Here is a 57,671-nt window from a genome sequence, read left to right as displayed (position 1 = left end):
CGGCGCGGCAAAGCCGTTTCGCACAACGCGCGAGCCGGTGACCACGACTTCCTCCACCGCCTCCGCTTCGGGATCTGGTGCTGGCGCGGGGGCTTCCTGCGCCCAGACGGAGTGGCAGGTGGCAAGTGCAAATAATGATGTAGCGGCTAGTAACTTTGGAAACCTTGTTTTCGACATACTAAATCCCCTTATGTGTCGAAGTGTGGTTTCCTCCTGTAAGATTTATGAAGCTTAGGCCGGCAAAAACGCACCGCAGAACTTTGTAAATGTGACGTTAACATGACGACGGGTTGAATATCTCGGAAATTTCAGCCTATTTATGAGCATGTGATTTGAAATCAGAACCAAAATGGGGATTTTTTGATGAATTTCGACACTAAGCGGCTTGATGCTACAGATTACAAAATCTTGCGACAATTGACCGAAGACGGGCGCATGTCGGATGTCGCCCTGGGTGAGCGACTTAATCTGTCAAGTACAGCGGTGGCCCGTCGCCGTAAAATATTAGAAGAGTCCGGCATAATTTCAGGCTACACGGTCAACCTTAATTACAAAACGCTGGGTCTAAGCATTATTGTGATAGTTTCTATTGAACTGTCTTCTCAGGCAGAACACGCTTTGAATGATTTTGAACAGGCCGTTCTCAGAAGTCCATCCATGTCTTTCTGTAGTTTTGTTTCCGGAGATACCGACTTTATTATGATCCTGAACGTGGCCTCGTTTGAGACCTACGACTCGATCTATCGTCGCGAACTGTCGACCCTGCCCCACGTTGCCAAGATCAGAAGCAGCTTCGTTATGCGCGAAGTCAGAAACCTGACAACTCCGCCGATAATATTTCATGGGTAGCCTGTGGAAAGCGCGTCCCAGCAATCAGTCGCACCCTTAGAGCAAAGTCCGGATCGACGTGATCGGACCTTGCTCTAAGGGTGCGGGTTAGATGGCTATTTGGGTGATTTATTGCGACAGGTCGCCATTTTTCGGTGGTTTTTTGCCCGGCACCCATAGTTCAGGGGTTGCCGGTTTAAGATCTTTGCGCGTCTTGCGACCCTTGGCGTCCTTGGTCAGCGAAAAGGCGTCATAAAGCTCACCATTGGCGGTGAAGGCCTTATAGTTCAGGCTTTTGCCCTCGACTGTCAGAACCTGAAACAACTGGGTCTGTGAAGCCTTACGGTCGGCCCACGCAAGATCTGAGACGGCATACATCTTAGGCCCGGCGACCGAGACCACATAGACGGTGGCATCGTCTTTCGGGTTTTGCTTTGACCGCGCCGTGGGAGCGGCCCCGCGCGCATAGCCGTGGTCATGGCCTTGCAGCAGCAAATCAACTTTGTATTTGTCGATCAGCGGCTTAAGGGCTTCACGCACGCGTGGATTATCGCGATCAGGCTCAGACGAATAGAGCGGAAAATGCAGGCTGATAACCGTCCAGGTATTCGGGTTATTGGCCAGAATCTTATCAAGCCACTGAACCTGTGCGGCCCGCTCGGCTTCATCACCATGCAGCAGCGGCGCATCAATCGAAATCACCCGCACGCCCTGATAATCGACGTAGAATGCCGTTTCTTTGAGCTTGGCGCGACCTTCAGGGCCATTTTCCGGCAGGGTATATTGCGCCCGCCACTGAGGCGACAACCGCGCGCCGGTATCATCAATCGGGCGGCCATATTCGTGATTGCCCGGCGTCATGATCGACGGGGTCTGCGCATGGATAAAGCCACCGGCTGAGAACCATTCGCCCCATTCGCGGTCGCTGGCGTGGCGGTTGATCAGGTCACCGGCATGGAGCATGAACGACGCTTTGCCGTCTTCGCGCAGGGCTTCGCGCAATACTCGCGACCAGTGCTCTTTGACATTGTTCTGGGCGTCACCCAGATAGATGAAGGTGAACTTGTCACCGGCCTTGCCCGCCGTTGAAAACTGGAACCATTCCGACCAGTGGGTGCCATCACCGACGCGGTAGACATAGCGGGTGGCGGGCTTCAGCCCGGTCAGCACCACCGAATTATAGGTCGCCTGAAAGCCCGCCTGCTCCTGCACATCCAGCGTCAGGGCCTCGGTTTTTGCGGCCACTTCGGTTGCGCGGGCGACAAAGTTCGGTCCGGGTTCCGAGACCGCAAACTGCACCTTGCCCGGAGCCGATCCTGTTGCCGAGCGCCAGGTGATGGCCATTTCATGCTGCGGGTCGCCGGTGAGATTGAGGATAATCCGTTCCGGCTCAACGGTTGCTGCAACCAATGGCGGCACGGTGGGCGCCGGTGCGGTCTGTGCCGTGGCCAGCACGCTGATGGCCAGCCCCGCCGCCGTCAGCAGGGCCCGCGCCGCCAGATATTTTGCAGATGAGGTCATGGAAGCCGCCTTTAAAAAGCAAAAGGCGGAACCCCTGGATGACCAGGAGGTTCCGCCGTTACAGAGATTAGTAAACGTAGTTGAAGCTAAGTGAGATCGTGCGGCCATTCTTGATGAACGCGCGGCTGGACGCTTCGGTCGGGCCGTAGGAAATCCAGTAGGTGTGTTCGTCGAACATATTCTGGACATTGAGGCTGACCTTGGCCTTTTTGGTCAGGTCTTTGCGGATTTTCATGTCCACAAAAGTATAGTCCTGCTCATAAGGGTTGTTGCCAAAATCCTGAATGCCGCTGAGCATTTCGGACTGATGGTTGGCGGCGATATAGCCTTCCCAGCCGTATTTTTCGTAGAACAGTTCAAGGTTATAGACCCGCTCCGGCGTCTCCATCAGCGGCAGCGTGTAGCCTTCCGGATGCCAGCTTAAGCCGGTAACCGCTTCCGAGGTCTGGAAGGTGCCGTTAAAGCCGATACCAAAACCATCCAGCGGTGATGGCAGCCAGTCAAAGATCTGACGGGCGCTGATCTCGATGCCCTGAACCGTGGCCTTTTTCCCGTTGTTCGGCATAGAGATGACGACGCCGTTCGGGTCTTCGTTTTCACCGACCGTACCGTTGCGGATATTGGAGGATGACGAGCGGAACAGGAAGTTCTCGATATCCTTGTAATAGGCCGCGATCGCATAGGCACCAGACTTGCCGCGATACCATTCCAGCGACACGTCGTAATTGACGGCCTCCATTGGCTTCAGATCAGGGTTACCCTGGCTGATGCTCGCCAGCAGCCATTCCGAAGTCGGGTTGTTTTTGCCGTCACCATCAGGATCCTGGATGTAGCCATATTCGCGCGCCGAACTCATGCGGGCGATATCGGGGCGGGCAAAGCTGGTCCAGATTGCCCCGCGCAGAAACAGATCAGGGCGAATATGATAGGTGGCATGAATTGAGGGCAGGACATTGGTGAACTTGCTGGTCGTTTCCTGATATTCGTTGCCGCGCACCGCATCAAAGGTATAGGCGATGACGGTATTGTTGGTGGTCTCGACCCGCGCGCCGGCGATGACCTGAAGCTGACCAAACTGCGCCTCGCCCATCACATAGGCGGCCGTGACCTTCTCATCGAACTGGAAGCTGTCTTCGTCAGAAATTTCAGCATCGTCAGGGTTCAGCGCCGTACCATTGAAAAACGTGCTCTTGCCCTGATTGGCCAGAGCCAGTTCCGACAGCATGCGGTCATCATCCAGCACCACACCTAAGCGGTGATCGCCGCTATATTGACCATCAAACAGGCTGTCGACCGGCGTGCCGAAGAAATCCTCAAAATCGGCCATGGTGCCGGTGCGCGACAGATCAAGGAACGAGCCCTCGAACTTTTCACGCTCGGACTTATAGTATTTACCGCCGGTCTTGACGTTGCGCAGCCATTCGTGATCGAACTCATAGGTAAAGTTGATCTGCGCCTGCTTCAGGTTTTCGGTTGAGGACGACACCTCAGCCTCAAGGCCTGAGAAGTTGAAGTTGGCCGGGTCCTGCACGCCCTTAAGGCCCGCCTCATTAAGCACCCATTTCGGATAGCGGCTGTCACCGGAGGAATCGACATCAACGCCCTTATTGCCCAACCAGCCATACTTGTCCGTACGGAACTCAAGCTCATAGCCGCCGTCCATGACATCTTCGGAGGTTGATACCGACAGGTCGTAATCGACGGTCAACTTACCGAACCGGCTCTTGCCCCCAAAATTGAGCGAGCTCAACAGACCGGTCGAATAGCTGCCTTCCCAGAAACGGCGCAGACGGAAACCCTGCGGGTCCCAGGTGCCGGAGCCGCCATCAAGGCTGTAGAGCGACTTGGTTGATTTATCCTTGTCGGTTATGACCCCATCCTTGTCGCGATCAACGATCTGCGCGGTGGTATAGCTATAGATATTGCCGCGACTATCCGTGCCAATGATGGCATCGGCAGGCGAAATCAGCGAGGTATCGGACTTATCGACTTGAGACAGGCGGGTCGAGTTTTTTGACGTATCATTGCGGAAGTTCAGGCGGTTGGAAAATTCCTTTTCCTTATATTCGTTATAGGTGCCGCGCAGGTGGAAATCATGGTCATCCCCGCGCCAGTCCAGCGATGAGTTGATGCCTTTGCGCTCAATCTCAGTCGTGCCGGTGGCGATCTGCATCCCGCGGAACACAAAGTCATTCAGATCGGCATCCAGGGTTTCCGGATCGGAATACCAGGTACGCGGCTGGCTGTCGCCGTCACCACCGTTTTCCTCAAACTGGGTTTCGCGCTTGGCATAGGACGCTGTCACAAACAGGCCCAGACGGTCATTGAATTTCTTGCCAAACGAGATCGCGGCCTTTGATGAGGTCGGGTTATCGAACTTATCCATCACCGCCCCTTGCAGCGCGATGCCGAAATGGGTGCCCTTATAGTTAAAGGCCGTTGGGGTGTCGATTTCCACCGTGCCGCCCAGGGCGTCGCCGTCCATGTTTGGCAGGATGGTTTTATGAACCGTAATGCCTGAAATGCCTTCGGGCGGCAGGAAACTTAGGCGCACACCGCGGTAAAAATTGGCATCGCGTGAGCCGGCGCCCGACATTTTCACGCCGTTCATGGTGTAGTTGTTAAGTTCAGTCGACAGGCCGCGCACAGTGATGCGGTCGCCTTCGCCGGTACGGCTGTCGCGCACCGCATTGACGCCGGGCACCTTGGCCAAGGCTTCCGCGACGTTTTCAACCGGCAGATTGCCCATGTCGTCGGCGCTGACGCGGTCAGAAATGTTCTTGTTCTTGCGCTTGTCATTGAGGGAATCGAGCATGGCGGAGGCATAACCGCGCACCACGACCGTCTCGATCACTTCATCCGTGGCGGGCGACACAGCACTTTGAACCGCCGGGGCAGTACCTTGGGTGCGCACCACCACCGAACCGCCGGAGATATCGGCGCTTAAGCCCGTACCCTTCAGCAGTTGGGTCAGGGCCTCACGCGCGGTCAGTGACCCCGACACGCCGCCGGAGCGCTTACCGCGCATCAGAGCAGGGTCGGCCATGACCTGAAGGCCGGTCGCCTTGGAAAAATCCTTAAGCGCCGAGGACACGTCCTTTGGGGCAATTTTGTAGGATTGGGTGGCGGTGGCCTGGGTTTGAGCCTGAACCATCAGCGGCGCGGCCATACCCCCAGCCATAAGCGCCAGCACGGAAAGTCCCTGCACAAGTCTGAATTTCGTCGTCACGTTTAAATCTCCGGTAAACGCGGCCCCCATCGGCCTCGCCTAGGGGAGATGCGAACGGGCCCCGGTTCCCGACAAATATTATTATGAATGTTTTGTGAATGAAATCAGACACATTTTCTACACTTAGGTCTAATTCGTCAGTACAATGACCTTATTTTCCTGAGTGGCGCGCACCCCATATACCTGCGTCAGACCGTTCAGCACCAGCGCCGGATCCGACACTTTAAACCGCCCAGACACCATCTTTTTAGCCAGATCCGGGTCACCAATCTCAACCGGAATTTTCGAGAAACGGTTAACTTCAGCGATCAGGCGCTTAAGCGGCACGTCCTCGGCTTCATACCAGCCTTCACGCCAGTCAGGTGCCTCAGAGGCTTCAAAAGTTTCACGCACGACCCCGCTGCCACGGCTGATCAGCTTTTGGCCGACGCTCAGCCGATTGACCTGCCCGCCCGCTTCAACCTGCACCTTGCCGCGATAAACTGAGATTTCCGTCGCCTTATCGTCCGGCAAATCGATGTTAAACGCCGTGCCCAGCACTACAACCTGAGCCGCATTGGCCGCGATCTGAAACGGCCTGTTTGCCTCATGGGCGACATCAAAAAAGGCCTCACCGCGCGTCAGATTAACCTGCCTTACGCCGCGGTCAAAACGCACGGTAAGCGCTGAATTACCACTTAAGGCGATGCGGGTGCCATCGGGTAAGGCCACGTCCTGAATGTCACCCGGCCCGGTCATAAGACTGGCGCTATATTGGGGTTTTGCAGACCCGGTGAGGGACAGGGTTTTCGTATTTAACCCCACAAACCCCAGCACCAGACAGGCGGCCAGCGCCCCACCCACCACCACACCCATAAACCGGCGCGATGTACACTGCTGTCGCTTAACCGTCAGGGCGTCTTCAACCGGGGCCGCATGCCAGGTGGCGCACATGTCAGCATAGGCCTGCGCATGGTCGGGGTGCGCCTTGATCCACAGTTCAAACTGACGTTCAGTATGGGCCTGCACAGTCTCCGCCATCATGGCCACAACCCAGGCCGCGGCCTCATCTTCAACCGACAAAAGGTTTGGCTCGTTCACAACCCTGATCATGACGCCCACCCTTCTGCTATATCGTTATCCGGTTTTATAGTTTTGTCGGGCGTCTCAACCTCTCGCCATTTGCGGCGCGCGGCATGCAGATCGACCAGCGCCCGCGTAATATGCTTTTCGATCGCCTTCGGGTTAAGATTAAGGGCCCGGCCGATATCTTCGCAGCTTTGGCCATCAAGACGGCGACGCATAAACACATCACGCCTGAGCGGCGGCATCTTGTTCAGCGCCTCCAGCATGGCCCGCGTTTCGGCGCGATCCTCGGTGATCCGATCCGGCAAGGGACGTGCGCAAGCCATGCCATCAATTTCACTGATGTCCGAAATGGGTTTAAGCCTGCGGTAATGGCCCTTGATCAGGTTATCCGCGATGCGAAACGCCAAAGCGTGAAGACTGATAACAATATGATTTTGCTGATATTCAATGGCGTTCAGCACCGCTTGCTGCGCAATATCATCCGCCAGATCAGGCTGGCGGGTGCGGCTTAGGGCATAACGGCGCACAATCAGGCGGATGGCCGCCCATTCATCGTCATGCCGCTGAGGCTCCACGCCGCGTCTCCAGCCAATACTCACACCGCCTCGCTTTAGCCGCCTTTTGTGACAGACTCATGAGATGATGCACAAGCTAGCCAAAACCCGACATAATAAATGCGCGCCTAATCCGCCCCGGCCAGAAACGCCGCCAGATTATGCGACAGGGCCTCGCAGATATAGCCGCCTTCCTGAATGATCGCCATCGGAAGGCCGGCTAAGGCGATCAATGCGCCCGCCTGCTCAAAGCCTGCGGTCGTGACTTTGAGCACCCCGATCGGGTCATGCTCTGAGGCATCAAGCCCCAGCGACACCACAAGCGCCGTGGCCCCATAGGCGCTAATCGCGTCAAGCCCGCGCGCAATCGCGGCCAGCCACGGCTCATCGCCCAGACCATGATCCAGCGCCAGATTGATATTGAACCCCTCCCCCGCGCCGGTTCCTGTTTCGGCCTCATAGCCGGAATAGAACGGGAAATAGGCTGAGGTTTCGGCGTGGACCGAGACGGTCAAAACGTCATCGCGCTCATAGAACACCCCTTGGGTGCCGTTGCCGTGGTGAACATCGATGTCTAGCACGGCGACGGTTTCGCCCGCCTCGCGCAGCCTTTGGGCGGCGATAGCGGCATTGTTCAGATAACAAAACCCGCTGCCGTAGCCGCTATAGGCATGATGCCCCGGCGGACGGCACAGGGCATAGGCTTTACCGGCCTTGAGCGCATAGTCCGCCGCATCGACCGCTGCGTGGGCCGAGCCCGCAATGGCGCTCCACGTATCCTCACGGATCGAGGTTGAGGTGTCGCCCAGATAGTAGCCCAACTGCCCCTGCAATCCGGCGGGTCTCGCATTCATACCGACACGCGGAAACTGGGTGGCGACAAGCTGATCCGTAATACCCACCAGTTCAGACCGCCTACCCCACGCGGTCATCAGAAAATCAACATAGTCATCATTATGCACCGCTCGGATCGGGTTGGTGCCATGATCGCGGGCCTCAATGATCTCATGGCCCTGGATAGCCCCCAGCAATATGCGGTAGCGTTCGGACGTTTCGGGATGATCGCGCAGATTACCATGCCGGAAAAAGCTTTGCGGGTTCTGACCCAGACTTGCGGGTGAATGGATGCAGATCATGACTAAACCCTGAAATTAAAGCGCCTGATATTAGTAACGCGCCTTTTTACCACAGAAAACCACGACCTTATGCCGTGGCCCATTTGCGTTAATAATTGGCCCCACATGCTAAGTCAGGTTCATAACCCCGTCATACAGTTGTCACAGGCGCTCTTAAGACGCGGTCGCACCGCATAGGGGTTTAAAGGCGTTACAGACCGGCGGGGCTGTCCTCCGCGGGGTTTCATGTAGGGGATACATCATGAAAAGACTGAGTGACTTAAAAACATATCTATTAGCCGGCGCGTCGTTAGCCACCGCCGCGTTTATCATGCCCGTCGCCGCAATGGCTCAGGAGACCACCACCGCTGAAGAGACCGTTGAAGTGATCGTCACCGCCTCCAAGCGCTCTGAGCGCGTGAGAGCGGTCTCAGGTTCGGTCAGTGCGGTCGGCTCCGATGAACTCAAAGCCCTCGGCGCCCAGAGCCTTGAGGACTATATCGGCCGCGTACCGGGCGTGACGTTTAACAAATACCTGCCGGGCGTCTCCCACGTCACCCTGCGCGGCATTGCCACCACTTCCGGCAACGCGCAAGGCCAAGGCACCACCGGCTATTTCCTCAATGACGTGCCGCTGACTGAGCCCGGCTGGACCATCGCCGTGCCCGATATTGACACATTTGATGTCAACCGCGTCGAAGTGCTGCGCGGCCCGCAAGGTTCCCTGTTTGGCGCGGCCTCTCTGGGTGGTGCGGTCAACTATATCGTCAATACGGCCAACACCAGCGGCTATGACGCGGCTATCGAAGCCACCCTGTCGCAGACCGAAAACGCGGACTTAAGCCCCGGCCTTAAGGCCATGACCAATATCCCGATCATCGACGATAAGCTGGCCATCCGCATCGTCGGCAATTACGATAAGCAGTCGGGCTACCTCGACAATATCGGTCTGGGCAAGGACGGTTCCAACGACATCACGACGTCTGGCGGGCGGGTGTCATTGACCTTTACGCCGACCACGGATACCACCGTCACCTGGTTAAGTCTGTTCCAGACCATTGATGCCGAGGATTCGTCCTATCAGCTTCCGGCTCTGGGCGACCTTAAGCGCTCGACCGCTATCGAAGAACCCGTCAATACCGACATTCAGATCCACAGCCTTCGCGTTGATCATGATCTGGGCTGGGCGACCTTTACGGGTCTGGCCTCCTACCAGAAAAAGGCACAGGACTGGCAGTTCGATTTCGACGGCCTGCGCGCCGTCTATAATGCCGATCTGGGCCTGAACCTGACCAATCCGCTCTATATCCAAAGCGGTGGTCGCAGTGAGGGTCGCTCGATTGAAACCCGTCTGGCGTCCGCGCCCAGCGATACCTTTGAATGGCTGATCGGGGCCAGCTACTTCCGCTCGGACAAAGACCTTTATGAGCAACTGGGCTCGGTTGGGGCGGCCGCGCAGTTTGACGCTTCGCCGCTGTTCGGGCCGGGGTCAGGTGCCGTCATCGCGCCTAATGACGACATCTTTAACGCCTTCTTTAGCCGCGTCGAAGGCTCCGAGACCGCCCTGTTCGGGGAAGCTAACTACTATTTCGCGCCGAAATGGAAGCTGACCTTCGGAGGCCGTCTGTTCAAGACGACCGTGTCCGATACGCCAAGCTCGGCCGGTTTTGGCGTTTACGGCGCCCCGCCATCCACGCCGGTGACGTCGAAAACGACCGAGGAAGGCTTCTCGCCCAAGGCGTCGCTGACCTATAAGCCGTCTGACGATCTGATGGTCTATGGTCTGGTCTCTAAGGGCTTCCGCTTTGGCACGCCTAATACGGCGGGCTTAAGCGCCTTCCCGATCCCGTCGGGTTCGACCTCGGACGAACTGGTCAATTTTGAGCTGGGTATGCGGTCGAACTGGCTGGGCAATAAGTTACTGGTTGATGCGACCCTGTTCTACGTCGACTGGCAGGACATTCAGCTTCGCCTGCAAACGCCGGACTTCTTCAACTATGCGGCCAATGGCGGCTCGGCCAAGTCGCAAGGCGTGGAAACCTCGATTACCTTCCGGCCGACCGAAAACCTCGATCTGTCGACCGCCATCACCTATACCGATGCCGTCCTGACCGAAGACCTGTTTATCCTGTGGTCAGGTACGGCCCCCAAGGGCTCGCGTCTGGCCGGATCGTCGGAATGGACGGCCGCCAATACCGCCACCTACCGCTTTGGTGGCAACTATAACCCGGTGCTGATGCTGACCCATCAGTTTGTGTCTGAAGGCTATAGCGACATGAACTCCTCCATTCCGGGAGCGACGCCGAACCTTCAGGGCGATTATAACCTGATCAATGCCCGCCTGCGTGCCACCCTGGGCAAGACCACGGTTGCGGTCTTTGCCAATAATATCTCTGATGAGCGGGGCGTTACCCGCACCGTCGCCGAGATCAACGGCATCGGCGACGGTATCGTGCGTCCGCGCACGGTTGGCGTCTCGCTGTCGTGGGCGTATTAATTTAGTTAGATAGCGTAAGGATAACCGACATGAACCGGCGACAGTTTTTAGTATCGGCGTCTGCTGCCGCGTTCATGTCGGGTCTACCTGCGTTCGCGGCTCAGGCGGGGACACTTACCCCGCCCATACCCGCCGTGAGACCCAAACGGATCGAGCAGCTTGGGCGGGTGCGTACCGACAACTACGCCTGGCTGCGCGACCCGAATTACAGCGCTTTTCTGAAAGGTGAGCGTCCACTCGATCCTGAGATCGAAGCCCATCTGAACGCCGAAAACGCTTATGCCGATCAGGTGATGATCGCGGCTCAGGCGTGGGAAGGCACCTTTGCCGTCAACATGATGGCCATGACGGCGGCGTCTGACCCGGTACCGTCCGCACCCAAAGGCGGATTTATTTACTACACCTATGTCCGCCCCGGCGAAGATCATCTGGTCCACGCCCGCAAACCCGCAGGCGGCGGCGATGAGCAGGTTCTGCTGGATGAACAGGCCCGGTCACGCGGCCAGAGCTATTACCGCGTCATCGAAGCCCAAATCTCCCCCGACCATAGCCTGTTCGTCTGGGCCGAAGACCTGAAAGGTTCCGACCGCCACCGCATCTGTGTCCATGACCTCAAAACCGGTGAGATCCGGTCGTGGGAAGACGGCTATGGCTGGTCGGGTTTGACGGTATCCGCCGACTCGCAGTGGGTGTTCTGGATCTGGCGCGATCCATATGGCCGCCCGGCCAAGGTCTACCGCGCCAATGCCCGCGGGCCGGTGGTGCAAACGCTCATTTACGAAGAAAAAGACCCGGCCCTGTTTGTGTCCATCGGGCGGATGGCGTCGGATGCCTATAACTTCATTCACATTTCCGGCCCCGATGTCGATGAATGGCGGCTGATCCCGGCAGATGCGCCGACGGCCGCGCCGCAACTTATGCAGGCGCGTAACGTTGGACTGCACTACGAAGTGTGCGACTGGAACGGCAAACTGGTCATCACAACCGATGCCGACGGCGCGGTCGATGGCAAGCTGATGACCGCCCTGCCCGGTCAGTCGGCCAGTGATTGGCAAGCTTTCCGACCTTACGCCGCCGGCACCCACATCCTCAGCGTCACGCCGTTTAAGGATCATTTGGTCATCCGCCAGCGCCGGGACGGCAAGCTTGAGATCGTGGTGATGTCAAAGGATGGTAAGACCGCGCAGGTCGCGTTCGATGAACCGGCCTATGATGTCACGGTGGCCGACGGTCAGGTCTTTTACGGCCACACCGTGCGTCTGATCTATCAGTCGCCGCGTACGCCGCCGCACCATATAGATTATGATATGGCGACCGGCACCCATACCGTAGTGACGCGCCAGACCATCGCCAATTTCGACCCGGAAAAATATGAGGTGCGCCGCCTGATGGCCCCGGCCCCCGATGGTGAGACCGTACCCCTGACGGTGCTGATGCGGACAGGCACCAAGCTGAACGGTCAGTCACCGCTGCTGATCTATGGCTATGGCGCCTACGGCCTGTCGTCAGAAGCCGAGTTTTCCATCCCTGCGCTGGCCCTGGTGAACGAGGGCTTTATCTACGCTATTGCCCATGTGCGCGGCGGATCAGAAAAAGGCCGTAACTGGTTCCTGAACGGACGGCGCTTCAAAAAGGCCAACAGCTTTACCGATTTCAACGCCTGCGCCGACTATCTGATCAAACACAAATATACCCGCAAACGTAAAATCGTCGCCTATGGCCTGTCGGCGGGCGGGCTGCTGGTCGGCGGGGCCATGAACCTGCGACCCGATCTTTATGCCGGGGTGATCGCGCAGGTGCCATTTGTCGATATGCTCAACACCATGTCGGATGACACCCACCCGCTGGTGCCTGCGTTCCGACCGGACTGGGGTGATCCGCTGACTGATCCGGTCGCCTATGACTATATCGCCGCGATCTCACCCTATGAGAATGTCCGCAAAGCCGCCTATCCGATGGTGCTGGCGACCGCCGGCGTGCGCGATGACCGCGTGAGTTACTGGGAAGCCGCCAAGTGGGTCGCCAACCTGCGTGTCCACACGACCTCGGATAAGCCAATCCTGTTCAAGGTCAACATGACCGCCGGTCACCAGAGCGCATCAGGCCTGTCGGATATCTATGCCCAGATGGCGACCTTCTGGGCCTTCGCGCAACTGAGTGTGTACGACGCATGATGGATCCGAAACCACCTAAGTACGCGCCGCGCAGTGATGCGGATATCCTAAGCCTGATCGAAGCCCACACGTTCGCCTGGATCGTATCGGCGGGCAGCGGGTACGGGGCCACGCCCCTGCCGCTTCGTCCGCGCCTGGATGCTGAGGGTAAGCTGGTGGCGTTTGCCGGTCACTTTGCGCGTTCAAACCCGCAGGTCGAACGGCTCAAAGCGCACTCGCGCGCCCTGATCCTGTTTATGGGCCCGCACGCCTATGTGTCGCCGTCATGGATGGCTGACCGCACTCAGGCCTCGACCTGGAACTACATGTCAGCGGCGTTTGAATGCGACCTGACATTTATCGAAGATGCTGACGGGATCGAAGCCGATCTTAATGACCTGATTGTCGCAATGGAAGCGGGTCGCCCGAATGGCTGGTCGATGGCCGAGATGGGCGAACGCGCTCACCGGCTGGCGCGCGGCATCATCGGCTTTCGCGCCGATATCGTTTCCCAAAACGCCGCCTTCAAGCTGGGGCAGGATGAGCGCGACGACGTATTCACTGATATTCTGAACGGACTAACTGAGGAAGGAGAGCACGACCTGATGCAGCATATGCGTGTCTATAACCCCGGTCGCGGTTAACGGCGCGCCTAGCTTCTGGGCTGGCCTTTCGGGTCAAAATACTGGCTGGGCGAGGCGCCAAACGCGCGCTGAAACATGGCGGTAAAGGCCGACGGACTGTTGTAGCCGACATCATAGGCCACCGAGGTAACCGACTTGCCCTGCGACAGCATGGAGATGGCTTCGGCCAGCCGGACCTGCTGGCGCCACTCGGAAAAGCTGACGCCGGTTTCACGGCGAAAGGCACGGGTAAAGGTACGGCGACCCATGCAGGCGATATCGGCCCAGTGATCGAGGTCATCTTCGCTTGAGGGGTCATCCATGATCGCCCGGCAGATGCGCACCAGACGCGGATCAGACGGCATGGGCACATTGAGCGCCGACACCGGATGTTCAACCGCTTCGGCAATCTCATCCAGGATCAGTTCCATGATCCGTGCGTCACGTCCGGTCAGGGCATATTCGATCGGCAGGTGGCTGGCTTCGATAATCAGTTCCCTGAGCAACGGGGAAATCTTCAGGCTCTGGCACCGGGTCGGCAAACGCGGATCGGTTTCAGAGGCGACATAAAGGGTTTTTAAGGACACATGACCACGACAATGGGCTTCGTGACGCACACCGGCCGGCATCCACACCCCACGCTGGGGCGGGATGGTGAAGCTGACCGCATCGGTGATGACCGTCATCACGCCTTCGGTGGCGTACAAAAGCTGGGCGCGTTCGTGGGCGTGGGGCGGATCGACAAACCCTGTCGGATACTCGTCAATCAGTATCGCAATCGGGCGGTTGACGTGCTGATAATCTTCGCCGTGGGTGCTGCGTAATGCCTTGAGAACCATATGGCCCAAATTAGACGATTTTCGCGCTATTTTCTATAGCGCGCCAGACACACTTCATTGCAAATATACCTTCAGTTCACGGAAAGCAGACGATATGACGGCGCAGACATTGACCTTGGCAGGGGCCGATTTAGACCCGGATATTGCGCGCTTTATCGCCATCACGTCTGAGGCCTATCACCAGCATCCGCCGTTTGAGGCCCTGTCGCCCGCAGAGATCCGTGCCGTGGCCGAAGCGGTGCGCGAACCGTGGGTCAAAGGCGGCCCCGTCATGGCCCGCACTGAGGAACATAGCGTACCGACACCTTACGGCGAGGTGCGCGTGCGTCTGCATGATCCCCTGCTGCCGTCAGATACCCCAAAGCCGGTTCTGATCTATGTTCACGGCGGCGGCTGGATGCTGTTTTCGATCAACACCCACGACCGGCTGATGCGCGAATATGCGGCCCGGGGCGGTTTTGTGGTCATCGGCGTCGATTACAGCCATGCCCCCGCCGCCCGCTTTCCGGTGGCACTAAACGAAGTCCTCGCCACCCTTCACTGGGTGCGCGACCATGCGGAAACCTTGAATATCGATGCGAACCGCATCGCCATCGGCGGGGATTCGGTCGGCGGCAATATGTCGGTGGCGGCGGCTTTGAGCCTGCGCGATCAAGGCCAAGGCGATCTGCTCAAAGGTCTGGTGCTCAATTACGGTGCCTTTGATGACGTATGCGCGCCGGAGGACGTTAAGCGCTACGGCGGCGACGGCTATATGCTGACCGCCGAAGAAATGGTCATGTTCTGGGACAATTATCTCAACAGCGACGCCGAGCGCCAGAACCCGCTGGTAGTACCCATGCGCGGTGACATGACCGGCCTGCCGCCAGCTTTTTTCGCGGTGGCCCAGTGCGATGTCCTAAGCCGCCAAAGTCTGAAACTGGCGGAAAAAATGACCACCGCCGGGGTCGATACCCAAACCGTCATCTATGCCGGTGCGTCCCACAGCTTCCTTGAGGCCGTCTCCATCGCCCCTTTGGCCGAGCAAGCTCTGACAGACGGCGCGCAGTGGCTATTTAAGATTTTGACCCTATAGACATGAACTATGGACGTGAGGGGAACCGTGACAATAAAAATGATTGAGACATTTCCATATTGCTAAGTCGGTCAGTCATGACGTGGTATCAAACTACCCATTGCTAATATTCCGGCACGTTCTCAATCACTAAGGCATTGAAATGTATTACAAATACAAATCGGCCGCCGTTTTAAAATCGGCCATCAACATGGCATCGTCATCCACGAATATGCAACCATTGGCAACGATTGTGTCTTCCGGCAGGGGCTATGATCGGTATAGGCGGCACAACGCGGGTCACGCCGGTTGAGGAAACAGCGTACGTTTAGGTACGCATAGTACCGTCAGGATTGAGCCAGACGTTGCGGCCCGTCTCGGCGGAGGCATAGATTGCCTCAATAAGCCGCACGTCGCGAAGCCCCAGCTCGCCGGGCGTCTTGATCGGGCTATTGTCGCGGATGGCGGCGACGAAATGATCGAGTTGTCGCGCAAACTGCACGTCCGGGTCGCCGGGTGTCAGGTCTCGGTCTGGCTGGCCCGCTTGCTCAAGGCGCATCTTGTGACCACTATAACCTATAGCCGGGTCCATAATGAGCTTGCCGGTTGTGCCTCGGGCGTAGATGATATTAGCCCCGGCAGCGTCGTAAGACGTCGACAACTGCGCTACAGCGCCGGAGGGGAAGCGCATATGGGTGCCGACATGGGCAAAAACTTCGGTAAACCGCGCATCGTTTTCCGGCCGGAAGGCTGAAGCGGTAATGAGTTCGGGCATCTCCTGAGTGAGGTAGAGCGCCGCCTGAAGTCCGTAAAGCCCAAAATCTTCAAGCGGGCCGCCACCGGCCAGCGCCCGATTGAGCCGCCAGTTTTGTGCGGGCGTGACGGGCCCCATTCGATATTCCTGATCAGAGCGAATTATGCGCAGCGGCCCCAGAGCTTTCTGCGCCATCAGGTCCATGGCCAGAAGGTTGTGAGGCTCGAAATGACAGCGATAGGCGATCATCAGCTTACGTTTGGCGCGCTCGCTTGCGGCAATCATCCGCGAACATTCCGCGCTCGATAGCGCCATCGGCTTCTCGCATAGGACGTGCTTGCCGACGGCGAAGGCTTTCTCGGTCCATTCGGCGTGCAGTCCGGTCGGCAGGACGATGTAGACAGCATCCACCCGCTTATCCTTGGCAATCCGGTCGAAGTCGTCGTAGCTGTACCGCGCATCTTCCGGTACGCCGTAAGCCTCACCGACACTGCGCAACTTACCTGGATTACCGGAAACGATCGCCGCAATGTGGCTTCGCGGCGACTGCTCAAAGCGCGGCATCATCTGGTTAAGCGCATAGTCGCCCAGACCGACGATCGCAAAGCCGACACTGTCTGCACGGGGCGCACGGGGCGGCGTCTTCGGCAACGCCACGCCCCCCGGCATTGGCTGTCCTACAACGCGTGGAGCCGTTGCGGCGCTGGTACTCTGTGCGAGGGCTAAAGAGGCCGCAGCCGCAGCCCCAGCTTCAAGAAACACTCGACGAGACGGGTTTGGTATCTTCATTTGCAGCTCTCCTAGTCCGTTTCGTAACAACCAAGTTTCTACATTCTGGGGACATCACACGTCCCTACCGACTGACTGACTAAACTGAGCATGGCAAGTGCGTGAACTTTATGAGCATCGCCAACTTAACTGCGATTTAAGGCGCATAATGGCCTTGGACAAAGGAGCCCCCTTTTCGTTTATCTGTCAACTTAGGATAGAGCGTTTTTTGCCAGGGTGTTAAAGTGTGATCGCGATTTGGCTTGGCTGGCGGAAAATCGGTTCTGTCTGTTCTGTTTCTTTTGGTCCGAGTAATTTCGTGAGGTTGACTGAATCTATACAAATGAAATGTAAACCTGCGTTCACGGTCGTTCCGAAGTCTCATAAGGCCTATTGGGCGCAAATTTTTAATTAAAAGAAATCCAGAACAGAACCGATTGGCACCCCAAAGCGGTCAAATGGGGTGTCTGAACTGCCGAGCTTGTGACTTGCTGAACCGAACGGCGAACCCTATGGCCTGAGCCCCGGACATGTAGCGATGGTTTCTGTTTTGAAGGACGCTCAACATGGAAAATTCTGTGAAAAAGAGCAATGGGGGCAGCGTAACGCCACCCCCACGGAATTTAGGCCTCGGCGACCCCCGGACGGTGTTTTCCGTTGCGCCCGTGGACGATGCGGTAAAGCGCCGGCAAGACCAGCAGGGTTAGGAGCGTCGATGAGACGATGCCGCCGATCACGACCGTAGCCAAGGGTCGCTGGACCTCGGCCCCGGCCCCAACATTGAGCGCCATGGGCACGAATCCAAGGGACGCCACCAGAGCCGTCATCAGCACCGGCCGCAGCCGCGTCAAAGCCCCTTCATAAATCGCCGCGTCCAGAGGCTTACCCTCTGAGATGAGACTGCGAATGAAGGTGACCATGACGACACCATTGAGCACCGCCACCCCTGACAGGGCGATGAAGCCCACCCCGGCCGAGATCGACAACGGCATGTCGCGCAAGATAAGCGCCGCCACACCGCCCGTCAGGGCCAGGGGCACGCCGGAGAAGACAATGGCCGCATCTTTGACTGAGCGGAACAGGGCGTAAAGCAATCCGAAGATCAGGATCATTGCCGCCGGAACGACAAACTGAAGCCGTTTGGCTGCGGAGATCAGTTGCTCGAAAGTCCCGCCATAGCCAATCCAGTAGCCTGCGGGCACCTCGACATCGGCACCGACCGTTTGCTGAACCTCAGTGATAAACGAGCCCAGGTCGCGACCGCGCACATTGGCGGTGACCACGACCCGGCGCTTGCCGTTTTCACGAGTGATCTGGTTGGGTCCTTTTTCGAGGGTAATCGTCGCCACATCCTCAAGCGGCACGAAACCGCTTGCCCCTTCACCGGTCTTCAGCGGGATACGCAGACGCCCGATCTCATCGACATTGCGGCGGATGTCCTCCGGCAGGCGCACAACAATGTCAAAGCGCCGGTCGCCCTCGAATATCTGACCCGCCACGGTGCCGCCCATTGAGGTAGCCACGACACTCTGAACGTCATCGACATTGAGCCCTAACCTTGCCAGAGCGGCCCGGTCTGGGCGGATTTGCAACACCGGCAGGCCGGTAACCTGCTCGACGCCGACATCCTGTGCGCCCTCAATGCCCTCCATGACGCTTTTGATGACATCGCCTTTTTCGAGCAGGATATCGAGATCATCGCCGTAGATTTTGACGGCGACATCGGCGCGCACCCCGGACAGAAGTTCGTTAAACCGCATCTGGATCGGCTGCGTGAACTCATAATTATTACCAGGGATTTTTTTAACCGCCGTTTCCATTTCCGTCACAAGCTGAGCCCGTGGCTTATTTGGATTTGGCCAGTCCTTGCGGTCTTTCAGCATGACGAAGGTATCGGCGACGCTGGGCGGCATCGGATCGGTAGCAACCTCCGCTGTGCCGATCTTGGCGACCACCCGCTCGACTTCCGGGAACTGCTTGATGCGGGCCTCCAGAGCCGCCTGCATCTGAACGGCCTGAGTCAGGCTGGTGCCAGGAATGCGCAGGGCATGAAGGGCGATATCGCCTTCGTCGAGGTTTGGAATGAACTCCGATCCCATGCGGCTGGCGGCAAAGCCCGCCAGTATGACCAGAGCGACCGCAACGCTGACCATGATGACGCGCAGATCAAGCGCCATTTTCAACAGGGGTTCATAAAGCCCCCGCGCCCCTCGCATGAACGGGCTTTCCTTTTCCTGTACCTTGCCGGTGACAAACATCGCCACCGCCGCCGGAACAAAGGTTAGCGACAGGATCAGGGCCGCCGTCAGCGCCATGACGACCGTAATGGCCATCGGATGGAACATCTTGCCCTCAACGCCGGTGAGAGCAAAGATCGGCACATAGACGAGCGTAATGATCAGCACGCCAAACAGGGATGGCCGGATGACCTCGGAGGTCGCTGTGGCCGTGAGTCTGAACCGCTCATCGCGGGTCAGCAGTCGCCCAAGGTGTTTCCTGGGCCTCAGCAAACCGTCTGAGGCAATTCTCGACAATGATCACCGCCCCGTCGACGATGAGGCCAAAATCAAGGGCGCCGAGCGACATCAGGTTGCCCGACACCCCGGCCCTGACCATGCCGGTGATGGTCATCAGCATGGCAAACGGGATGATCGCCGCCGTGATAAGCGCCGCGCGGATATTGCCGAGCAGCAGAAACAGGATGACGATGACCAGCAACGCGCCTTCGAGCAGGTTCTTTTCGACGGTTTTGATTGCGCGTTCGACGAGGTCTGCCCGGTCGTAGACTGCCACGGCTTCAACGCCCGGCGGCAATGCGGCGGAAGCTTGTTTCAGGCGCTCGGCCGCCGCTTTGGCAACAGTGCGGCTATTCTCTCCCGCCAGCATAAAGACAGTACCGAGCACCACTTCCTGGCCATCTTCGGTCGCCGCCCCCGTGCGCAATTCTTCGCCCATGACAACATCCGCAACGTCTGCAACCCGGATCGGCACCCCGCCCCGGCTGACCACGATGATGCCTGCGAGATCAGCGATGCCTTCCGCCTGCCCCGGCACCCGGATCAGATACTGCTCGCCGTAGCGTTCAACATAGCCTGCCCCGACATTGGAGGTATTGCGCCCAATGGCCGAGACCACATCGGCCATGGTCAGGCCATAGGCCGAGAGGCGCTCTGGCAACGGGGTGACATGATATTGCCGTTCAAACCCGCCGATGGTGTTGACTTCGGTGACGCCCGGCGTGTTGCGCAGTTGCGGCCGGATGACCCAATCCTGAAGCGTTCTCAGGTCTTCGGGCGTATAGTCGGAGCCGTCAGGTTTACGGGCCTCAGGCTTGGCCTCGACCGTATACATGAAGATTTCGCCAAGGCCGGTGGCGATGGGGCCCATTTCCGGGTTCACGCCCTCAGGCAACTGGCTACGCGCACTTTGCAGCCGCTCGCCCACCAGTTGGCGGGCAAAGTAGATATCCGTGCCGTCCTTGAAGACGACCGTGACCTGCGACAGGCCATAGCGGGAAATTGAGCGGGTATATTGCAGCCCCGGCAGACCGGCAATCGCCGTCTCCACCGGGAAGGTGATGCGTTGTTCCGCCTCCAGCGGCGAAAAGCCCGGTGCCTCGGTGTTGATCTGCACCTGTACATTGGTGATGTCGGGCGTGGCGTCAATCGGAAGGCGCTGGAAACTCCAGATACCAATGGCCGCCGACAGGAGGACAAGCGCCAGCACAGTCCAGCGATAACGAATGGATGCGGCAATGACCGCTTCCAGGAAAGGTGTCTTTTGCATGTCGCCCCTCCCTAGTGATCGTGGCTGGCACCGGACTTTTCGATGTCCGCGCGGATGAGGAAGGCACCATCGGTCACATATTCCGTGCCGGGTTCGAGGCCACTGAGGATTTCCGTCCATTCCGGCGTGCGGCGGCCCAGTTCCAGCATACGCACTTCGTATGTATCTCCGACCTTGGCGTAGACGACCGTGAAGTCGCGGAAGGGCTGAAAGCCCCTTAGTTTTGACCGCCAAAGGGACGGACGTCTCATTCACCGCAAAATCCCCCTCAACCCCCATGCCAGGCCGGAAAGACGCCGCCGCCCTTTCCGGCAAATGGGCATGGGCGATCAGGGTCTGGCTGACCAGATCGGCGGTCGGTAAAATCGCCTCAACCTCAGCCTTAATCCGTGCGTCGCCCGACAAACTCCTCACCTCAACGGTCTGACCAACCTTCACTTTTTCCGCGTCACGCGGATAGACGAAGAACTCGGCATGCAGCTTGGTCGGATCGGCAATGACCACCATGGCGATGTCGCCGGAATAGTCTCCAGTATTGGCGTTCTTTTCGACAATCACCCCGGATATCGGGGCCGGTATGGCATAGGTTTGCAGGCTTTCGCTCGATTCAACGCGGGCTATGATCTGACCTTTGCGCACGCTTTGCCCCAGTTCGACGTTCAGCATCATGATCCGGCCGGGATACCAGGCGCGAACCTGAGATTTACCTTCGGGTTTGATCTCGACCCGACCGGCAATCGTGACGATTTCGCTGATTGAAGTCGGCCCGGCGATCTCCGTGCGGATGCCCCCCGCCTGCGCGGCCTGCGCTGAAATGACCGTGCGGCCCTCATAAGACGCAAAGGCCCACTGGTGCGACCGGCCCAAATGGGTGGCCGTGACCTTCACATCGAAGGAATGGGGCTCAATGATTACCGTGTCCCCGCGCAGGTAGTCTTCCTGAGGGGTAAAAGCGATATTGTTCTTCACATTGCCAAGCCGGGTCAGTTCGATGGCAAGCTTAACCTGCACGGGCGGCAAGGGTATGTCCTTAAGGTAGGGATAGACACGGTATTCCGGCTCAACCCCCTCTTCGAAGATGGTGATTTCAACCGCGAAATCGCCGTCGCGCAACATGCGTCCGCGATGGGGGCCGCGTTCAAACGCTTCGGGCTTAGCTGCGCCGTGCTCACTCGCCAGTGTCGCCGCCTTCTTGTCGCCGCAGGCGGCAAGGGCTCGTCAGGGCCAGGGCCGCCGCGCCGGTCATCCAGACGCGCCGATTTGTGTTCAGAATAGTCATTAGTGTGCCTCCGGGGCGGGCAGCAAGGCGATCCATTGACCGCTCAGCCGCTCAAAGCGCGCCCGTTCCATATGAAAGGTTTTCAGAATAATCAGGCGTTCAGCCTGCACGGTCAAAAGCGCCTCCTGGGCGGTCATCAGGTCACGGTAGGCGAAGCCGCCCCGGGCAAAGCCGTCCTCGACCAACCGAATGGCCCGCTCGGCCTGTGGCACCACCTCGGCATCAAGCCGTGCGACCTCGGCCAGATAGCCGCCAAGACGGGCCTCGATCGCCGCCCGTTCCCGCGCGCGCTGCACCTCGTAGGCGCGAATATCGAGTGCGGCAGCCTCTGCCTCGGCATTGGCCTGGGCGATCGCGCCGCGATTGGTATCATGGCGCCCCAAAGGGACAGACCCGCCCACCACGAACGCGACGGAGCCATCGGCATTGAAGTGCCGCACCCCGGCAGACAAGGTCTTATCGCGTAAAGGCCGGGTCGTCTCAACGCGAACCCGTGCCAGAGCGGCACGCTCGCGGGCCCGAAGTACCTCCGCGTCAGGCATGTCATCCGATATGAAGGTCGGCAGTACCGGGGACGCAAACGCCGTCTCGTCCAGATCGATGTCGGCGTTCCCGCTCCAATAGGCGACCAGTCGTGACTTGGCGGCGCGGGCCTTGCGACGGGCCTGATCCAGACCGATCTGCGCTTTGGCGACGCTGGCATCGATCAGAGCCCCAGCAAATAGGGGATCGCGCGCCGCAGTGACCCGGCGGGTGATTTCTTTTTGTGAACGCTGCGCCATGTGCAAGCGGCGCTCGGCCAAATCCGCCTCGGCCTGCGCTGCCTGCGCCTCAATCCAGACCATCTCGACCTCCAGCATGAGATCAAGGCCGCGCACCCGTGCCTCAGCCAGAAGCAGATCACGCTGTGTCACGGCCATATCCTGACGCGCCTGGCGCTTTTGCGGCGACTCATAGACCTGACTGTAACTGAGTGTGGTCTCTGCGCCATCGATTCCGCCATAGCTGTTCGAGCCCAGCACATTCTCGGTTTGCAGCCCAAGGGTCGGATTGGGCCGCAAACCGGCCTGCTGTACCGCGCCATCAACCGCCCGCAGGCGGCTGTCGACAGCCTTGAGATGCGGGTCGGCTTCGGCCGCACGGGACAGTGCGACGGACAGCGGCAGGGCCTCGGCCCACGCGGCTGTGGTCAGGCCGAGGCTTGCGCAGGCAAGCAGACTCAGCCCGACGCGCCCCATGAGGGGACGCTTAAGGGTATTTTGCATGAAAGTTTCCTTGAATCGAACCTCACCGCGTCGGACGACGCAGCGCTTTGGTATTCGACTCAGCCGCGGGGCGGCTGGAAGGGGCCTGATGGGCGGACACCATCGGGTGCCGGCAGATCACCCGGCGCTACCAGCAGAGAAGACGCCATCGACGGTGGCGTGACAAGACTGATCGTCGGCAGAAGGCTGGCCGAAGTCTCATAAACCTGGTGATGATGATGAACATCTAACGGGCTATCAGCGTCCGCAACTAGGATATCATAGGCATCGGCATGAGCCTGTTCGTCATGATTAAGCGCGTCGTGGTGATGATCTTCGCGGCCGAACATCTGCTCAATGTCACCGCGAGCCATATGGTCAATAATATTTACGTCCGACTGACTGGTGATCCACGCCCCATGCACGAGCAAGCTGAGACAGATCGTCAACAGCCACACTCGAAAGCCTTCAGTCTTTGATTGGCGAAAGCAGACCTGCATTGGGAAGTTCAGCCTAAAATATTTGCATGGCACCATGCCTAAACAATCGGCACGAAGCAATAACAACCATCATTTAATAATTGAAATCGTGCAGGGCTTCCGTTCGCCCCCAGCAGTAGTCAACGATGTCTAGTAGCGCCGACTTGCCTGTTTTCGACGCTCCAGTAATAACGTTCAGAACACCGAGATTGAAGCGAATATCCGAAGGCGAGATCAGCGAGCTTCATGTCGGCCTGAAGGGCACGATGAACGCGCTGTTCCTGAAAGACCTTGCCGCCAAAACCCATCGCGGCATTCGTGGTCGCGTCGAGGACGGCAAGTCAGGCGGCGGACTGTGCTTTGGCTCCAATGTCGTCAAGCAACTCGATTCGCGCGGTGATCCCATTCGCGGCGACCGCGAGATCAATGAAGCCGAGGCGAATGTTGTCCGGCGCATTTTCCGCAAGTTCGCCGCCGGCGTCGGCCCGCGCACCATTGCCCGCACCCTGAACGAAGAAGGTGTGCCCGGCCCGGGTGGCAAGTTGTGGAACGACACGACGATCCGCGGCCATGTGAAGCGCGGCACGGGGCTGGTGAATAATGAACTCTATATCGGCCGCCTGATCTGGAACCGGCTCCGCTAGATCAAAGATCCATCCACCGGAAAGCGCGTGTCACGCCTGAACCCGGAATCGGAATGGATCATCAAGGATGTGCCGGAGCTGCGCATTGTGGAAGACGAACTCTGGCAGTCGGTCCGTGCCCGGCAAGGCGAGATCGCCGAGAAGTTTGCCAACGTCACCGAAGCCGTTCGCAAACACCATAAAAAGAACCGCCTGAACGGCACACGTAGGCCCAAGTCGCTTCTGTCCGGCCTGGTGTTCTACGGCAGCTTCGAAGACCCCTACTCGCTTCGTGGCGCTGATCGCTTCGCCTGCTCGAACCACATCAGCAAGGGCGCCTGTTCATATAGCCGCACGATCCCGCGTGAGTATCTGGAGGCCCGTGTGCTCTCCGGTCTGAAAGACCGCATGATGGCCCCTGAGATCGTTGAGGAAGCCATGCGCGACTATGCGTAGGAGACCAACCGGCTGAACCGGGAGCGCCGCTCCAGCGGCGATGCCTGGAAAGCGGAACTGGTAAAGATCGAGAAGCAGAGCCATAAGGGCCATTGTCGGAGAATGAACCTCCGGGCAAAATGCTGGTTAATTTGTGCGCATTTTTGATAGGCGGGGATCGCCTGCGATCGCGATAAGGGACGCGGGAGTTAAGGCTCTCGTAATCGCGCCACCCCTGTTCCCGACGTTAAAGGACTATCACCGTGAGTAAACTGAAATCAGCGACTGAGGTTGATTGGTTAGAGTTCATGCCTGAGTATTCCGCTATTTTTCCAAACTGAATTCGAGTTGCGTGATCATTTCCAGCCTGTTTCCTATGACATCCTTTGGTGGTTTAGGCATCGGTTCTGCGCGTTTCAAAACCTCAAGCGCCTCCTGATCAAAGGCCGCTATCCCAGAAGATTTGACTATCCGGCTCGATAACAATCGTCCCTCACGATCAATAGTGAAACTGACGGTGACTACCCCTTCCTGACGCAGGCGTTTGGCCCCGCGCGGATAGACCTTATGACTTTCGACATAGGCCCTGACCCGCGCCAGATAGGCGTTGGTATGATTACGTGATGTGTTGGACATGCTGGCCGCCTGAGCCACAGGGCCAGATGCAGAGGGGGCTGACGGTGAAGCTGGTGCGGTACTTTTTGCCGATGGCGCCGACTGTGATGCCGGTTTTGACGGACGAGCCAGAGCGGTGGCGGTGTTTTGATCCACCACAGGCTCACTGGGCGCACTGGCTATCGGCTCAAGCGGCGATGGCTTTACCGGCACTGGCTTTACGGGTTCGAGCTCAGGTTTTTCAGGTGGATGATCGTCATCCGACGCATCAGCCTCAGACACATCATCCGACGCCTCAGATGCACTTTGCGCCTCCGAGGCCGGGCCCACCATAGTCACCATCATTGCGGCCTCTTCGTAGACTTCAGGCGGTGCTGGTGATGCTACAAACATGACCATAGCGAGGAAGCCCCCGTTCACCAGAACGGAGGCTCCTACGGCCAGAACGTGAGTTCTTATCGATGCAGACATTGAGGATTAGAATGTCTTGCCGACGCTGAGCTTCACCGTTCTGCCTTCCGCGGGCAGGGAGGACAGGTGCCTGCGGAAATATTCATCGCCGACATTATCGACGCTCAAGCGCACATCCACACCGCGCAGAACGGCTTCGCCCTGCGGCTTCCAGATGGCGTAAAGGTTGTGAATGTTATAGTCGTCAGTCGTGCTGGTGACAGCGCCGGTCGCGGTGTTATATTTATAGGCCTTAGCCGCAAATTCACCGCGCCACCCCAGCGTCAGGTTCAACGACGGAACGACATAACCGGCATTGAGCGTCAGTTCATCGGCGGGCACTGTATTGAGTGGGATCGCCTGCGCCGTGCGATCCTCGCCGTCAACGACAGACAGTGCGGCACGGGTAAAGAAACGGCGGGTGGCATATTCCGCCTCAAACTCAACCCCTTCATAGCGGGCCTCACCGAAATTGCGGAAATAGGAGGAACCTGTTGTGCCGCGTGCAATGAGATTATCCACGTTATTGCGGAACACCGTCAGCTTGGCATGAAGTTTATCGCGGTCAGTCAACAGGCTGCCAAAAGCGAGCGCACCGCCCATTTCGTAGTTAGTGGATTCTTCGTTTTCCAGATTGAGATTAAGCGGCTGTGTTGCGGTTGCCGAATAGACCTCATCCAGGACCGGCATACGCACGGTGCGCGACACCGACCCGAACACATTGAAATTATCGTTGAAGCTATAGAGCACCGCGATTTTTGGCGACACGCCGGTGTCCTCGACGGTCTCCGGTTTCGACTGGGTAGCAATCAGGTAATCCGACTCCAGCTTGACACGATCCACGCGCACGCCGGGAATGATGGTCAGCTTTTCTTTCCAGATAAACTCGCCCTGAATGAAGGCGCTGTAGCGGGTCAGGTCGCCTTCCGGGTGGGTGGTGGCGCCCGGATTAATGTAGCTGCCGTCCTGACGATAGCGCGGGTTGCGGCGCTCCTGCTTATAGGTTTGCAGGCCCGTCGTCACAAAGGCGTTCCAGTCCGGCCCGAAGGTCAAGGTCGAGGTGTTTTCCAATCGTCCCTGAACCGTTTTATAAACATAGGACGAATTATAGCCTACCGTATTAGGGCTGAAACCGGCATTGTCGGTCTGATCGACCTGCATGTTGGACCAGGCCAGTTGCGCCTTGACATCCAGCCAGTCATTGCCGTCAAAGGCGTTGTCGTAACCGATGATATAGCTCTCATTGACCGTCTTACGGCGCACCGGCGTGGTGGCAAAGGCTTCGGCCTGATCATAGACCTGATAGGAATCGTTCTGCCAGTTTTCGGCCGACGCCCAGACGCTGTGGCCTTTGTCGCCACCCACATAATAACGCGCCTTGGCCAATACTGAATCCCCTTCAGCCTTGGACGGGGTGACGACATTGCCGTTGCCATCTTTATAGTCATCGCTGACGCGCGACGACAGGCTGAGCAACAGATCAAGATTGTCGGTCGGACGGCCGGCGATGATGACCGAACCAGCGCGAGCATCGGCATTGGACTCGCCGCTGCCCTTAAACCGCACCATCAGGCGGTCATTGCCGCGCAGAAAATCAGACGCGTCCTTGGTCTGGAAATTGATCACGCCCGCCAGAGCGCCCGCGCCATAAAGGGTCGAGGACGACGGTCCGCGCAGCACTTCGACGCGCTTATAAAGCTCTGGCTCCGAAAAGAACCCGCCCATGCGATACTGCTCGAAAAACTTTGAGACGCCATCGACATTGATCAGAATACGGCTGTCGGAATCGGCCACCCCCGTGCCCATGCCGCGGATGTTAAAACCCTGCCCCAGACCACTGACGCCACCGACCGCCGACACGCCCGGAATCCCCTCCAGCAGATCGCCGATGGTTGAGGCCTGGGCATTATCGATGTCTTCCTGATCAAGCGTGGTCACCGACTGCGGCGTATCGATGGCGACCTTATCGACGCCGGTCGAGACCACAATCTTACCCAGCGACAGTTGCGAGACCGCGCCGTCGTCCTGTTCTGTGCCGGTATCGGTTTTGGAATCAGCCTCTTGCGCCATAGCCGCGGGCGCTACGACCTGAGCCCCCGCCGCCAATGCTAACGCCAATCCCAAAACCGATACACTTACGCCCCCACGGCGCCCTGAAAACTTCGACATGCCCCACACTCCTTGAAAACCGACGCCCTCATGTGACGTCACACAAAATAGATTGATATTGCGATTAATTCGCATTAACGGCGTGATAGGCGCGCAAATCAGTCCTGTCAAGCCGCTTGCAAATAATAATGATTCTCATTAATAGAAAGTGATAATTCAGCCACGCCAGAATTATTCAGCCTCGCAATCGAGAAGGAAACCCGATGTTCAAACCCTTATGGCTCAAATCCAGTCCCTTGTTTTTTATAGGCTTAATGGCCAGTTCCACCCTGGCTCACTCCCCTTATCTGCGCCCAAACCACTTCACCCCGGACAAGGCCCGCAAGCATGTCACCGTCGAAGCCTCGTTTGCAGAAGGCGAGTTGAAATCCGATGTGGCCATGAAATCGGACGCCTTCAACCTCACAGCCCCTGATGGGGCGACCACGCCCCTGACCCCGGCAGCAACCTTGAAAGACGCGGTTCTGCTTGAGCCTGCCCTGCCGGTTGAGGGCACCTATCGCATCTCATCAGGGGTGCGTACCGGGCGCGTCGCCAAGGCCACCCTCAAGGACGGCAAGGTCGTCTTTGGCGAAGGCCCCGCCTCAGCCCCGAAAGCGGGGGATAAGGTCGTCGATGTCCAGAGCCTGACGCGCGCCGATGTCTATGTCACCAAGGGCGCGCCCACATCGGGTGCCTATGCGAAACCGCAGGCCGGTGTGGCTATCCAGCCCGTCACCGCGCCGAACGACGCCTATGCGGGGGAAGCATTCGTCTTTTCAGTGCTTAATTCCGGCAAGCCGGTGGCCGGTGAAGATATCGAAATCGTCCGTGACGGCGAAATCTACGAAGCTCAGAAAACGGCACCGCTACACCTGAAAACCGGTGCCGATGGCACGGCCCGCTTCACACCTCCGAAAACCGGCGTCTACCTCATTCAGGTGCGCGTCCGAAGCCAAAGTCCTGAGCGCGCTGATTTGTGGCTGTCGGAAACCGCCACCCTCACCCTCGAAGTTCTGCCTCAATAACACTGGATAAAGTCATGAAATTAATTGGTAAAATAGCTATCGTCACCACCCTCGCCATCGCCGGTCAGTCAATGGCCGCCTCACATTCGACCACCACCTTCATCGCCGAACAGGACACTAATAAAGACGGAAAGGTCACGCTCGAAGAATTTGATGCCGAACGCGCCGCCCATTTCAAGGTCATGGATGCAGATAGCAATGGCACCCTATCAGAGGCAGAGTATGTCGGTGAATACGAAACACGTCTGAACACACAGCTTGAGTCCGTCACAGATGCCGAAAAGAAAAAAGAACAGTACCAGCGCCAGATGCGTCAGGCCAAGGTGCGCTTTGGCGTGCTCGATAAGGACAAAGACGCCAAAATGACCTTCACGGAATTTCAGGCATCAGGCCACGCCATGTTTAACCGCCATGACGCCGATAAGGACAACACCATCACCACCAAGGACGTGGAAATCCTGACACAGCAAAAGAACGACAAAAAAGGCGACGATTTCGTCAACCCGTAATGTCCGCTGAACAGGCCTGCGTCCCTGTGGCGCGGGCCAAAGCTGCCCGCCATTGCTTACACTACCTGGCGCCTTCAAATACCGGTAGAGCGAGTTGGCTCGTCCAATTTTGCCCGACGCAAATAGATTAATCGGCAACCTGCCACCGCTTGTGCAATCGGTTAGTTTAGGTCACATGCGATGAAATGCGGATGGAGTATGATATCTTTGATAAAGTTAGTAAGCATTAGCATTTTTCCTCCAACCGCTTATGCAGGGACGACGTATCCCACCGCCGTCCGCCCATGGCCGTCACTTCGCTGTAGAACTGATCAATCAGGGCGGTCATGGGCAGGTTGGCGCCATTGCGGCGGCTTTCATCCAGCGCGATGCCCAGATCCTTACGTATCCATTCCACCGCAAAGCCGAAGTCATATTCCCCCGCCGACATGGTTTTCCAGCGGTTATCCATCTGCCATGAACCCGCCGCCCCTTTGGAAATGGCCTAAAACACCAGATTACGCACATCATCGTCATTGCCGACGCACAGGGCCAGCACGTCCACGCCCAAAACCGCGTCCTCAAACGCTTCAAAGACAGGGGCGGCGTAGTTTTCACTCCAAGTCTGAGCCCGCCCGAAGGATCGGTTATAACCAACAACCGTATGGCCCGCCTGAATCAGTTACCCTGCCATCGGACCGCCCATGGCGCCTAAGCCTGCGAATAGAATCTTCATGGTCAGTGCTCCTCCTTACCGGGTGATTTCATCTTCTGGGCAATAAAGGCGCAGACGATCAACTGAATCTGGTGAAACAGCATCAGCGGCAAAATCACCGGCCCGAGCATGACTGCTGGAAACAGGGTTGAGGCCATGGGCACGCCGGACGCCAGGCTTTTCTTTGAGCCACAGAACAGGATGACCACCCGGTCTTCGCGGGCAAACCCTAACCGGCCGGAGATAAACCACGTCCCCCACAAAACAACGGTCAGGACGACGGCGCACAGTATCAGGACACTGATCAGATCAACGGCGGAGACTTTCGACCATAGGCCCTCAACAACCGAAGCCGAAAACGCCGTGTAGACCACCAGCAGGATCGAGGTGCGATCGACCCGTCCCACCAGCGTCTTATGCTTGGCGATAAACCCGGCAAGGATTGGCCGCGCCAGATGACCCAGCACAAATGGCAAAAGCAGTTGCAGGGCGATCTTTTCAATCGCCGCCATCGATACGCCAGAGGTCGCCCCCATAAACAGCCCGACCATCAACGGCGTCAGGAATATCCCCAGCACGTTGGATAAGGACGCACTGCACACGGCGGCGGCGACATTGCCGCGCGCTATGCCGGTAAAGGCGATCGAAGACTGCACGGTCGATGGCAGCAGGGTGAGGAACAGAAACCCGCTCAGGATCATGGGGGCGATAATGCCGCTAAGGCTTACCTGCATCAAAAGCCCTATCAGCGGAAAGACCACAAAGGTCGTCGCCAGCACCACGCCGTGGACGCGCCAGTTGGAAAATCCGGCCACAATAGCTTCCCGCGACAGCTTGGCCCCATGCAGGAAAAACAGCAGCACAATCGCGGCATCGGTGACAATATCAGCCACCACCGCCGCCTGCCCGCGCACCGGCAGGACGCTGGCCAGCACCACCAGCCCCAGCATGATCACGATGAACGGGTCGATCACCTTGGCGGCGTTTTTGAGTTTATTGATCATCAGTCTATCCGGTTACAGGTCAAGCACGAGCTTGGGCGAGCGCGATCCGGAGCAGCACACCATCATAGTCGTGTTGGCGGCTTTTTCCGCGTCGGTCAGCACACTGTCGCGATGGTCGGGGATACCCGATAAGACCCCACATTCACAAGCGCCGCAGATACCTTCGGCGCAACTATGCGGCACATTAATGCCATGAGTTTTGAGTGCCTCAAGAATGGTCAGGCCCGAAGGCACTTCATAACAGCCGCCTGTGCGGGCCAGTTCGACCTCAAAACCGCCTTCGGTGGCCGCCTCTTCAACACCGGAGAAGCGTTCATAGTGAACATAGTCCACCCCACGCGCCGACCCCGCGGCAATATAGGCATCCAGCATCCCTGACGGGCCGCAGGCATAGAAATGCGCGCCTTCAGGGGCCCCCTCGAAAATATCCGTCAGATTAAGCCGCGCGCCGCCATCCTCTTCAAACCGCGCCTCAAAGTGCACACCTGCGGCCTTAAGCGTCGCCTCAATTTCCGTCAGCAGCGCCGCCTGCGACCGGGCGCGGGCGCCGTAATGAAACTCAAACGGCATACCCAGTGCCAGCAGGCGCTGCGCCATCGACCACACCGGCGTCACCCCGATCCCACCGGCGATCAGCACCGTATAGGGGCTGTCTTCATTGAGGTGAAAATGGCACCTCGGCGCACTGATGGTCAGGACATCGTCAGGCTCAACCCAGTCATGAAAATGCTTTGACCCGCCCCGGCTGGTCGCATCCAGCGCAATGGCCACCACGTAGCGATGACACTCCGACGGCGCATTGAGCAGCGAATATTGCCGGATCAGCCCTTCACGCGCCACGATATCGATGTGCGCGCCGGCTTCAAACGGCGGCAGGTCCGAACCCTCTTCGGCTCTCAGGTCAAGGATACGCACACAACCGGCTTCGCCACTTTGGCCAACCTCAGTCAGATTATGGACGCGCACCCGAAGATGGGTTTCCGACATACTCACTACCTCAAAGCAAAACTCGATGAGCCACCATAGCGAGACCCGTGGTGCGTGACTTGTCGATAAAGGCACATAATCTTGAACAGATATCCGCCCCCCAAACGCGCCACCAAGTTTCAGGACGCGACCGATCAAGACCCGCGAGCGTACCCGATTTATGGGTAAGGTGCCCGCCTCCCCTCGAACTTGGGCCGGTCACAATGGACCCGGTGTAGTTTTCCCTCAGATGTTTTGCACCGGGCAGCGTTCCATTGTGACCGTTTTTTTGCATTTGCGAATATGCCTGTGTTCCGTCTGCACGTTTTCTTGTCTGTACGCGCACAAACCCGCGCCTGACGTTGACAGTTTTAGGGTTTAACCCGCCAATAACCTTACAGGCGACAAGGTGACGCAGGGGGAGCCCTCGGTGACGCCCCGCCCGTGAAATCAAAAATTACCATATATTACAGTGCATAAGATGAAATCATCTTAGGCAAACCCTGCCCCTTGCGTTCACCCTAACTGCCGGATAGCCCCATGTTGCGTTTTACGACCAATGCCTACCCCAAGGAACAACGCTGGGACTCCTGGCGCTTTGCATTGCAGCGTAAATCCCTGAAGCTTGAGGCTTTGAGCACTGACACGGCCTACGGCGAACTGTCGAGCTACCAGAGCACCCAGGGCGTTGATTTCATCAGCGTGTCGTCCACCGCCCAGATCGTCAAAATCGATATGCAGGATCAGCCGGATCATATCTGGCTGCTGCAACTGCTGGAAGGCGACTTAAAAGTCAGCCACGGCACCCATATCCTGACCGTGCGCGAAGGTGATATCGTCTTTGGTGATGGCAATATTGAAGCCGTCCTCGATTTCCACCGCGATCACCGCTTTCTGCTGATCAAGGTGCCCAAGCCCTATCTGGCGCTGCGGGTACGCAACCCTTTGCCCGACGGCATTAACCTGATCGCCAGCGATACTGGCGCGGGCCGGATACTATCAGGCATGTTGCGCTCGGTGGCCGATACCATCAACGACCTGAATACCGACCGGGTGCGGCCGGTTGAACTTAGCCTGCCGGAATTTTTGCTGACCGCCCTGATGGAAGGCGCGCCGTCAAAGTCATTGGGCGGGTCAGCGGGCGCGCGCGCCATGTTACTGGAGCGGGTGTTTCAGACCATAGAAATGCACCTGTCCGATCCCAACCTGAACCTGCAGCAGGTGGCGTCCGAGCACGGCATCTCCATGCGGTATCTGCAAAAACTGTTTGAAACGGTTGATGAAAGCTTTGGGCATTATGTCAAATTGCGCCGGTTAGAGCGCTGCCGCATGGACCTGTTGAGCCCGCTCCATGCCCAGAAATCCATTTCCGATATTCTGTTCCAGTGGGGGTTTAACGATTCAGCCTCCTTCAGCCGGGCCTTTCGTGAGCAATACGGCGTGTCCCCACGCGAATACCGCAAATCACCACCGCTTGAGAACGAAGACGCCGAAGCCCCGCGCCGCGGCCGCCCGACCGCCCGTCAGGAAAAGCCGCCCGTTGCCGAAGACGAACCGCTGGATCTCGATGAGGCCCTGACCGTTGAGGTTGATGCCGAAGACGCACCTTTGCCTGTGCAATCCGGCGTAAGGCACCACTACCTGCCCGCCTCACCTGAGACGGTGCACTGGGGCTATATCAGCCGCAATCTTAAACCGACACTTAGAGTTCAGTCCGGCGATTATGTGACCATTGAAACCCTGACTCACCATGCCGCCGATGATTATGAGCGCATGATCGAAGGCGATGCCGGGGCCGAAAGCGTCTATGCCTGGATACCCGAAGGTAAGGCAATTGAACGGCGTGGTGCCGGGCCGATGGACGGCTCTGCGGTCGGGCGCGGGGCCGGCGAAGGCTTTGGCGTCCATATCTGCACCGGCCCGATCGGGGTCATGGGGGCCAAGCCCGGCGATGTGGTTGAGGTGCGCTTCCTGGAGATCAAGACCCGTCCGTCGGTCAATCCGAAATTTGCCGGTCGCAGCTTTGGCAGCAATGTCGCCGCCTATTGGGGGTTTCATTATCATGACCTGCTGACCGAGCCGAAACCGCGCGAAGTCGTCACCATCTATGAGGTCGAAACCGGCCATGAACGCTGTTGCGCCCACGCCGTCTATAATTTCCGCTATACCCCGCAGATCGATCCTTATGGCACCAAACATGACCGTTACGACTATCCGGGCGTGCCGATTGATCATACGACGATCCAGAAAAACTATGACGTTCTGCGCAATGTCGAAATTCCGGTGCGGCCGCATTTCGGGTTTGTGGCGGTCGCGCCCGCTCAGGAGGGGCTGGTCGATTCCGTGCCACCGGCCAATTTCGGCGGCAATATCGATAACTGGCGCTTAGGCCCCGGCGCGTCGATATTTTTGCCGGTCAACGTGGCGGAGGCCCTGCTGTCGCTGGGCGATCCCCATGCCTCTCAGGGCGATTCTGAGCTATGCGGCACGGCCATTGAGTGTTCGATGACCGCCCTGATCCAGATCGTCCTGCACCCCAAATCGACCCAGCGTGATCCGCTGCGGGATCTGGATTACCCGCTGATCGAAACCAAGGACGAATGGGTAATCATGGGCTTTTCCCAGCCCAATTACTTGCGTGAACTGGGCGATAAGGCCCAGAGCGAAATCTACAAAAAGGCCTCGATCGAAGGGGCCATGCGCGATGCGTTCCGAAAGGCCCGGCGGTTTTTGATGACCACCAAGGGCCTGAGCGAAGATGAGGCCATATCGCTGTTGTCGGTCGGGGTTGATTTTGGCGTGACGCAAATGGTCAATGGCAACTGGGGCGCTCACGCCATTATCCGCAAGGGTATTTTCACCGGATAGTTCGCGGTAATATGCCACATGGTAAGCGCCGAGCCTCATCCGGTAACAAGAGGTCATGCGCCTCAGGACAAGACCATCGTTTGTGGACTTGTCATATCATGAAATCCATCTTCGGAGAGTATCATGTCTACGCCCGCTAAAATCACGCCAAAAATCGTCGTCGTCGGTTCAATCAATGCGGATTTCATTGTTGAGGTCAAAGCCTTACCGCGCGCCAATGAAACCGTGATGGGCAAAAGCTTTACCACCGTCATCGGCGGTAAGGGCGTTAATCAGGCGGTGGCGATGGCGCGGCTTGGCTGTGATACACGCATGGTTGGCGCGGTCGGTGACGATGCCTTTGGTCAGCAGGCCCGCGCCTATCTCAAGACCAATGGGGTCAAGGACGAGCATGTCGAGACCGTGGCCGCAATGCCGACCGGCACCGCCCATATTACCGTCGCCACTGATGGTCAGAACACGATTGCGGTCGCTCCGGGTGCCAATGCCTGCGTCACGCCGGAGATGATTGAGGCCGCCACTCACCTGATCGCTGTGGCCGATGTGGTGGTGGTGCAGCTTGAAATTCCGCTTGAGGCCGTGCGTAAAGCGCTGGAGATCGCCCGCGCGCATGGCGTCAAGGCCATACTTAATCCCGCCCCCGTCGATATGGCGGCTTTGGCGTTGATGCCTCTGGCCGATGTGGTTACGCCCAACGATACCGAACTGTCCAGCCTGACGGGCATAGAGGGACTGGGTGACGCCACCCTGCACGCCGCTCTGCATAGCTTAAGTAAGGCCGGGGCTGGTCAGGTGGTAGCCACCCTGGGGTCAAATGGCTGCGCGGCCCTGATTGAGGGGACATTGATCCGGCTTCCGGCGTTTCGGGTTGAAGCCGTAGATGCGACCGGCGCAGGCGATGTATTTAACGGCGCGCTGGCCTGCGAACTGGCCTGGGGACGCTCGCTGATCGACGCGCTGGAATTTGCCTCTGCTGCCGCCGCTATTTCCGTGTCACGCCCCTCAGCCAATTCCGCCCCGACCCGCACCGAGGTCGAGGCGTTTTTGTCGGAGACGGTTTAGGAAACGTCGATTTCCCTGAGTCCCAACTCTTGCCTTGCTAAGGATCATACTAAATAATCCCCCGTTCCCGTAGCAGGAGGGGGTATCTATGGCATGGTGGGAACTTTTTACCCGAAAAACCAGACAATCTCTCGATGGAGTCGAATATCGGGTCACGGCCAATCTATACAGTATAGACGGCAAGCGCGGCATCGAAATTCATGAACTGCGCAATGGCCAAGCCTATTATGTGGAACAGGAATGGGTCAGGGACACGATCTTTAGAAATCGCGAGCCCATTACCATTATTGGCCCATTTGCATCGGTTCACGAGGCAGAGACAGCCGCTGTTGCCACGTCGTGGTTCAACGATGGCGAAACATAGAGCGACTAAGTTACCAACCTCTATTTCGCCGTCGCCGCCTCAAGCGCATCAAGGCGGGCCTTGGCGAAGTCTTTGATCGGCGCGATGCCGTCCTTACCAAATTGCATCAGGGTGCGGGATTTGACTGTATAGGCGGGCCATGGCGCTAAACCATCGCCATTAGGATTTCCGGTCTTGGCGAAATTGGCCCAGTAGCGGTTCATGGACGATGCCATCTTCAAATCCGCCGCCGTCCAGTCATGACGCGCGGTGCGGCTGTTGCGGATATCAAAGACCATTTCAATCTCATTTTCATGGCCTGCCCCCGGCGTGGTCGCCCGCAGCATTTCCGGCACATAGGAAAAGCGGTAGAGCCAGACCTTACTGCCCGATTTCGCACGCTGATCGGCGCGCCAGCGGGCGGGCAAGGTCATGGCATATTCGCCCCACACCCGCTTTTCAGCGACCTCACGCGATGCCCCCTCGGCCATATAAAGCGTCACGACCGCCTCACCTTTTGGCCCAAGGCTTTCAATCAATTTCTTTTCCGCCCCCGGCAGCCATTTGATCAGGCTTTCCTCATAGTCATTGGCCCCGACCAGATAAGGGACATCGGCAATCTCACCGGCCAGATAAGCGTCTGGCGTTGATTTCGACACAATCTGGCCATCGGCAATGACGGTTTCAGGAGCAATGACCGGGGCGCCCAGCACGGTGGCGGCAGGCAGTTTGCGCAAATCTTCGGCGGATTTCGCCCCGGCCTTTTCGCCCCAAGCGACCGCATCGGCATGGGCCTTTTCCAGCGGTTTGACATAGGCGTTTGAACCCCCGGACTGAGCGATGGCCTTATGGAACAGGCCCTTCGCCGCCGGTGATGCCATCAGGAAATTGACCGAAGACGCACCCGCCGACTCACCGAAAATAGTGACATTACCGGCGTCGCCGCCAAAGGCCGCAATATTGGCCTGCACCCATTTCAGGGCGGCGATCTGGTCCATCAGGCCGAAATTGCCGGTGGCTTCGCCCGGCACACTTAACTCAGGATGGGCAAAGAACCCGAACCGCCCGACGCGGTAGTTCATCGACACCACGATCACATCCTGTTTGGCAAAAGCCGTGCCGTCATAGCTGGGGTAGGACGACGCCCCCATGATGAACGCCCCGCCATAGATCCACACCATGACCGGCAGCTTTTTATTGGCCGCACCTTCAGGGGCCCAGACATTGAGATAAAGACAGTCTTCGGATTCCGGATTGACGAACCCCGGTCCCGGCGGGCTGTCCATGTCCATCTGCACGCAATCTGGGCCGTACTGTCTGGACTCAAGCGTTCCTGACCACGGAGCCGGACTTTGCGGCGCGCGCCAGCGTAATTCACCTACCGGCGGCGCGGCGTAAGGGATGCCCAGATAGCGGTCGATGCCTGCCGCACTCACACCCTCAATCGTCCCTGCATCAATCTGAACCTTTGGCCCCGCCCAAACGGCAGGCGCCGCAATGGCCATCAGGGCCGCCGACATCAAAATCGCTGTGCGCATCATTCACTCCTGAGAACGCAGGAACAGGTCCGGCACCGGAGTGCACCGAACCTGTCCTTTAGGCAACAAACACTGATTGTCCGGGAGATAGGACAACCCTCACCTTTCGTCTTAACGCTTAGCGGAAGCGCTTAGAACGTCCGGCTGAGCTTTATACGCATCGTACGGCCGATACCGGGCAGGACGTTGGCATTGGCGTCGGTATCGCTGTTGGCCAGGAAATATTCCTCATCAAACAGGTTATCGACATTGAAATCAAACCGGTACGGCCCGTGGATGTAGTAGGCCCCGGCCCGCGCCACCACATATTCCGGCAGGACGATCGATCCCGGCAGGAAGCCGCCGGTTTCCGACGCATAGGTCACGCCGCCGGTCATGCCCCACTTGCCGCGCTTATCATAGGTGGCAAACAGTGATCCGCTGGTTTCCGGCGTGGCGTGCAGGTAATAGCCGTCCTGCATACCGGGGAAGTAGTTGGCATTGGAGAACGCATAACCGCCGTAGCCTTCGGTACATTCAATGCCGGCCAGACAGGACGGCACGGTGATGAAGAAACCGGCACCGGCAGTCGGCTGCATCTTGGTCTTTTGCTTGGTCAGGGTCGCCGTCATCCCAAAGCTTTCGGTGACGAGGTAGCGCAGTTCCGCCTCTATCCCCTGGGTACGCAGGGCGCTGACGGTCTGCACGCCCGATGGCGGCTGGCTTAGGTAGGAGCGATCCTGATCATAGACAGCCAGAGCGGCAAACAAACGTCCGCCGAACTGCGAGGTCTTGACCCCGGCTTCGCGCAGGCGCGAATTACCGAGATAAGCGCCGTTGAGGATCAGGCTGGGGGCCAGACCACCGCCCTGATCGACCTGCAGCGACTTGGCGCGGGCATAGGTGGTGTAGAAGGTCGCCCAGTCGAACTTATAGGCCAGCGAGGCGTTATAGCTATAGGCCGTATCGTCGTCAGCCGTAGCGACATTGATACCGCCGGTTTCCGTACCTATGTTCTTGGCCTCAACCTCATACTTATCCGAGCGGCCGCCAAGGGTCAGGCTAACCGGGCCCCAGGTCGCATCGCCCAGCAGGAACGCGCCGTAGTTGTGGATCTTGCTGGTCACATCGGTAGCCCAGCTATAACCGGCCGCAAACGGATTGTTGAAGCGGTCATCAGGGGTGGCCCCGACGCTCAAATCACGGCGATCTTCGGAGATCACAAAGTCATTCAGGCTGCCCTGAACGTGGGCGTGGGTAAAGCGGTGGCTGACACCCGATACCGTCTTCCACTCGACCGGCCCGGTCGCAAAATCCTGCGTATAGGTGATGCGCTGCTCGCTCAAGGTCGACATATATTTGCTGCCGAAGCCGTAGCTTTGGTAGTTTTCTGAATCGAGCGTATTGAGGAAGCCCTCGAACTTCAGCTTGCCGCCGCTTTCGAACACACGTGACACACCGGCATACAGGGTGTGGGTCATGGCCTCGTTGAGGTCAACGCCTTCGTCGATGAAGGTGGTGCGCGGCGACAGCTTAACCAGCTTTACGGTCGCCGGATCAAGGGTGGTGAAATCGTTCGGTGTCGGGGTCACGCCGATAGAGGGCGCGGTAAACAACAAAGTCGAACCAAAGGCGGTGCCAAAGAACTGACCGGCGGTGATGAACGGCGTCGAGCCATCGTTGATCTTGGCGATCGGTGAGCCGGAGATATAGTTGCCGTTATCAATCAGATCCTGCGTGACGCGGTTCCAGCCGATGTTTTTCAGATAGCCATCAGAGTGGATGAACTGATAGCTGGTTTCCAGCGACCATTTTGAGCCGAGGTCACTGGCAAAGGCAATCTGTGCCACTTCGGACGACGGGTGCATGCCCTTATAGAAGCTGTCGGAATCTTCGACCTTGGCAAAGACGTGCAAGCCCGCACTATTGCCCTTCCAGTCAACCGGCACCGACAGGTTACCCGTGACAACCTTTTCACCGTAAGAGCCGATGGTGATCGACGCATCGCCGCCCAGTTCGTTGACGTACTTGGTGTTTTCACCATAACCGGTCTTCGGGATAAAGTTCATGAATCCGCCAACCTGACCGGCACCGTAAACCGGAGAAGTCGGGCCGCGTACGATTTCAATCGATGAGGTCGCATCAACCGGCGTCGGGTAGTTGGCAAAATTCGACAGGCCCTGAAAGCCGTTATAATAGTTGTCAGCCATCGTGCCGCGAATGTTCAGGCTGCCCGGAACGCCGAAGTAGGAACCGGTATAGGTGCCCGCGGCCACCGCCGTAAAGTCATAGACGCTCTTGATCGAATAGCGCGACAGCAACTTATCCGAAATTTCGGTCACGGCGCGCGGGGTGTCGACCAGCGGCTTATCAATACCGAAAACGCTGCTGGTTGAGCGCTTTTGCTTGACGCCTGCCAAGTCGCGGGCACCGGTGACGACCACTTCGGTCACCGCATCACCCTCAGCCGCCTCTTGCGCAAATGCCGGGGCCGACATGATGCCACTCAGGGCCGTCAGCCCCAGCAGATAGAATTTTAATTGAGTACGCTTGCCGTTCATCTTGCCATATCCCCTTGGTCAAAATTGAGCTTCTATTACCATGCTGCATTCGCCGGGAGGTGCGAAGGCCGCGTTCAGGTTAGGTGTCCGATCCAGCCGATCGTTGATAAAAATCTGTCACAATAGTCAGGTCACCGTCTTGAGCCCCTGCGCCCTCTAACTTGCGCCGCTGCCCTGCCTGCGCGTCAAACGATGTATTTTTCCCACATAGCCAATAGCTCACCGGCCCCCTTGCGTGCGCGTGCAGACAAGATTTGACGGGGCAAGCGCTGTCTTCGGGCCCCCTGGCACAGGTCGATAACGCCGCCGAACAACAATTCAGACGCAAACTATCAAGACCAGAACCCGCGGCATACAGATGATCGCGCCCGAATTCACAGGCGCAATAAGCGTCCTAAAACTCCCATGAGGCTTACTATGAAATGGTTCATAACCGGCGTCAGCAAAGGCTTTGGACTGGCGATTGCACATGCGGCCCTCGCGCGCGGCGATTTCGTGGCGGGCACGGTGCGTAATGCGGCTGATCTTAAGGCATTTGAGGCCCTGCCCGGCGATACATTGGGCCTGATCGCCGATGTCACCGACTGCGCCAGCATAGATGCCGCCGTGGCCGCCGCTGAAAAAGCCTCCGGCGGCATTGAGGTTCTGGTCAACAATGCCGGTTTTGGTCTGATCGGGGCGGTTGAAGAAGCCAGTTATGAGGAAATCCGCACCTGCTTTGATGTCAATGTGTTTGGCGCGATCAGCGTGCTTCAGGCGGTCCTGCCCTATATGCGCGCCCGCCGGTCCGGCCATATCATCAATGTGACCTCGGTCAGCGGCTATGCGCCCTGGGCTGGATCGGGCATCTACGGGGCCACCAAATTTGCCATGGAGGGCTTAGGCCGCACACTGGCCGAAGAGGTTGAGGAACTGGGTATCGGCGTCACCAACCTCGCCCCCGGTGGGTTCCGCACAAATTTTGCCGGCAGCTCGCTCAACATCGTCACCTCCAAAATCGGCGATTATGACGGCAAGGCCCGCGAAGCCGAACGCACGCTTGCGGCCCACGGTGGCCATGAGCCGGGTGATCCGGCAAAGCTCGCTGCGGCCGTGCTCAAAATCGCCGGTATGAAAGCCCCGCCCCTGCATCTGCTGCTGGGGGCCGATGCGGTCGGATACGCCGAAGAAGAAATGGCCGAGATCCAAAAAGACCTCGACCAATGGCGCGACCTGTCACTCTCGACGGGGTTTGAGGCTTAGGCGACCGGGCTATCCAGCAAGGTACTCTCAAGATAGCCGATGATCGCCGTCCAGCCCTTAATGTGGCCAAGGCGGGCCTCTTCGCTGCGGAACTTGACCTGCGTCAGCGTAACTTCGGTCAAGCGCGACTCAAGTTCTGCAAACTCAAGCGTAACCACACTGTCATCGAGCGAATGGGGCGACTCCCACGTAAACGACAACCGGCTGTAGGGCGTCACATCAAGATAAGTGCCCGCATGAGGCACCTCACGTTCCGGCGTCACCATCAGGATGGAAAAGCGCCCACCCTTAACCGGATCGGTCTCGACCTTAACGGCATCCAGCCCGTCAGCGGCGGTTTTCATAAACCGCGCCAGCGTGGCCGGTGACAGCCAGGCATTGAAAACCTCCTGACGAGGGGCCGCGATTTTGCGGCTGACGGTCAGTTCCAGATCATTCATCGTCGCTCTCCTTTAAAACCAGCAGGTCGTCCAGCGCCGCCAGACGTAAATCCCAGATTGACTTGAGTTGCGCAAACCACGCTTCGGTCTGGCGCAGGGGTTCAAGATTGGCCGCAATATAATGCTCACGCCCAACCGTCTTTCGGGTGACAAGGCCCGCCTCCTCCAACACCTTGATGTGCTTGGAGACTGAGTTCAGTGACATCTCAAAATGCACCGCCAAACCCGTGACCCTCAGCGCGCCTTCCTGCACCAAAAGAGTCAGGATGTGCCGCCGCGTGGTATCGCCCGCCGCCTTGAGAATTTTAGATAGCTCAACATCATTCGTATATTCACCCATAAGGGTGAATATCTAATTCCGATGCAATAGTCAACCATTTGGATGAATATTTTTCTTAGTCACCTCACCCGCCGCGAACAAGTTGTTGTGCGCCTAAACACAAGACCGAGCCCGGCGCGGGATTTAGGTTTAGCTCACGATGGCATCCGCCTGAGCCGAGGACTCTCAGGGGCGCTGCCACGAAACGACCGAACACGAGGTGTTCACCATGGCTTTGAAACTTCCCTCCCGCGACTTTATCGCTTCCTTTGACTCATCCGACATCGATCTGGCGGATGCGCAGACCTTGCCGCCCGAATGTTACACGGACGCGGATTTCTATGAGTTTGAAAAAGAAGCGCTCTATTATCACGAATGGCTGTGCGTTGGCCGCGAAAGCTGGGTGAAAAACCCCGGCGACTATTTCACCACCCATATTGCCGGTGAGCCCATCGTCGTCGCCCGCGGCCGTGATGGCAAGGTCAACGCCATGTCATCGGTGTGCGCGCACCGCGCCATGCTGGTGGCCGAAGGCTCCGGCAATACGCGCATGTTCCTGTGTCCTTACCACCACTGGGCCTACGGTCTGGACGGCAAGCTGACCGGCGCACCCGCCATGGAAAAGACCTGCAACTTTAACAAAGAAGACCACGGCCTGACCCGTTTTGCGGTCGAAATCTGGCACGGCTTTATCTTTGTTAATTTTGACTTGGATGCCGCCCCGTTGGCCCCGCGCCTTAAGGACGTATCGGAGGCTATTGCGGGCTATGATCTGGCCAATGCCGACGGCGACAAACCGGAAAAGCCCGGTGTGTTCCCGTGGAACTGGAAGGTCATGTTTGAAAACAACAATGACGGTTACCACGCCTCAAAGCTGCATCAGGGGCCGTTGCATGATTTTGTGCCGTCCGACCTGGCTGAGTTTCCACCGGCCGATCCGGCCGATGCCGGGTTCCTGCGCTACAACGGCACGCTTCATGCCGACGCCAGCTTTAACGCCACGCAAAAGGCACTGCTGCCGGTGTTCCCTAACCTGAGCGAGGCCGACCGCAACCGCATGACCTTTGCCAACATCCCGCCGACCCTGTCCTTGGTGATGATGAGCGACATGGTCATCTATCTGATCCTGCGCCCGACCGGCCCTGAGACGATGGAGCAGGACACCGGTGTGCTGGTCGCGCCCGGTGCCTCAAAGCATCCGTCCTTCGGGCACAAGATGGAAATGAACATGGTCGCGGCCATGCACATCATCGATCAGGACATGCACGTTGATGAACTGGTGCAGGTCGGCCTGCGCTCCAAGTTCGCGCCGCGCGGTCGCTATTCCTGGCAGGAAGGGGCGCAGATCCAATTTAACCGCTGGCTGATCAAGCGCTACCGCGATGCCTATGACCGTTTGACCGGCCCTAAACTGACGGCGGTCAAGGGCGCGGCCTGAACCACCTGAAACCTTATCGTTTTCGACTCCGTCCGGCCTGTCCGAACGGAGATCGCCCTCCCCTGTTTTTTATAAGAGATCGCTTCATGGCCTTTATCTGTACGCCCGGTGAGACCCGTCAGGACACCGAACCGAAAAACCTGCACGTCCTGCGTGCCACGCCTGAGACGGTGCACTGGGGCTATTTCCATCCGGAAGTGAAGCCGTCCCTGACGGTCAAATCCGGCGACATGATCATGGCCGAAGCGGTCACCCACCACGCTGGCGATGCGCCGGAACTGATGTTCGATGAAGCGATCAAGCGTATCTTTACCGAAATCCCGGAAGCCGACCGTAATCCGGGCGTGCACATCATGACCGGCCCGATCTATGTCGAAGGCGCCGAGCCCGGCGACATGCTGGAGGTACGCTACCTGCAGATGACTCCGCGCTTTAACTACGGCTCGAACCTGGCGGCCAACTGGGGTCACCTGTACGAAGAGTTCGACAAGAAAGAACGCGTCACCATCTATGAGTTGAACCCCAATTCCAATACGGCGTCCGCCCTTTATGCCTATGATTTTCCGGGCGTCTACATGACCCCAGGCACCATCACCCACTGCGCCGAATGTGACCGCGTGCCGGCCCTCAAAGGCATTTCCATTCCGGCCCGTCCGCACCTTGGGACCGCCGGTGTCGCCCCTGCGGTTGATCAGCGCGTCTCAACCATCCCCCCCGGCCTGCACGGCGGCAATATCGACAACTGGCGCATCGGCGCGGGTGCTACCATGTACTATCCGGTGCAGGTCAAGGGCGGCCTGTTCTCGATCGGCGATCCGCATGTCTCTCAGGGCGACGGCGAAATCTCCGGCACCGCCATCGAAGCGTCGCTTAACTGCCTGTTCCAGATAATTCTGCGTAAGGATTTCAAGTTCCCGTCGCCGCTGCTGGAAACCCCGAACAACTGGATCGTCCACGGCTTTGACGAAGACCTGAATAAGGCCATGAAGAACGCCTCACTCGACATGCTGGAGCTGTTGACCGAGCATCAGGGCCTATCGCGTAACGATGCATATTCGCTGATGTCGGTTGCCGCTGATTTTGGCGTGACGCAGGTGGTTGACGGCACCAAGGGCATTCACGTACGCATTGATCGCAATATCTTCCCCGATAAGGGCGTGGTCAAAGATCCGGATTAAAATGCCGCTTTGGAAGTTCTCGGTTGATCCGCTCCCCGAAACGGAGCGTCAGGCGGCGTGGGTGGATGTCCTGCGCCGCCTGAAACTGCCTGTGGCCGACATCGGGTCACTGGCGCGGGTGCGCGGATCAGTCATGATCACCACCACGCCGCTGGGGTGCGAATTTGCCGTGCTGGAGTCAACACCGCAGACCTATTCCGGGCGTAATCCCGATCACAATTCCGCCGTCTGGCTGGCCGTGCTGGCGCGCGGCGAAGGGGTGCTCGACGTCGGTGGCGTGGCCACGAAACTCAGCGCCCGCTCGATCATTTTTGGCGCATCAGGTGTTGAAACGACCCTGACGCTGACCACCGACTTTCGGATGCTGTTCATCAAGATCCCGCAACTGGCCGTCAGCCCGCGTCTGGTGACGCCCATGGGGCCAAGGGTCGGGGTTCTGACCGGCGGGACGGGGCTGGAGCGTATCTTTCACGGTATGCTGATTACTCTGGCCGATACTTTGGAGAGCCTGACCGACGATCAGTTCCCACCGGTCGAACAATCGATGATCGAGTTTCTGGCGGCATCGCTGGCCAATGATGGCCGCACGGAATCGCGCGGCGGAGCGGCAGGCGCGCGCGCCTTTCACCTGCGCCGAATTTGTCAGAAGATCGAGACCCTGCTGCACGACCCGAACCTGTCGCTGATCAAGGTCGCCAATGAAAACGGCGTATCGCCGCGCTATGTGCAAAAACTGTTTACCGCATCAAAAATGACGTTTTCCAACTACCTCAAGACGCGGCGTCTGGAGAGGTGCTATGCCGACCTGATCAGCCCGGTCCATTCGCAGCTATCGGTGTCGGAAATCTGCTTTCGCTGGGGGTTTAATGACGCCGCTCATTTCAGCCGCACTTTCCGCGAGCGCTTTGGTATCTCCCCGTCCAAACACAGACAGTCAGCGCAGGGTAAGGCTTAAAGCCCGCGATTTACTATAATCCGCCGTGATTAACCTGTGCGACATCAGCGGCACTGACCTTGATGCGATACGGCGGGAACAGCATGATCAGACCGGCCACGATCAGCAGGCAGATACCGATGATTACGATCGACCCGAAATAGGCCTTATGGGCATCAAACCAGATATCCATCAGATACGGCGTCACCCCCTGGGCCAGCATCACCACGGAATAGATCACGCCGGTGATGACGCCGTAGGCCTTAAGGCCAAAATAGCGGGAGATGAAATAGGGCAAGGCCCCGAACGCGGTCCCAAGACCTACGCCCAGCAAGGCACCGGCCAAAATCAGCAGCGGCGTCGACGAGCCGGTCTCCAGCAGCCACAGGCCAATGGTCGCCACTACAAACGACGGGGCGGCTACCCGCGGCGATTTGATATGGTCGAGCAACGACCCAACCGCCACCTGCCAGCCGGAGGTCACCAGCGCCAGAACCACCATAACCGTTGTCGCAATCGTCAGGCTTTGGCCACGGTCGGTCAGCACCGGAATGACGTGCGAAAATATCGCCGTCAGACACCCGGCGCCCAGCCCCAAAGACGCAATGATCAGCCAGAACGGTACGGATTTCAGGGCCTCAGTGAGGGTCAGACCTTCCAGGGCTTCGGACGGCGCATTAGGATGGTATTTCGGATTAGTCGCCTCAGTCACCACCGGGCGCGGTGCGTCCTTCAGCAAAAAATACGTCGCCGGAAACCCAAGCGCGAAAATCAAAAAGCCGATCACCGCATAGCTCATCTGCCAGCCCATATAGCCCAGCAATATGGCGGCAATGATCGGCATCAGGGTCGCGCCCAAGCCGTTACCGACGCCAGCGGAAATCCCCAGCATCAAGCCACGCCGCTTATCGAACCATTCCGACACGACTTTTGAGAACATGGCCGTACAGGGAACCGCCCCCGCAATCCCGATCAGGGCAAACAGCAGATAAAAATTCATCAGGTTGTTATTGACCTGACTGACTGCGGCGACACTGAGGGCGAAAAACAGGTTGCCAATCAGCAGAACCTTACGGCCACCATAAATATCCATCAGCCGCCCGACCACCGGAAAGGCGATGATGCTGACCAGAGAGATGATCCCCAAAACCGCCGTCACCTGAGAGCGCTGCCAGCCGAAATCCTCAGAGATCGGCACCAGAAAGACGCCGAACACCGCGCTTACCGTCGCGGTCAGGCACACCACATTACCGATGGTACAGGCCACGACAACCCCAAGGGCCGTCTTGGCATTGGCTTTGGTCTCAATAGTCATTGGTCACTCCGACACGTAACCGCCCCAAATCATGGACGGCCTAATCCCCACCGTCAGAGAAACCAAGAACGGGCCGCCCGTCAAAGCCTATCGTCGCGCCAAGGCTTTTTGACAAAAATCAGTGCGTTTGGCGTATAGTCCGCACGGCCAACAGCCCGCAGGATAGGCACTACCCATTATAATGAGGATCGTTCATGCCCCGCACCGCCTGCCTTGCCGCCTTAGTCCTGATAAGTCTGCTCGCCCCGCATGCAGGGGCCGATGAGGCGGCCAAGGCCCGCGCCGTAAAGCTGGAGCAGGCCATGACGCTGGATGAGCGCATCAGCATGGTGAATGGCACCTGGCCGGTGCCGTGGGTGCCGCGCACCGCAGATAATCCGCAACCGGCTGAGGCCATTCCCGCCGCCGGCTATGTGCCGGGCGTACCGCGTCTCAATATCCCGGCCCTGTTTGAAACCGATGCCAGTCTGGGGGTAACCAATCCGTCCGATGTGCGCCCCGGCGATATCGCCACCGCCCTGCCGTCAGGCCTTGCCATTGCGGCCACCTTTAATCCGAAACTGGCCTATGACGGCGGGGCGATGATCGCGTCAGAAGCCCGCGCCAAGGGGTTTAATGTGCTTCTGACCGGCGGCGTCAACCTGACGCGCGACCTACGCAATGGCCGCAATTTTGAGTATTTTGGCGAAGACCCGTGGCTGGCCGGGATCATGGCTGCCGAATCCATTCGCGGCGCCCAGTCGCAAAAGATCATCGCGACCATTAAGCACTTCGCGGTCAACGATTCAGAGACTAACCGTGACTGGTCCAACAGTGTGATCGGTGAAGCCGCCATGCGTGAGTCTGACCTGCTGGCGTTTCAGATCGCCATTGAGCGCGGCAATCCGTTGTCAGTCATGTGCGGCTATAATCTGGTCAACGGGGAATATGCGTGTGGTAATGATCACCTGCTGAACACCGTGCTCAAAGGCGACTGGGGCTATAAGGGCTTTGTCATGTCCGATTGGGGTTCGGTCAAGGCAACGGATTTTGCCATCAAAGGCCTTGATCAGCAGTCGGCCAAGGAACTGGATGGCGCATTCTGGTTTGGTGCACCGCTCAAAAAAGCGGTCGAGGACGGGACTGTGCCCGCCACGCGCCTGTCGGACATGGTTCAGCGCATTCTGTATGCTCACATCGCGTCGGGTATATTCGACAGCCCGCCGCAAAAAACCTCCATCGACTATGCCAAAAATGCCGAGGTCAGCCGTGCCGCCGCCGAAGAAGGTATCGTCCTTCTGAAAAACGACGGCGATATCCTGCCGCTGGCCAAGACGGCTCGGACCATTCTGGTCATCGGGGATTATGTCGAAAAAGGCGTGCTGTCGGGTGGCGGCTCATCGAACGTCACCGGCGATTCCGGCACGCCGGGTCTACCGCAACCGGGCCTGCCCATGAGTGCCGAAGGCCAGTTCGCCCAGTATGTGAAGGAGCAATACCACGCCTCCTCGCCGCTTACCGCCATCCGCGCCCGCGCCCCGCAGGCCAGGGTTTTGTTCGATAATGGCCGCAGCCTGCCTGAGGCGGTGCGTAAGGCTAAATCCGCCGATCTGGTCATAGTCTTTGGCAATCAGTGGATGACCGAATCGCTTGATGCGCCCGACATGAATCTGCCCAGAGGTCAGGACGCCCTTATCGCTGCGGTCACCGCAGCCCATCCGAAAACCGTCGTCGTGCTGCAAACCGGCGGGCCGGTCGCCATGCCGTGGATCGATCAGGCCCCCGCCACCATTTCCGCCTGGTATTCCGGCGCGAAAGGCGGCGAAGCGATCGCTGATGTCCTGTTTGGTGAGGTCAATCCGTCCGGCCACCTGCCCATGACTTTCCCGCGCGATATCGCTCAAACCCCTCGCCCGGCGGTGCTCGATGGCTTTGATCTGCCCGCCAAGGTGCAGTTTGATGTCACCTATCACGAAGGGGCCGATGTCGGTTACCGCTGGTTCGCCAAGACCGGCGAGACACCACTATTTCCGTTTGGGCACGGCCTCAGCTATACGACCTTTGGCTATAGCGACCTTAAGGCCAAAGGCGGTAACACTTTGAGCGTCAGTTTCAAGGTCACCAATACCGGCAAGGTCGCGGGCAAGGATGCGCCTCAAGTTTATCTGACCGATGCGGCGGGTCGCAAGCTCTTGCGCCTGATCGGGTTTGATAAGGTTGACCTGAAACCAGGCGAACAGCGCACGGTGTCGCTAACCGCCGATGCGCGCCTGCTGGCCAATTATGATGAAGCCAAACCGGGCTGGGTCATAGGGGGCGGCAATTATGGCGTCGCCGTCGGTCATTCGGCCACCGATCTGGTGCTGACCGGTTCGGCCCGCATCACGTCCCAGCGGCTAAAACCCTAAGCGGTTTCCGACAAGTTTCAAAACGCCCTCAGACAAGACGCCCCTCGTCCGTGCGCGTTAAAGCAAACCTCACCTTAGTTATGGATGAGCCTCAATGCCCGATTCAGCATCACCAACACCCTCTGCCACTCAGCCGACCCTGTTTATTCCGCATGGCGGCGGCCCGTGCTTTTTCATGGACTGGTCGCTGATGGGCGAACCGGCCAACACTTGGGACAAGACGGCGGAATGGCTGAAAAATCTGGCCTCGACCCTGCCGGAGCGCCCGAAGGCCATCGTCGTCATTTCCGGCCACTGGGAAGAGTCAGTGTTTACGGTCGCGACCTCTCCGGCTCCGGAAATGATCTATGATTACTACGGCTTCCCGAAACATACCTATGAACTTCAATACCCAGCCCCCGGATCGGCGGCGCTCGCCAACCGCATTGTTGAGCTTTTGACCAACGCCGGAATCGCCGCCAAAACCGACGCCACGCGCGGCTTTGACCACGGCGTATTTATTCCGTTCCTGCTGGCCTTCCCGGACGCGTCTATCCCGGTCGTGCCGCTGTCATTGAAGAAAAACCTCGACCCGGCAGAACATCTGGCCGCAGGTAAGGCCCTGAAAGCTCTGCGTGACGAAGGGGTGCTGATTGTCGGTTCGGGCATGAGCTACCACAATATGCACGCCTTCCGCACGCCGTCCGCCACCGCGCCGTCCAAGGCGTTTGACGACTATCTGACCTCATCCCTGTCGCAGGACGAAAAGGCCGTGCGCATGGATGCCCTGTCGCAGTGGTCACAAGGCCCGGCCGCCCGCAATGCCCACCCGCGCGAAGAACACCTGCTACCGCTCATGATCGCCGCTGGTGCCGGTGACGATGACAAGGGCGAGCGCATCTTCTCCGACGTGGTCATGCAGGCCACCGTCTCAGCTTTCCGCTTTGGATAAAGAAAGTAGATTATGACCTATCCCAATACCCTGATCTTTGTTGACCTGGCCTCAGACGATCCCGAAGCCTGCGGGCAGTTCTATGCCGAGGTGTTCGGCTGGACCAACGAAGGCCGCCCCGCTGGCGTTTATCACCGTCTGGTGCCCGGTGAGAATTTCAAGAACAAGGACGGCAGCCAGAGCCAAATCGGCAACCTGCATATCGGTATCTTTAATTCCAACAACGCCCGTCCCTTCCCCTCCCCCGAAGGGGCTGGCCCCAAGTCTTTGAGCCGCGACGACCACAAGGCCCGCATCTGGGTGCTGGTGTCTGACGACGATACCCCTGAGCGTATCCTGACCGCCGCCGAGGAACGCGGGGCCAAGATCCTGTGGAAAGACCATTACTGGAAAGAATTCAACGGCTACAACTACGCCTTTGAAGACCCGTGGGGCAACGAAATCATCCTGTGGGGTAAGGCCGGTGAAAACCCGACCATCCCGGAAACCTACACCCACGAATAATGACAAGCCCTTCGATCTGATCGAAGGGCTTATTTTTGACCCCATTCCGCAATCAAAAAAGCCCGCTGTCGCCAGCGGGCTTTGTGTCATCAACCGTGGTCGGCCAGAAGGCGCGGCACAGGCGCATCCTTAATGCGGAAAAAGCCCTGATCATCGACCGTCTGACCTTCGCGGGGCTTATGACGGACCTGAACCACGCCGTTCTTGCCGAAGCCGTCGATGACCGGACGCTCGCCCTGACGGCTCAGCCACAGCCGCAGCAGGTGGCGGCGGCGCTGAGGTTCCGGATAATCATAAAAGGTCGTGCGGGCATGAAGGGCGGCATAGTTCGACAGCCACTGAATATCACCGGGGCGGAAATCCATCTCAATGGCCATACCGGGCTCATAGGTAATCTTATCAAACAGTTCCAGAACTTCGATCTGCTCTGGCGAAAGCTTGGGCACCCCCTCATATTCCTGCGCCGTCAGGATATAGAGCGATCCGGCGTACATCGAAAACACACCGCCAGTCAGGTCGATGATGGGCGAGGTATAGGTATCGGCGGGGGCGTTTTTATCCTGACGGCGCCAGTCCCAGTGGTAGGGCTCGAACAACAGCGGTGCCAGATCCGGACGACGGCGCAGGATTTCGTTATAGATTTCAGCCCCCGACACCAGACATGATGCCCCGCCTTCACGCGCCGGGCGCAGGCACATCAGGGCCACCACATCCGACGAATCCGAATGAAACACCAGATGGTCGCGGACCTTTGAGGACTTGGCGGTCGGATCGTCCATGGTCTTATCCGACGTAGCATAAACGGAGTCGATCAGATCGCCCTTTTCGTTCTGACGGATCGGATCGCCCATGTGCAGACCCAAAATGTAATAGATGGCCGCTGACAGGGCATCGGAATAGAGGTGAGTTTTCAGCCCGCGCACCAGCACAAAACCGCGCCCGGAATCGACATCGCGGCCCCATTCGTTGATCGCCTCGGCACATTCGACCAGCGGGTATTCTTCCTTCTGCACAAAGCGCAGATCAGGGTCGGCCTCAACAAAACGCGCGCCTAAGACTTCAAGCTCAGCGATCTGGGCGTCGGACAGCATGTAAACCCATGAATCGCTTTTCGATAGCACATCCCCGCGCCAGGCCGCTGAGGTGGTGATTTCTTTGAGTTCGAGCGGCTTTGCGCTCTTTGGCGTGGATACGGCAATGTTCATTGGTTTTACCCTGACGTAGTGATCAACTGCGCCGACCCTATCAAAGGGTGTCGTTCGCTTCTTGTCAGCGCGGACATGATTAGTTGATCAAAACCGACTATGCACGCCTAAGGGCAAGAGGCCGCGTCATGGCGGTCAAATCTTATGGCACCCCACATCAAGACCCCGCCCGCCATCTGTGGATAACTCACCCGCTACCACCACACGGGAGCGGATCATGGCAATCATCAGTGAGACGGCAATGGCGGTGGACGCACCTGCCGGGGCGGCCCCCGATCTTGGGCCCACCCAGAAAAAAGCCCTGCTGGCTGCCACCATCGGGGCCTTCGTCAGTCCGACCCCGGCACTGTTGACCGTCTACGGCATTGTCATGGTGCCGATCGCACAGGAATTTGGCTGGCCGCGGGCGCAGGTGGCCGGCGTCCTCAGCATCGCCGCCCTGCTGTCGGCCATCACCTGATACCGCTGGGCTGGCTGCTCGACCAAATCGACCCGCGCCGGATCGTGCTGTTCGGGATCACGACCTTTGCCGTGGCTATGGCGGCGTTTTCCTTTACCCCGCCGCAGATAGGCCCCTACTACGCCCTGTTTATCACCACGGTCTTTTTCGGGATATTTACCACACCGATCATCTACAGCCATGCCATTGCCGGCTGGTTCGAAACCGGCCGGGGGGGCCGCGTTAGGGTTTTCTGCCGGTATCGGTAATGGCGCGGTGGCCCCCCTTATTCCCATACTGGCGGGGATATTGCTGGCCCATTATGGCTGGCGCGTCACCTATCAGGGGGTGGCGCTTTTGGTATTTGCGCTTGGCTTTCCCATTAAACTGACTTGCCTGCGTGACCCGCCTCTCAAACCGCAGGTAGCCAATGTGGCACCCGTGCCGGTCGAGGGGCTAACCCTGTCTGAGGCCCTCAAAACCCGCACCTTCTAGCTTTTTGCTATTGCCGTCGGTTTATGCGCGGCGTGCCTTACGGCCATGTTCACCCAGATTGTGCCGGTAACCATGTCACGCGGCCTTACGCTGACCCAGGGGGTGATGGTGATCACCGTCTTTTCGATGACCTGCGCGGTGGGGCAATGGGCGATGGGCTTTCTGCTGGACCGGATTAAAGGGGTATGGATCTTGGCCCCGTTTTATGCCCTCGCGGCCGGAGGATTACTGCCGCTGCAATATGGCGATAGCAATGCGATGCTTATTCTGGCAGGCATATTGATGGGACTGGGCTTGGGGGCGGAATATAGCGCACTGCCCTTACTGGTGTCGCGTTATTTCGGCCTACGCAGCTACGGGCGGATTATTCTGTTGATATATTCGGCCATAGCCATCGTGTGCGGTATAGTCCCGCTGCTGATGAACCTGCAGTATGACAGATCGCAATCCTATGAAAAACCATTACTAGTAACCGGGGCCATTCTGATCGTGTCAGCTTTATGCTTATTCTTATTGCCCGCCCTTGATCGCAATTTAAAGGATTCAACGTTACAACCTTAATGTCGAAAAGCCCGCATTAGCAGATATACGCTACTCAAACACTCTTCCGCTTTTGTATAATTTCCATCATTCAATCGTCCGCAATGAACTGCACCCGCCCCGACTTCGCTACACCTTTGTCCACACAATTCCGTGATTGCGTTTTGGGTTTGGGTGGTAGCTATGTGGTAGCTGGAGGTGTTGAGCGCACACAAAGAAGCCGCCCGAGAGGGCGGCTAACTTATTGATTTAATTTGGTAATTTTGGTTGCGGGGGCCAGATTTGAACTGACGACCTTCAGGTTATGAGCCTGACGAGCTACCGGGCTGCTCCACCCCGCGATATTGGATCGGTTAAAAGTCCTTCGCGGGTGCTCAGTGTACTTTTAACCGGTTCGGTATGGACAGGCTTTACGCAAAAAGCGTCGTTTTTGCTTGAGCCTGACATTTTATCTGGGGAACACTTGAGGCGTATCCCAGATATTAAAAAAGACCGGCAAGCTTTGTGTGCCGACCGGTCTTTTTAAGGGTTGTAATGAAGGGTATGTGCCTGAAGAAGGCATCCAACTCTGTAATTGATAGACCTGGCGACGACCTACTCTCCCGCGCCTTAAGACGAAGTACCATCGGCCCTGGAGGGCTTAACGACCGAGTTCGGAATGGGATCGGGTGGGGACCTTCCGGCATAGCCACCAGGTCAATCAATTACAGAGCGAAGACATTATCTATTGAACGACTTAGGTGTTGAACACCATAAATTTTGTAGAGGAACGATCAAGCCGATCGGATTATTAGTACTGGTTAGCTTCACTCCTCACGGAGCTTCCACACCCAGCCTATCAACGTGGTAGTCTTCCACGATCCTCAGCGAGACCTTGTTTTGAGGTTAGTTTCCCGCTTAGATGCTTTCAGCGGTTATCTATTCCATACTTAGCTACCCTGCTGCGCGGCTGGCGCCACGACAGGTCCACCAGAGGTATGTCCATCCCGGTCCTCTCGTACTAGGGACAGATCCTCTCAAGTCTCGAACACCCACGGCAGATAGGGACCAAACTGTCTCACGACGTTCTGAACCCAGCTCACGTACCACTTTAAATGGCGAACAGCCATACCCTTGGGACCTGCTCCAGCCCCAGGATGTGATGAGCCGACATCGAGGTGCCAAACTTTGCCGTCGATATGGACTCTTGGGCAAAATCAGCCTGTTATCCCTAGAGTACCTTTTATCCGTTGAGCGATGGCCCTTCCACGCAGGACCACCGGATCACTATGGCCGACTTTCGTCTCTGCTCGACTTGTCAGTCTCGCAGTCAGGCGGGCTTATGCCATTGCACTCGTCGAACGATTTCCGACCGTTCTGAGCCCACCATCGCGCGCCTCCGTTACACTTTGGGAGGCGACCGCCCCAGTCAAACTACCCACCACGCCATGTCCCGGACCCGGATATACGGGCCGCGGTTAGACGTCAGCAACAATAAGGGTGGTATTTCAAGGATGGCTCCACGAGAACTGGCGCCCTCGTTTCATAGCCTCCCACCTATCCTACACATGTTGATGCTAACGCCAAGGCGAAGCTATAGTAAAGGTTCATAGGGTCTTTCCGTCTGACCGCGGGAACCCCGCATCTTCACGGGGAATTCAATTTCGCTGAGCCTATGCTGGAGACAGTGGGGAAGTCGTTACGCCATTCGTGCAGGTCGGAACTTACCCGACAAGGAATTTCGCTACCTTAGGACCGTTATAGTTACGGCCGCCGTTTACCGGGGCTTCAATTCGCAGCTCTCACCACTCCTTTTAACCTTCCGGCACCGGGCAGGCGTCAGACCCTATACGTCGCTTTACAGCTTCGCAGAGCCCTGTGTTTTTGATAAACAGTCGCTACCCCCTAGCCTGTGCCACTTAGTTCTGGTTGCCCAGAGTAAGTCACGCTTATCCCGAAGTTACGCGTGTAATTTGCCGAGTTCCTTCAGCATAGTTCTCTCAAGCGCCTTGGTATACTCTACCTGACCACCTGTGTCGGTTTCGGGTACAGTCTCTGTATGAGTTATTTCCAGGGACAACGCCCCTGCAAGGACAATCCAATAAGCCCTTACAAGTTATGCCATCCGTCACTTCATACTGGCCCAGGAATATTTACCTGGTTCCCATCGACTACGCCTTTCGGCCTCGCCTTAGGGGCTGGCTAACCCTACGCAGATTAGCTTTACGTAGGAACCCTTGGTCTTTCGGCGAGAGTGTCTCTCACACTCTTTATCGCTACTCATGTCAGCATTCTCACTTCTGATACCTCCAGCCACCCTCACGAGTGACCTTCACAGGCTTACAGAACGCTCCGCTACCGCTTGCACTAAGTGCAAGCCCTAATCTTCGGCATATGGCTTTAGCCCCGTTACATTTTCCGCGCAGGATCGCTTGACCAGTGAGCTGTTACGCTTTCTTTAAAGGATGGCTGCTTCTAAGCCAACCTCCTGGTTGTCAATGCAATCCCACATCGTTTCCCACTTAGCCATAATTTGGGGGCCTTAGATGTAGGTTAGGGTTGTTTCCCTTTTCACCATGGACGTTAGCACCCACAGTGTGTCTGCCGGACAGTTCTCTTGGGTATTCGGAGTTTGATTAGAATTGGTACAGCTCGCGCCGCCCGCATCCATTCAGTGCTCTACCCCCCAAGGAATAAATCCGACGCTCTACCTAAATAGATTTCGCGGAGAACCAGCTATGTCTAGGTTTGATTGGCCTTTCACCCCTATCCACAAGTCATCCCAGAATTTTTCAACATTCACGGGTTCGGACCTCCAGTTGGTGTTACCCAACCTTCATCCTGCTCATGGATAGATCACCTAGTTTCGGGTCGTCATGCAACGAACTTAACGCTCTATTCAAACTCGCTTTCGCTACGCCTACACCTAACGGCTTAAGCTTGCTCGGCACATGAAGTCGCTGACCCATTATACAAAAGGTACGCTGTCACACCGCTTGGGTGCTCCAACTGCTTGTAGGCTTCCGATTTCAGGATCTGTTTCACTCCCCTTGTCGGGGTGCTTTTCACCTTTCCCTCACGGTACTTGTTCACTATCGGTCGTAGAGGAGTACTTAGGCTTGGAGGGTGGTCCCCCCATGTTCAGACAGGATTTCACGTGTCCCGCCCTACTCGAGTCTCTTGCTATTTGACGTCTACGGGACTATCACCCGCTATGGTCGACCTTTCCATGTCGTTCGACTTTATATCACAAGAGCACTGGCCTGGTTCCCGTTCGCTCGCCACTACTAGGGAAGTCTCGGTTGATGTCCTTTCCTCCGGTTACTGAGATGTTTCAGTTCACCGGGTTTGCCTAATAAACCTATGTATTCAGTTTATTATACCTTTCAACAACCAACTCACTTTAGTGCGATGCCAAAGGCATCGAGTTCCTCGCATAAGCTCGGGCGGCCGGTCGGCCTTGCCTCACCTGCGTGACAGGTTCGGAAAAGCAGATCGTCCACTTAACTTGCTCACTAAAATGAGAGGGCCGTAAAGGTGGGTTTCCCCATTCAGAAATAACCGGATCAAAGGGTGCTAGCGCCTCCCCGGTTCTTATCGCAGCTTGCCACGTCTTTCTTCGCCTCTCTACGCCAAGGCATCCGTCAGAAGCCCTTTAACGCTTGATCGTTCTCAACAAAACTTATGGATGTCATCCGACATCTAATCAAT

43 protein-coding genes, 1 tRNA gene, 2 rRNA genes and 3 pseudogenes (1 of these 49 running past the window's edge) are annotated in these 57,671 nt (G+C 57.7%); 23 read left to right on the top strand and 26 right to left on the bottom strand.

What is annotated here, in order from left to right:
- Nucleotides 1–177, bottom strand: the start of a protein-coding gene (locus OVA03_RS15125) for a TonB-dependent receptor plug domain-containing protein (RefSeq protein ID WP_267525864.1). 2,634 nt of this gene lie to the left of the window's left edge; the window shows 177 of its 2,811 coding nt (coding positions 1–177); it begins with the start codon at nucleotides 175–177; its stop codon lies beyond the left edge, outside the window.
- A gap of 186 nt (nucleotides 178–363) precedes the next feature.
- On the opposite strand from OVA03_RS15125, the gene OVA03_RS15120 reads away from it, so the two are divergent.
- Nucleotides 364–849 (top strand): Lrp/AsnC family transcriptional regulator, encoded by a 486-nt coding sequence (locus tag OVA03_RS15120; protein ID WP_267525863.1) that lies wholly within the window; start codon nucleotides 364–366, stop codon nucleotides 847–849.
- Nucleotides 850–957: 108 nt separating this feature from the next.
- Here OVA03_RS15120 and OVA03_RS15115 read toward each other — a convergent pair whose 3' ends face one another.
- The 5 genes from OVA03_RS15115 to OVA03_RS15095 all read right to left on the bottom strand — a co-directional run bounded on the left by OVA03_RS15115 (nucleotide 958) and on the right by OVA03_RS15095 (nucleotide 8,336).
- Nucleotides 958–2,349 carry a purple acid phosphatase family protein gene (locus OVA03_RS15115; protein WP_267525862.1) on the bottom strand — a complete coding sequence of 464 codons (1,392 nt, stop codon included), beginning with the start codon at nucleotides 2,347–2,349 and terminating at the stop codon, nucleotides 958–960.
- A 67-nt stretch (nucleotides 2,350–2,416) separates the two neighbouring features.
- The gene (locus OVA03_RS15110; RefSeq protein ID WP_267525861.1) at nucleotides 2,417–5,578 is read right to left on the bottom strand and encodes a TonB-dependent receptor; all 3,162 of its coding nucleotides are present in this window, start codon (nucleotides 5,576–5,578) and stop codon (nucleotides 2,417–2,419) included.
- 129 nt (nucleotides 5,579–5,707) lie between these two features.
- Complete coding sequence (locus tag OVA03_RS15105) at nucleotides 5,708–6,670, bottom strand: FecR family protein (protein WP_267525860.1); 963 nt, start codon at nucleotides 6,668–6,670, stop codon at nucleotides 5,708–5,710.
- Nucleotides 6,667–7,245, bottom strand: coding sequence for an RNA polymerase sigma factor (locus tag OVA03_RS15100; RefSeq protein WP_267525859.1), 579 nt, complete (start codon nucleotides 7,243–7,245; stop codon nucleotides 6,667–6,669). The genes OVA03_RS15105 and OVA03_RS15100 overlap by 4 nt, the downstream gene beginning before the upstream one ends.
- Nucleotides 7,246–7,328: 83 nt before the next feature.
- Entirely contained in the window at nucleotides 7,329–8,336 is a 1,008-nt protein-coding gene (locus OVA03_RS15095; protein ID WP_267525858.1) for a histone deacetylase family protein, read from the bottom strand.
- Nucleotides 8,337–8,577: 241 nt separating this feature from the next.
- Here OVA03_RS15095 and OVA03_RS15090 point away from each other — a divergent pair, with 241 nt between their 5' ends.
- The 3 genes from OVA03_RS15090 to OVA03_RS15080 are packed head-to-tail and all read left to right on the top strand — an operon-like array spanning nucleotide 8,578 to nucleotide 13,609.
- Complete coding sequence (locus tag OVA03_RS15090) at nucleotides 8,578–10,812, top strand: TonB-dependent receptor (protein ID WP_267525857.1); 2,235 nt, start codon at nucleotides 8,578–8,580, stop codon at nucleotides 10,810–10,812.
- 29 nt (nucleotides 10,813–10,841) lie between these two features.
- On the top strand, nucleotides 10,842–12,986 hold the full coding sequence (locus OVA03_RS15085; protein WP_267525856.1) for a S9 family peptidase: 2,145 nt from the start codon (nucleotides 10,842–10,844) through the stop codon (nucleotides 12,984–12,986).
- Nucleotides 12,983–13,609: an FMN-binding negative transcriptional regulator gene (locus OVA03_RS15080; protein WP_267525855.1), complete on the top strand. Its 627-nt coding sequence runs from the start codon at nucleotides 12,983–12,985 to the stop codon at nucleotides 13,607–13,609. Before OVA03_RS15085 ends, OVA03_RS15080 begins: the two co-directional genes overlap by 4 nt.
- An 8-nt stretch (nucleotides 13,610–13,617) precedes the next feature.
- Here the strand turns inward: OVA03_RS15080 and OVA03_RS15075 are convergent, their stop codons facing one another.
- A complete protein-coding gene (locus tag OVA03_RS15075; protein ID WP_267525854.1) occupies nucleotides 13,618–14,427 on the bottom strand; it encodes an AraC family transcriptional regulator in 810 nt (269 codons plus the stop codon).
- A 94-nt stretch (nucleotides 14,428–14,521) separates the two neighbouring features.
- Between OVA03_RS15075 and OVA03_RS15070 the strand changes: the two genes are divergently transcribed.
- Nucleotides 14,522–15,502, top strand: coding sequence for an alpha/beta hydrolase fold domain-containing protein (locus tag OVA03_RS15070; protein ID WP_267525853.1), 981 nt, complete (start codon nucleotides 14,522–14,524; stop codon nucleotides 15,500–15,502).
- A gap of 307 nt (nucleotides 15,503–15,809) precedes the next feature.
- Here OVA03_RS15070 and OVA03_RS15065 read toward each other — a convergent pair whose 3' ends face one another.
- The 5 genes and pseudogenes from OVA03_RS15065 to OVA03_RS15045 form a co-directional block, all read right to left on the bottom strand.
- A complete protein-coding gene (locus OVA03_RS15065) occupies nucleotides 15,810–16,892 on the bottom strand; it encodes a Gfo/Idh/MocA family protein (RefSeq protein WP_267525852.1) in 1,083 nt (360 codons plus the stop codon).
- Between the two features lie 734 nt (nucleotides 16,893–17,626).
- Nucleotides 17,627–20,789: pseudogene (locus OVA03_RS15060) on the bottom strand (efflux RND transporter permease subunit).
- A 336-nt stretch (nucleotides 20,790–21,125) separates the two neighbouring features.
- Nucleotides 21,126–21,455 (bottom strand): annotated as a pseudogene (locus tag OVA03_RS15055) (HlyD family efflux transporter periplasmic adaptor subunit); the annotation flags it as partial.
- A 612-nt stretch (nucleotides 21,456–22,067) separates the two neighbouring features.
- Entirely contained in the window at nucleotides 22,068–23,333 is a 1,266-nt protein-coding gene (locus OVA03_RS15050; protein WP_267525851.1) for a TolC family protein, read from the bottom strand.
- 59 nt (nucleotides 23,334–23,392) lie between these two features.
- A complete protein-coding gene (locus OVA03_RS15045; RefSeq protein ID WP_267525850.1) occupies nucleotides 23,393–23,770 on the bottom strand; it encodes a hypothetical protein in 378 nt (125 codons plus the stop codon).
- Between the two features lie 230 nt (nucleotides 23,771–24,000).
- On the opposite strand from OVA03_RS15045, the gene OVA03_RS15040 reads away from it, so the two are divergent.
- Together OVA03_RS15040 and OVA03_RS15035 are read left to right on the top strand one after the other, a co-directional pair.
- Nucleotides 24,001–24,435: a recombinase family protein gene (locus tag OVA03_RS15040; protein ID WP_267525849.1), complete on the top strand. Its 435-nt coding sequence runs from the start codon at nucleotides 24,001–24,003 to the stop codon at nucleotides 24,433–24,435.
- Between the two features lie 27 nt (nucleotides 24,436–24,462).
- Nucleotides 24,463–24,870 carry a hypothetical protein gene (locus tag OVA03_RS15035; protein WP_267525848.1) on the top strand — a complete coding sequence of 136 codons (408 nt, stop codon included), beginning with the start codon at nucleotides 24,463–24,465 and terminating at the stop codon, nucleotides 24,868–24,870.
- Between the two features lie 303 nt (nucleotides 24,871–25,173).
- Here the strand turns inward: OVA03_RS15035 and OVA03_RS15030 are convergent, their stop codons facing one another.
- The gene (locus OVA03_RS15030; protein WP_267525847.1) at nucleotides 25,174–25,935 is read right to left on the bottom strand and encodes an energy transducer TonB; all 762 of its coding nucleotides are present in this window, start codon (nucleotides 25,933–25,935) and stop codon (nucleotides 25,174–25,176) included.
- Between the two features lie 6 nt (nucleotides 25,936–25,941).
- Nucleotides 25,942–28,083, bottom strand: coding sequence for a TonB-dependent receptor domain-containing protein (locus OVA03_RS15025; RefSeq protein WP_267525846.1), 2,142 nt, complete (start codon nucleotides 28,081–28,083; stop codon nucleotides 25,942–25,944).
- 254 nt (nucleotides 28,084–28,337) lie between these two features.
- Between OVA03_RS15025 and OVA03_RS15020 the strand changes: the two genes are divergently transcribed.
- Nucleotides 28,338–29,090, top strand: coding sequence for a DUF4198 domain-containing protein (locus tag OVA03_RS15020; RefSeq protein ID WP_267525845.1), 753 nt, complete (start codon nucleotides 28,338–28,340; stop codon nucleotides 29,088–29,090).
- Nucleotides 29,091–29,104: 14 nt separating this feature from the next.
- A complete protein-coding gene (locus OVA03_RS15015) occupies nucleotides 29,105–29,599 on the top strand; it encodes a hypothetical protein (RefSeq protein ID WP_267525844.1) in 495 nt (164 codons plus the stop codon).
- A 226-nt stretch (nucleotides 29,600–29,825) separates the two neighbouring features.
- On the opposite strand, the pseudogene OVA03_RS15010 reads toward OVA03_RS15015, so the two are convergent.
- From OVA03_RS15010 to OVA03_RS15000, 3 genes and pseudogenes are all read right to left on the bottom strand, one after another.
- Nucleotides 29,826–30,260, bottom strand: a pseudogene (locus OVA03_RS15010) (NAD-binding protein).
- Nucleotides 30,261–30,316: 56 nt separating this feature from the next.
- Nucleotides 30,317–31,297, bottom strand: a complete 981-nt coding sequence (locus OVA03_RS15005) for a bile acid:sodium symporter family protein (protein WP_267525843.1) — start codon at nucleotides 31,295–31,297, stop codon at nucleotides 30,317–30,319.
- A gap of 12 nt (nucleotides 31,298–31,309) precedes the next feature.
- A complete protein-coding gene (locus OVA03_RS15000) occupies nucleotides 31,310–32,284 on the bottom strand; it encodes a PDR/VanB family oxidoreductase (protein WP_267525842.1) in 975 nt (324 codons plus the stop codon).
- Between the two features lie 519 nt (nucleotides 32,285–32,803).
- Here OVA03_RS15000 and OVA03_RS14995 point away from each other — a divergent pair.
- The 3 genes from OVA03_RS14995 (at nucleotide 32,804) to OVA03_RS14985 (ending at nucleotide 36,557) form a co-directional block, all read left to right on the top strand.
- Nucleotides 32,804–35,131: an acetamidase/formamidase family protein gene (locus tag OVA03_RS14995; protein WP_267525841.1), complete on the top strand. Its 2,328-nt coding sequence runs from the start codon at nucleotides 32,804–32,806 to the stop codon at nucleotides 35,129–35,131.
- Between the two features lie 123 nt (nucleotides 35,132–35,254).
- The gene (gene rbsK, locus OVA03_RS14990) at nucleotides 35,255–36,193 is read left to right on the top strand and encodes a ribokinase (RefSeq protein ID WP_267525840.1); all 939 of its coding nucleotides are present in this window, start codon (nucleotides 35,255–35,257) and stop codon (nucleotides 36,191–36,193) included.
- 88 nt (nucleotides 36,194–36,281) lie between these two features.
- Entirely contained in the window at nucleotides 36,282–36,557 is a 276-nt protein-coding gene (locus tag OVA03_RS14985) for a hypothetical protein (RefSeq protein WP_267525839.1), read from the top strand.
- Between the two features lie 20 nt (nucleotides 36,558–36,577).
- Here the strand turns inward: OVA03_RS14985 and OVA03_RS14980 are convergent, their stop codons facing one another.
- Together OVA03_RS14980 and OVA03_RS14975 are read right to left on the bottom strand one after the other, a co-directional pair.
- On the bottom strand, nucleotides 36,578–38,077 hold the full coding sequence (locus OVA03_RS14980; protein ID WP_267525838.1) for a carboxylesterase/lipase family protein: 1,500 nt from the start codon (nucleotides 38,075–38,077) through the stop codon (nucleotides 36,578–36,580).
- Between the two features lie 128 nt (nucleotides 38,078–38,205).
- Complete coding sequence (locus OVA03_RS14975; RefSeq protein WP_267525837.1) at nucleotides 38,206–40,614, bottom strand: TonB-dependent siderophore receptor; 2,409 nt, start codon at nucleotides 40,612–40,614, stop codon at nucleotides 38,206–38,208.
- 417 nt (nucleotides 40,615–41,031) lie between these two features.
- On the opposite strand from OVA03_RS14975, the gene OVA03_RS14970 reads away from it, so the two are divergent.
- The gene (locus tag OVA03_RS14970) at nucleotides 41,032–41,856 is read left to right on the top strand and encodes an oxidoreductase (RefSeq protein WP_267525836.1); all 825 of its coding nucleotides are present in this window, start codon (nucleotides 41,032–41,034) and stop codon (nucleotides 41,854–41,856) included.
- On the opposite strand, the gene OVA03_RS14965 is transcribed toward OVA03_RS14970, so the two are convergent.
- Nucleotides 41,853–42,296, bottom strand: a complete 444-nt coding sequence (locus OVA03_RS14965; protein ID WP_267525835.1) for an SRPBCC family protein — start codon at nucleotides 42,294–42,296, stop codon at nucleotides 41,853–41,855. The two genes, OVA03_RS14970 and OVA03_RS14965, sit on opposite strands and share 4 nt — an antisense overlap.
- Entirely contained in the window at nucleotides 42,289–42,636 is a 348-nt protein-coding gene (locus tag OVA03_RS14960; RefSeq protein ID WP_267525834.1) for an ArsR/SmtB family transcription factor, read from the bottom strand. Before OVA03_RS14960 ends, OVA03_RS14965 begins: the two co-directional genes overlap by 8 nt.
- Nucleotides 42,637–42,844: 208 nt before the next feature.
- Between OVA03_RS14960 and OVA03_RS14955 the strand changes: the two genes are divergently transcribed.
- The 3 genes from OVA03_RS14955 (at nucleotide 42,845) to OVA03_RS14945 (ending at nucleotide 46,186) form a co-directional block, all read left to right on the top strand.
- Nucleotides 42,845–44,053 (top strand): aromatic ring-hydroxylating oxygenase subunit alpha, encoded by a 1,209-nt coding sequence (locus OVA03_RS14955; RefSeq protein ID WP_267525833.1) that lies wholly within the window; start codon nucleotides 42,845–42,847, stop codon nucleotides 44,051–44,053.
- A gap of 86 nt (nucleotides 44,054–44,139) precedes the next feature.
- Nucleotides 44,140–45,231: an acetamidase/formamidase family protein gene (locus tag OVA03_RS14950; RefSeq protein ID WP_267525832.1), complete on the top strand. Its 1,092-nt coding sequence runs from the start codon at nucleotides 44,140–44,142 to the stop codon at nucleotides 45,229–45,231.
- A 1-nt stretch (nucleotide 45,232) separates the two neighbouring features.
- Nucleotides 45,233–46,186, top strand: coding sequence for a helix-turn-helix domain-containing protein (locus OVA03_RS14945; RefSeq protein ID WP_267525831.1), 954 nt, complete (start codon nucleotides 45,233–45,235; stop codon nucleotides 46,184–46,186).
- Nucleotides 46,187–46,199: 13 nt separating this feature from the next.
- Here OVA03_RS14945 and OVA03_RS14940 read toward each other — a convergent pair whose 3' ends face one another.
- On the bottom strand, nucleotides 46,200–47,480 hold the full coding sequence (locus OVA03_RS14940) for an MFS transporter (protein ID WP_267525830.1): 1,281 nt from the start codon (nucleotides 47,478–47,480) through the stop codon (nucleotides 46,200–46,202).
- A gap of 194 nt (nucleotides 47,481–47,674) precedes the next feature.
- Here OVA03_RS14940 and OVA03_RS14935 point away from each other — a divergent pair, with 194 nt between their 5' ends.
- The 3 genes from OVA03_RS14935 (at nucleotide 47,675) to OVA03_RS14925 (ending at nucleotide 51,302) form a co-directional block, all read left to right on the top strand.
- Complete coding sequence (locus tag OVA03_RS14935) at nucleotides 47,675–49,867, top strand: beta-glucosidase (protein WP_267525829.1); 2,193 nt, start codon at nucleotides 47,675–47,677, stop codon at nucleotides 49,865–49,867.
- Nucleotides 49,868–49,961: 94 nt separating this feature from the next.
- Complete coding sequence (locus tag OVA03_RS14930; protein ID WP_267525828.1) at nucleotides 49,962–50,798, top strand: DODA-type extradiol aromatic ring-opening family dioxygenase; 837 nt, start codon at nucleotides 49,962–49,964, stop codon at nucleotides 50,796–50,798.
- A gap of 12 nt (nucleotides 50,799–50,810) precedes the next feature.
- Nucleotides 50,811–51,302, top strand: a complete 492-nt coding sequence (locus OVA03_RS14925) for a VOC family protein (protein WP_267525827.1) — start codon at nucleotides 50,811–50,813, stop codon at nucleotides 51,300–51,302.
- An 89-nt stretch (nucleotides 51,303–51,391) separates the two neighbouring features.
- Here the strand turns inward: OVA03_RS14925 and OVA03_RS14920 are convergent, their stop codons facing one another.
- Nucleotides 51,392–52,507, bottom strand: a complete 1,116-nt coding sequence (locus OVA03_RS14920) for a TauD/TfdA family dioxygenase (RefSeq protein ID WP_267525826.1) — start codon at nucleotides 52,505–52,507, stop codon at nucleotides 51,392–51,394.
- Nucleotides 52,508–52,724: 217 nt separating this feature from the next.
- Between OVA03_RS14920 and OVA03_RS14915 the strand changes: the two genes are divergently transcribed.
- Genes OVA03_RS14915 through OVA03_RS14900 form a run of 4 tightly spaced genes read left to right on the top strand, consistent with a single transcriptional unit; the run spans nucleotide 52,725 to nucleotide 54,002 of the window.
- Nucleotides 52,725–52,967, top strand: a complete 243-nt coding sequence (locus OVA03_RS14915; protein ID WP_267525825.1) for a hypothetical protein — start codon at nucleotides 52,725–52,727, stop codon at nucleotides 52,965–52,967.
- A 44-nt stretch (nucleotides 52,968–53,011) separates the two neighbouring features.
- On the top strand, nucleotides 53,012–53,215 hold the full coding sequence (locus OVA03_RS14910) for a hypothetical protein (protein ID WP_267525824.1): 204 nt from the start codon (nucleotides 53,012–53,014) through the stop codon (nucleotides 53,213–53,215).
- Nucleotides 53,216–53,222: 7 nt separating this feature from the next.
- Nucleotides 53,223–53,441 (top strand): hypothetical protein, encoded by a 219-nt coding sequence (locus OVA03_RS14905; RefSeq protein WP_267525823.1) that lies wholly within the window; start codon nucleotides 53,223–53,225, stop codon nucleotides 53,439–53,441.
- Between the two features lie 9 nt (nucleotides 53,442–53,450).
- The gene (locus tag OVA03_RS14900; protein WP_267527738.1) at nucleotides 53,451–54,002 is read left to right on the top strand and encodes an MFS transporter; all 552 of its coding nucleotides are present in this window, start codon (nucleotides 53,451–53,453) and stop codon (nucleotides 54,000–54,002) included.
- Between the two features lie 243 nt (nucleotides 54,003–54,245).
- Here the strand turns inward: OVA03_RS14900 and OVA03_RS14895 are convergent.
- The 3 genes from OVA03_RS14895 to OVA03_RS14885 all read right to left on the bottom strand — a co-directional run bounded on the left by OVA03_RS14895 (nucleotide 54,246) and on the right by OVA03_RS14885 (nucleotide 57,628).
- Nucleotides 54,246–54,322: transfer RNA gene (locus OVA03_RS14895), tRNA-Met, on the bottom strand.
- A 240-nt stretch (nucleotides 54,323–54,562) separates the two neighbouring features.
- Nucleotides 54,563–54,677, bottom strand: a 5S ribosomal RNA gene (rrf, locus tag OVA03_RS14890).
- Between the two features lie 73 nt (nucleotides 54,678–54,750).
- Nucleotides 54,751–57,628, bottom strand: a 23S ribosomal RNA gene (locus OVA03_RS14885).
- Nucleotides 57,629–57,671 lie beyond the last annotated feature (43 nt).

This window comes from Asticcacaulis sp. SL142, assembly GCF_026625745.1.
Classification (GTDB): Bacteria; Pseudomonadota; Alphaproteobacteria; order Caulobacterales; family Caulobacteraceae; genus Asticcacaulis.
The sequence above is the reverse complement of the archived record's forward strand: the minus strand, read 5'-3'. Positions and strand labels throughout refer to the sequence as shown.

Excerpts from the sequence above, each read along its gene's own strand:
- OVA03_RS15120 (WP_267525863.1), top strand. The coding sequence starts at position 364 with ATGAATTTCGACACTAAGCGGCTTGATGCTACAGATTACAAAATCTTG.
- OVA03_RS15115 (WP_267525862.1), bottom strand. The coding sequence starts at position 2,349 with ATGACCTCATCTGCAAAATATCTGGCGGCGCGGGCCCTGCTGACGGCG.
- OVA03_RS15105 (WP_267525860.1), bottom strand. The coding sequence starts at position 6,670 with ATGATCAGGGTTGTGAACGAGCCAAACCTTTTGTCGGTTGAAGATGAG.
- OVA03_RS15095 (WP_267525858.1), bottom strand. The coding sequence starts at position 8,336 with ATGATCTGCATCCATTCACCCGCAAGTCTGGGTCAGAACCCGCAAAGC.
- OVA03_RS15090 (WP_267525857.1), top strand. The coding sequence starts at position 8,578 with ATGAAAAGACTGAGTGACTTAAAAACATATCTATTAGCCGGCGCGTCG.
- OVA03_RS15085 (WP_267525856.1), top strand. The coding sequence starts at position 10,842 with ATGAACCGGCGACAGTTTTTAGTATCGGCGTCTGCTGCCGCGTTCATG.
- OVA03_RS15080 (WP_267525855.1), top strand. The coding sequence starts at position 12,983 with ATGATGGATCCGAAACCACCTAAGTACGCGCCGCGCAGTGATGCGGAT.
- OVA03_RS15075 (WP_267525854.1), bottom strand. The coding sequence starts at position 14,427 with ATGGTTCTCAAGGCATTACGCAGCACCCACGGCGAAGATTATCAGCAC.
- OVA03_RS15070 (WP_267525853.1), top strand. The coding sequence starts at position 14,522 with ATGACGGCGCAGACATTGACCTTGGCAGGGGCCGATTTAGACCCGGAT.
- OVA03_RS15050 (WP_267525851.1), bottom strand. The coding sequence starts at position 23,333 with ATGCAAAATACCCTTAAGCGTCCCCTCATGGGGCGCGTCGGGCTGAGT.
- OVA03_RS15030 (WP_267525847.1), bottom strand. The coding sequence starts at position 25,935 with ATGTCTGCATCGATAAGAACTCACGTTCTGGCCGTAGGAGCCTCCGTT.
- OVA03_RS15025 (WP_267525846.1), bottom strand. The coding sequence starts at position 28,083 with ATGTCGAAGTTTTCAGGGCGCCGTGGGGGCGTAAGTGTATCGGTTTTG.
- OVA03_RS15020 (WP_267525845.1), top strand. The coding sequence starts at position 28,338 with ATGGCCAGTTCCACCCTGGCTCACTCCCCTTATCTGCGCCCAAACCAC.
- OVA03_RS15015 (WP_267525844.1), top strand. The coding sequence starts at position 29,105 with ATGAAATTAATTGGTAAAATAGCTATCGTCACCACCCTCGCCATCGCC.
- OVA03_RS15005 (WP_267525843.1), bottom strand. The coding sequence starts at position 31,297 with ATGATCAATAAACTCAAAAACGCCGCCAAGGTGATCGACCCGTTCATC.
- OVA03_RS15000 (WP_267525842.1), bottom strand. The coding sequence starts at position 32,284 with ATGTCGGAAACCCATCTTCGGGTGCGCGTCCATAATCTGACTGAGGTT.
- OVA03_RS14995 (WP_267525841.1), top strand. The coding sequence starts at position 32,804 with ATGTTGCGTTTTACGACCAATGCCTACCCCAAGGAACAACGCTGGGAC.
- rbsK (WP_267525840.1), top strand. The coding sequence starts at position 35,255 with ATGTCTACGCCCGCTAAAATCACGCCAAAAATCGTCGTCGTCGGTTCA.
- OVA03_RS14985 (WP_267525839.1), top strand. The coding sequence starts at position 36,282 with ATGGCATGGTGGGAACTTTTTACCCGAAAAACCAGACAATCTCTCGAT.
- OVA03_RS14980 (WP_267525838.1), bottom strand. The coding sequence starts at position 38,077 with ATGATGCGCACAGCGATTTTGATGTCGGCGGCCCTGATGGCCATTGCG.
- OVA03_RS14975 (WP_267525837.1), bottom strand. The coding sequence starts at position 40,614 with ATGAACGGCAAGCGTACTCAATTAAAATTCTATCTGCTGGGGCTGACG.
- OVA03_RS14970 (WP_267525836.1), top strand. The coding sequence starts at position 41,032 with ATGAAATGGTTCATAACCGGCGTCAGCAAAGGCTTTGGACTGGCGATT.
- OVA03_RS14965 (WP_267525835.1), bottom strand. The coding sequence starts at position 42,296 with ATGAATGATCTGGAACTGACCGTCAGCCGCAAAATCGCGGCCCCTCGT.
- OVA03_RS14960 (WP_267525834.1), bottom strand. The coding sequence starts at position 42,636 with ATGGGTGAATATACGAATGATGTTGAGCTATCTAAAATTCTCAAGGCG.
- OVA03_RS14955 (WP_267525833.1), top strand. The coding sequence starts at position 42,845 with ATGGCTTTGAAACTTCCCTCCCGCGACTTTATCGCTTCCTTTGACTCA.
- OVA03_RS14950 (WP_267525832.1), top strand. The coding sequence starts at position 44,140 with ATGGCCTTTATCTGTACGCCCGGTGAGACCCGTCAGGACACCGAACCG.
- OVA03_RS14945 (WP_267525831.1), top strand. The coding sequence starts at position 45,233 with ATGCCGCTTTGGAAGTTCTCGGTTGATCCGCTCCCCGAAACGGAGCGT.
- OVA03_RS14940 (WP_267525830.1), bottom strand. The coding sequence starts at position 47,480 with ATGACTATTGAGACCAAAGCCAATGCCAAGACGGCCCTTGGGGTTGTC.
- OVA03_RS14935 (WP_267525829.1), top strand. The coding sequence starts at position 47,675 with ATGCCCCGCACCGCCTGCCTTGCCGCCTTAGTCCTGATAAGTCTGCTC.
- OVA03_RS14930 (WP_267525828.1), top strand. The coding sequence starts at position 49,962 with ATGCCCGATTCAGCATCACCAACACCCTCTGCCACTCAGCCGACCCTG.
- OVA03_RS14925 (WP_267525827.1), top strand. The coding sequence starts at position 50,811 with ATGACCTATCCCAATACCCTGATCTTTGTTGACCTGGCCTCAGACGAT.
- OVA03_RS14920 (WP_267525826.1), bottom strand. The coding sequence starts at position 52,507 with ATGAACATTGCCGTATCCACGCCAAAGAGCGCAAAGCCGCTCGAACTC.
- OVA03_RS14915 (WP_267525825.1), top strand. The coding sequence starts at position 52,725 with ATGGCAATCATCAGTGAGACGGCAATGGCGGTGGACGCACCTGCCGGG.